The sequence below is a fragment of the Cyclobacterium sediminis genome, from assembly GCF_054781075.1.
Genome location: NZ_BAAGVC010000008.1, coordinates 57,672 through 115,342, shown reverse-complemented (window position 1 = coordinate 115,342; position 57,671 = coordinate 57,672). Strand labels below are relative to the sequence as shown.

The 57,671-nt window shown below is 38.9% G+C and carries 34 protein-coding genes (2 of these 34 cut by a window edge); 14 read left to right on the top strand and 20 right to left on the bottom strand.

The features are described 5' to 3' along the window. On the bottom strand, positions 1-5,291 hold the 5' portion of the coding sequence (locus ACYVHJ_RS11210; protein WP_460514793.1) for a malectin domain-containing carbohydrate-binding protein. 2,827 nt of this gene lie to the left of the window's left edge; 5,291 of the gene's 8,118 nt are visible here — the first part of the coding sequence; its start codon is at positions 5,289-5,291; its stop codon lies off the left edge, out of view. Between the two features lie 221 nt (positions 5,292-5,512). On the opposite strand from ACYVHJ_RS11210, the gene ACYVHJ_RS11205 reads away from it, so the two are divergent. Both ACYVHJ_RS11205 and ACYVHJ_RS11200 read left to right on the top strand, forming a co-directional pair. After that, a complete protein-coding gene (locus ACYVHJ_RS11205) occupies positions 5,513-6,733 on the top strand; it encodes a multidrug effflux MFS transporter (protein WP_339901090.1) in 1,221 nt (406 codons plus the stop codon). An 81-nt stretch (positions 6,734-6,814) separates the two neighbouring features. Further along, on the top strand, positions 6,815-8,434 hold the full coding sequence (locus tag ACYVHJ_RS11200; RefSeq protein ID WP_339901092.1) for an ABC-F family ATP-binding cassette domain-containing protein: 1,620 nt from the start codon (positions 6,815-6,817) through the stop codon (positions 8,432-8,434). Positions 8,435-8,489: 55 nt separating this feature from the next. Here the strand turns inward: ACYVHJ_RS11200 and ACYVHJ_RS11195 are convergent, their stop codons facing one another. The 3 genes from ACYVHJ_RS11195 to ACYVHJ_RS11185 all read right to left on the bottom strand — a co-directional run bounded on the left by ACYVHJ_RS11195 (position 8,490) and on the right by ACYVHJ_RS11185 (position 12,436). After that, positions 8,490-9,899: a Gfo/Idh/MocA family protein gene (locus ACYVHJ_RS11195; RefSeq protein ID WP_339901094.1), complete on the bottom strand. Its 1,410-nt coding sequence runs from the start codon at positions 9,897-9,899 to the stop codon at positions 8,490-8,492. A gap of 56 nt (positions 9,900-9,955) precedes the next feature. Further along, positions 9,956-11,062, bottom strand: a complete 1,107-nt coding sequence (locus ACYVHJ_RS11190) for an acyltransferase family protein (RefSeq protein ID WP_460514790.1) — start codon at positions 11,060-11,062, stop codon at positions 9,956-9,958. Positions 11,063-11,341: 279 nt separating this feature from the next. Continuing rightward, positions 11,342-12,436, bottom strand: a complete 1,095-nt coding sequence (locus tag ACYVHJ_RS11185; protein WP_460514789.1) for an SGNH/GDSL hydrolase family protein — start codon at positions 12,434-12,436, stop codon at positions 11,342-11,344. Positions 12,437-12,529: 93 nt separating this feature from the next. Between ACYVHJ_RS11185 and ACYVHJ_RS11180 the strand changes: the two genes are divergently transcribed. The 5 genes from ACYVHJ_RS11180 to ACYVHJ_RS11160 all read left to right on the top strand — a co-directional run bounded on the left by ACYVHJ_RS11180 (position 12,530) and on the right by ACYVHJ_RS11160 (position 22,145). Then, a complete protein-coding gene (locus tag ACYVHJ_RS11180) occupies positions 12,530-13,918 on the top strand; it encodes an alkaline phosphatase family protein (protein WP_460514787.1) in 1,389 nt (462 codons plus the stop codon). A gap of 296 nt (positions 13,919-14,214) precedes the next feature. Continuing rightward, positions 14,215-16,050 (top strand): glutamine--fructose-6-phosphate aminotransferase, encoded by a 1,836-nt coding sequence (gene glmS / locus ACYVHJ_RS11175; RefSeq protein ID WP_460514785.1) that lies wholly within the window; start codon positions 14,215-14,217, stop codon positions 16,048-16,050. A gap of 27 nt (positions 16,051-16,077) precedes the next feature. After that, entirely contained in the window at positions 16,078-18,288 is a 2,211-nt protein-coding gene (locus ACYVHJ_RS11170) for a DUF4954 family protein (protein WP_460514783.1), read from the top strand. 209 nt (positions 18,289-18,497) lie between these two features. Next, positions 18,498-20,468: a hypothetical protein gene (locus ACYVHJ_RS11165; RefSeq protein ID WP_460514781.1), complete on the top strand. Its 1,971-nt coding sequence runs from the start codon at positions 18,498-18,500 to the stop codon at positions 20,466-20,468. 9 nt (positions 20,469-20,477) lie between these two features. Further along, complete coding sequence (locus ACYVHJ_RS11160) at positions 20,478-22,145, top strand: hypothetical protein (RefSeq protein WP_460514779.1); 1,668 nt, start codon at positions 20,478-20,480, stop codon at positions 22,143-22,145. Here the strand turns inward: ACYVHJ_RS11160 and ACYVHJ_RS11155 are convergent. After that, positions 22,112-23,395, bottom strand: coding sequence for a glycosyltransferase family 2 protein (locus ACYVHJ_RS11155; RefSeq protein ID WP_460514777.1), 1,284 nt, complete (start codon positions 23,393-23,395; stop codon positions 22,112-22,114). The genes ACYVHJ_RS11160 and ACYVHJ_RS11155 overlap by 34 nt on opposite strands. Positions 23,396-23,502: 107 nt before the next feature. Between ACYVHJ_RS11155 and ACYVHJ_RS11150 the strand changes: the two genes are divergently transcribed. Continuing rightward, positions 23,503-24,090, top strand: a complete 588-nt coding sequence (locus ACYVHJ_RS11150) for a MiaE family protein (protein WP_460514775.1) — start codon at positions 23,503-23,505, stop codon at positions 24,088-24,090. 15 nt (positions 24,091-24,105) lie between these two features. Here ACYVHJ_RS11150 and ACYVHJ_RS11145 read toward each other — a convergent pair whose 3' ends face one another. The 12 genes from ACYVHJ_RS11145 to ACYVHJ_RS11090 all read right to left on the bottom strand — a co-directional run bounded on the left by ACYVHJ_RS11145 (position 24,106) and on the right by ACYVHJ_RS11090 (position 38,112). Further along, complete coding sequence (locus ACYVHJ_RS11145; protein ID WP_460514773.1) at positions 24,106-25,107, bottom strand: 3-hydroxyacyl-CoA dehydrogenase family protein; 1,002 nt, start codon at positions 25,105-25,107, stop codon at positions 24,106-24,108. A gap of 64 nt (positions 25,108-25,171) precedes the next feature. Then, complete coding sequence (locus tag ACYVHJ_RS11140) at positions 25,172-26,248, bottom strand: Gfo/Idh/MocA family protein (RefSeq protein WP_339903045.1); 1,077 nt, start codon at positions 26,246-26,248, stop codon at positions 25,172-25,174. A 71-nt stretch (positions 26,249-26,319) separates the two neighbouring features. Further along, on the bottom strand, positions 26,320-27,147 hold the full coding sequence (locus ACYVHJ_RS11135; RefSeq protein ID WP_339903046.1) for a 3-keto-disaccharide hydrolase: 828 nt from the start codon (positions 27,145-27,147) through the stop codon (positions 26,320-26,322). Positions 27,148-27,181: 34 nt separating this feature from the next. After that, on the bottom strand, positions 27,182-30,295 hold the full coding sequence (locus ACYVHJ_RS11130) for a PVC-type heme-binding CxxCH protein (protein ID WP_460514769.1): 3,114 nt from the start codon (positions 30,293-30,295) through the stop codon (positions 27,182-27,184). A gap of 17 nt (positions 30,296-30,312) precedes the next feature. After that, the gene (locus ACYVHJ_RS11125) at positions 30,313-31,194 is read right to left on the bottom strand and encodes a phytanoyl-CoA dioxygenase family protein (RefSeq protein ID WP_460514766.1); all 882 of its coding nucleotides are present in this window, start codon (positions 31,192-31,194) and stop codon (positions 30,313-30,315) included. 30 nt (positions 31,195-31,224) lie between these two features. Continuing rightward, a complete protein-coding gene (locus ACYVHJ_RS11120; protein ID WP_460514764.1) occupies positions 31,225-31,986 on the bottom strand; it encodes a 3-keto-disaccharide hydrolase in 762 nt (253 codons plus the stop codon). Positions 31,987-32,012: 26 nt separating this feature from the next. Continuing rightward, the gene (locus ACYVHJ_RS11115) at positions 32,013-33,311 is read right to left on the bottom strand and encodes a Gfo/Idh/MocA family protein (RefSeq protein WP_460514762.1); all 1,299 of its coding nucleotides are present in this window, start codon (positions 33,309-33,311) and stop codon (positions 32,013-32,015) included. A gap of 425 nt (positions 33,312-33,736) precedes the next feature. Continuing rightward, positions 33,737-34,609 carry an SMP-30/gluconolactonase/LRE family protein gene (locus ACYVHJ_RS11110; RefSeq protein ID WP_460514760.1) on the bottom strand — a complete coding sequence of 291 codons (873 nt, stop codon included), beginning with the start codon at positions 34,607-34,609 and terminating at the stop codon, positions 33,737-33,739. 53 nt (positions 34,610-34,662) lie between these two features. After that, on the bottom strand, positions 34,663-35,550 hold the full coding sequence (locus ACYVHJ_RS11105; protein ID WP_339906152.1) for a sugar phosphate isomerase/epimerase family protein: 888 nt from the start codon (positions 35,548-35,550) through the stop codon (positions 34,663-34,665). A 22-nt stretch (positions 35,551-35,572) separates the two neighbouring features. Continuing rightward, positions 35,573-36,364: an SDR family NAD(P)-dependent oxidoreductase gene (locus ACYVHJ_RS11100; protein ID WP_460514757.1), complete on the bottom strand. Its 792-nt coding sequence runs from the start codon at positions 36,362-36,364 to the stop codon at positions 35,573-35,575. Between the two features lie 2 nt (positions 36,365-36,366). After that, positions 36,367-37,392, bottom strand: a complete 1,026-nt coding sequence (locus ACYVHJ_RS11095; RefSeq protein ID WP_460514755.1) for a zinc-binding dehydrogenase — start codon at positions 37,390-37,392, stop codon at positions 36,367-36,369. A 21-nt stretch (positions 37,393-37,413) separates the two neighbouring features. Further along, the gene (locus ACYVHJ_RS11090; protein ID WP_303611150.1) at positions 37,414-38,112 is read right to left on the bottom strand and encodes an orotidine 5'-phosphate decarboxylase / HUMPS family protein; all 699 of its coding nucleotides are present in this window, start codon (positions 38,110-38,112) and stop codon (positions 37,414-37,416) included. Between the two features lie 436 nt (positions 38,113-38,548). Here ACYVHJ_RS11090 and ACYVHJ_RS11085 point away from each other — a divergent pair, with 436 nt between their 5' ends. Both ACYVHJ_RS11085 and ACYVHJ_RS11080 read left to right on the top strand, forming a co-directional pair. Beyond that, a complete protein-coding gene (locus ACYVHJ_RS11085; RefSeq protein WP_460514752.1) occupies positions 38,549-38,905 on the top strand; it encodes a hypothetical protein in 357 nt (118 codons plus the stop codon). An 8-nt stretch (positions 38,906-38,913) separates the two neighbouring features. Continuing rightward, positions 38,914-40,056: a geranylgeranyl reductase family protein gene (locus ACYVHJ_RS11080; RefSeq protein WP_460514750.1), complete on the top strand. Its 1,143-nt coding sequence runs from the start codon at positions 38,914-38,916 to the stop codon at positions 40,054-40,056. A 41-nt stretch (positions 40,057-40,097) separates the two neighbouring features. Here ACYVHJ_RS11080 and ACYVHJ_RS11075 read toward each other — a convergent pair whose 3' ends face one another. From ACYVHJ_RS11075 to ACYVHJ_RS11065, 3 genes are read right to left on the bottom strand one after another with little or no spacing between them, the layout of a single operon-like run. Beyond that, positions 40,098-41,123, bottom strand: a complete 1,026-nt coding sequence (locus ACYVHJ_RS11075) for an SMP-30/gluconolactonase/LRE family protein (RefSeq protein WP_460514748.1) — start codon at positions 41,121-41,123, stop codon at positions 40,098-40,100. A gap of 4 nt (positions 41,124-41,127) precedes the next feature. Further along, positions 41,128-42,300 carry an aldose epimerase family protein gene (locus ACYVHJ_RS11070; RefSeq protein WP_460514746.1) on the bottom strand — a complete coding sequence of 391 codons (1,173 nt, stop codon included), beginning with the start codon at positions 42,298-42,300 and terminating at the stop codon, positions 41,128-41,130. Next, complete coding sequence (locus tag ACYVHJ_RS11065) at positions 42,297-44,141, bottom strand: glycoside hydrolase family 2 protein (protein ID WP_460514744.1); 1,845 nt, start codon at positions 44,139-44,141, stop codon at positions 42,297-42,299. Before ACYVHJ_RS11065 ends, ACYVHJ_RS11070 begins: the two co-directional genes overlap by 4 nt. Before the next feature lie 404 nt (positions 44,142-44,545). Here ACYVHJ_RS11065 and ACYVHJ_RS11060 point away from each other — a divergent pair, with 404 nt between their 5' ends. From ACYVHJ_RS11060 to ACYVHJ_RS11045, 4 genes are all read left to right on the top strand, one after another. After that, entirely contained in the window at positions 44,546-50,233 is a 5,688-nt protein-coding gene (locus ACYVHJ_RS11060) for a PKD domain-containing protein (RefSeq protein WP_460514742.1), read from the top strand. Then, entirely contained in the window at positions 50,230-51,258 is a 1,029-nt protein-coding gene (locus ACYVHJ_RS11055) for a PorP/SprF family type IX secretion system membrane protein (protein ID WP_460514740.1), read from the top strand. The genes ACYVHJ_RS11060 and ACYVHJ_RS11055 overlap by 4 nt, the downstream gene beginning before the upstream one ends. Before the next feature lie 391 nt (positions 51,259-51,649). After that, positions 51,650-57,214, top strand: coding sequence for a PKD domain-containing protein (locus ACYVHJ_RS11050; RefSeq protein ID WP_460514738.1), 5,565 nt, complete (start codon positions 51,650-51,652; stop codon positions 57,212-57,214). After that, positions 57,211-57,671, top strand: the 5' end (the start) of a protein-coding gene (locus ACYVHJ_RS11045; RefSeq protein ID WP_460514736.1) for a PorP/SprF family type IX secretion system membrane protein. 571 nt of this gene lie beyond the right edge of the window; only the first 461 of its 1,032 coding nucleotides appear in the window; the start codon lies at positions 57,211-57,213; its stop codon lies beyond the right edge, outside the window. Before ACYVHJ_RS11050 ends, ACYVHJ_RS11045 begins: the two co-directional genes overlap by 4 nt.

The following is a 57,671-nucleotide window of genomic DNA, read 5'->3' as shown; positions in this document are numbered from 1 at the left end:
TGATAAGCGATATTAGGGGCATACCTTTCCGATTTATACAATTCACTGCCAGATACGTTTTCATTCCGATAGACTTCTCCTCCATTATGAATTGAAGGTAGGTTAACATCTCCCTGGTAGGCGTTACCTTCCAATTCTACATTTGCAGTAGATCCTGTATTATAAAATAAAGAAACTGCTTCAAAATTACCATCAGCCACTATTGGTACAATAACTTCCTCATCATTCCTTAAAGTTATGACCAGATTAGCTGTAGCTGAAAGGCTTTCCCCTGTAAAGTCGAGTGAGAAATTAAATACCTCACCTGCTTTTAAAAATACTTCACTAAGAAACTCACCATCTGTGACTTCGATATCTTCTGCATTTTCTCCGGTTATAGCCATTGATTTAATGTAGAGTCCTGTTTGACCGTTAGTAAGGGCCAAAGTAACTTCCTCTGGTTGACCTTTTTTAACCAGAATTGTTTCTGGCAAGATCAACTCGCTTTCTACTATAGGGTCGGTATTAGGGTCATCAAATCCAAAGTATTCCATGTTCCCAATATTCCCACCACCTTTTCGCGGAGAGCCTGCTACCACATATAACCCCTTGCCCGAAACAATACCTTGTGTACCATGACGACCAAAATTAAGAGTGTCAAGCGTTTCCCAGGTTTGGCTTAAAGGATCATACATTTCTGTGGTAGAAAGTGCTAATGGGTTTGTTGCCACTTCTCCTCCTGCCACGATCAACTTGCCAAGGTAATTGTTAACCATTGCTGCAGCTCTAGGAGTTGGCAAATCCAAACTATCCGGTAAAGTACTCCAGGTCTGTGAATTAAAATCATATACATCTACTTCCGGTAATACCGGAGCAAAAGTACCTTCAGGACCTCCGGACTGTCTGCCTGAAACAGCATACAATTTATTCCCTATGGTAGCAGCAAAGAAATGGTCTCTAGCCCTGGGTGCATCATCCAACACAGTCCATTCCCCTGTCTCAGGATCGTAACTATCAAAATAATTTACATAACCTCCATCATGTCCATCGGTATTTCCACCTACAATATAAAATTTACCTCTATATTCTACCAACCCGGCAGATCCTCTCCTCCTATTTTCAGGAATTTCCGGCCCTTCTATCCATATCTCGTTTATAGGATCAAACATCCAAATATTGGTTGCAGGGGTTTCATTTGGAAAGTCATTGGTATCAAATGCTCCAATTACCCAAATAAGCCCCTGATAATATACTGCCTGAAAATGGTTGAAACTGTATGGGTTAATATCTGTTAATGACCTCCAAGAATCATTTTCAATATCGTAAATATCAATGGTAGTAGAGCTTTCTCTACCTCCCATTAAGTAAAACTCATGACCGGCTTGAACAAAGCTTCCTTCATGCCTAGGGTGGTAAGATCTGTTCTCATTTTTTTCATGCCAAGATTGACTCGTCAACTCAGGACTAATGGTCCAATTAAAATTAAATGTAACAGCATCCGAATGAATTTCATCCTCATCATCAATAGTAACTGTGATCCTGTAAGGACTATTGGCCAATGCTCCCTCATCAATTGTACCATACAATGTACCATTGGTAGGTTCTAAAAAGATCCCCGGAGGCAGTCCGGTAGCATGATAGCTTAAATTTCCGTTTCCACCAGCAGCCTGAATATACATACTTCCATCGCTCTTATGCCCTGCGAAATTAATTTGATCTTCCACTTTGGTGAAAGTAATCGGTGTTTGTATAGGTTTTCCAAGGATTTCAATACCGTTAAAAAGTGGATTTTCCTTTTGCTTATCAAATCTGATATTCAATTCGCCATCCGTGACGTTTACCTGGTATTGTTGCATGCCCCCTACCTGGTGACCAAACCTTTCGATTATGTCAAAAGAGGTTTCTACTACTTCTCCTTCTATGCTAATTCCATAATATCTTTTGCCTAAAGTCGATGTTCCAATGTATCCATTACCTATGTAAAGATTTACTGCATATTGGCCATTTGGAAGGGGTATTGAATACTCCAAATTGGCATCCGTAGTATAACGTTCGGTACTAAATATTTGAACATATTCTTGGTCTGTAATATAGCTAGGGATGGACTCATGTCTGTTTTCCAATGGAAAGTCGTTGTTCCCACTTTTGCCACTAGTTGCTTCAAAGAGCGAATTATTGACAGGTCCTTTGGCAAAATTTTCAACCCATGAAGGGCTACCATCCATGGTGTTTATAAGCTCTCCACCTCCATTTATTCTTAACAAGACCGTGAAATCTTGTTCTACCATTACTTCAAATGACTGCTCAATAATATATCCATTTTGGTCAGTTGCTCTTACTGTAATTAAAGAGGTAACTTCGTCCAGAGGGATATCTACTGAAAGCATTTGGTCTTCAACACTTGCTCCTACAACTGGATTGGTGTTTTCCGACACGGTAAAAGTCAAATTATTATCCCCATCATTATCTCCAAAATATTCCGTGAGGTCAATGACTACATCATCATCCCCCAAAAGCCGATTGATATCTTGTAATTCACGGATGTTATAAGGTTTTTCACCTACCACACGCATAAAGTTCCATACCCCAATAAAGCTTTTGGTGGGATCATTTGAAGTTCCAAATATACCAAAAGCCAAAGGTTGGTTAATATTTTGAATAGCATTAAGTATGGCTCCGGTGGCTTGAATTGTTCCAAGGGGCACCATTTCTTGATTGCTGTATTTATAAAATGGCTTTACTGTCCCAATTACCGGATCTACTTCAAAAGACAACTCTATAAGGGTGTTAGCACTAGGTCTTTCATTTTCTGGGATTGGTAAAAATAAAGGGTTAGGGTCTTCAACATCATTCACTTCTTGAGCGGCAAGCACTCCAGTTTCGTTAAAAACAAGCTTGATAAAATTGCTTTGGGTACCATCTCCTATTTGAATTCCTACTTCACCATCGCCATCAAAATCATAAAGTTGGCCCGGCGAAGATAAGCCTATCACTCCGGATGTAAGGACATAATTTCCAGTTTCAGTACCTACATTCACTCCGAGTTGAAAGCCCTTTTCTTGGGTATTAGCCATTCCATTGGCAGATCCACCTGTCATGGAAACCTGAATCGCTCCCGCAGTACCTCCATAGATGTCAGGAGGGCCCGGACTATCATTTCCTTTGTCCAGCCAATCCAACCAGTTTGGATTTGGATCTCCGTTGTTCATTAGACCGGTAAGACCAAGGCCTAAATAACCAAGCTCATCACCTGAAGCATCCGACTGATTGGTAAACAATTGATTTTCTAAAGGCAAATCTATGGAATAACCTATTTGAAATGCATCTAAGTGATCCAATATACCATCCCCATCATCATCTTCATCATTTAAGTTGGAAATTAAATCTTTGTCATAATCATTGGGAGCAGAACCTCCGGAACAATAATCCGTCCCATTGTCAATTTCATCTTGATTGGTATATCCATCGTGATCATAATCAGCCAAAGGATCAAACTCGGGATCATCTTCAGCAATGCAAAATATATCATCCGCGGGAGTCAACACCATTATTCTATTATCAAATGTAGCTGCCCAAATTGTTCCTGGATAAGAGGTGTTGTCTCCATTTGTAGTAATGCCCAATGCATTGCCACCATTTAGATTCCATTTGTTAAATTCAGCTTCTTTTAAAGTCCCATCTTCATTGAGGTGGATCAAATGTAAAACGCCACCATTTTTACCAACAATTAAGGCTCCCTTTAGTGCCCCATCAAAGTTGCTGGCAGTATATTCATCAATCCCATTGGAATTGTTAGGCACCACGGTAAGAATATTTGGTTGTGGACCGTTTGAATTGGTAAGGGTAGGTGAAATATAGTCAGCCTCTGCATCATTGGCTAAAGCCTGTGGTACCGGAGGCCAATTTACTGGGAGTGAATTGGCTGCATAATCTTCAAATCCTGGCTGTCCGGGTGCAATTGGCTCTAATATTTGAGTTCTAAACTTATCTGTTGGCGTAACGGTTGGAGTTATATTGGTAAAATTCTTATCATCACCTACGAATTTCGTATAAAGTCCTGCCCCTCCGGGAGTAAAAGGAAAAGCACTGCCCGCTTGATAAGGTTGCCCGGGATTCGCCCTGATTGGTGCTGGGTGCCCACCGTAAAAAGTGCCGTTAGTATAATTTTCCAAATCATTTGTGATCATTAGTAAGTGATCCTGATTGTCAACAAACTCTCCCGTTGACGTTGGGTTTAATGGACTTGCTCCCGGTTCTGCAGCATCATAGGCATTGGAAACCAAAGAAGGGTCTCCTTCGTTTGCAGGCATTCCACCCCAGTTAATATTGGCACCATTATCCGTCAGGTATACCCTCTTATTCTCTGTTACTACAAGGTCGTAAGAATTTCTGAATCCGGGCGAAAAAATTTGAACAGGACCATCTATGGTCACCATTCCCATATTTAGTCCATCATTCCCTCCAAAAGGGTCATTTACATCTACCCCATCATAAGCCGGATCATTGGGATCATAAATACCATTTACATTGGCTCTTGTTGGATCATCTAATGTCGGCACATCATATTTATAAGGCCTATTAGAATGGCTATCAAACTTAGTAGGAAGAGCTTCTAAAGCATCTAAATCTATTTTTAATACTGAACCTGCCAAAGCATATTCAGATATATAGGTGAAATTTTTGGAAGGAGAACCGGCATTTGTAAACCCCCCATTACTGATTAATAGATAAGGTTTCCCTCCAATGCTTGTATATTCTATGCCATTAATGGAATGATTTTCTTCCGATCTGGCAAGGCCTCGCACCAAATCAATTACCTCCCATTCTGTACCTGTCCAGCTCAACTTGGTAATCATACCTGAATTGGTATCCAACATGGTATCCCCACTAGGACCTCCCCATTTGGGATCACTTGAAGTAGCATAGATCACAGGATAATCTACAGAACCGGTAACCGTGATACCAGTAATTTGTCTCCCATATCTATTATCAAATGCCAAAAAGCCGTGGTCATCGTAATTAGGAATATCTTTAACACCTAGCAAAACTTCTTCTCCCACCACATCGTACTGATTGGGACCTTCTTTCGAAATGGTATAAATTTTGATTTCACCTTTTAATTGAGCTACGTAAAGTCTTTCATCAGGACCAAATTCCAAAGATGTTCCTAATTTGATCTCTTCAAACTCATTGAAATTTAATGCTGTTTGATTAAAGCTTATCGTTTGACCAAACAATACTCCTGAACTACCTAAACCGATCAAAATTACGATAAAAAACAATTTAACCGGAATATTTACCCGCTTTTCCATTATAAATAAAATTAAATATTATAAAACTGCCTAAATAGAAAAATATAAAAATTTTCAACTGTTTAACTAATACAATATTAATCATTTAAGTTATAAAATCAAACTTGAAAAGCATTTTAAATTGTTTCAAATACATTTTTAAAGCTTTATTTATTTTAATTAACTTGATATTTATAAAGATGGTCAATTAATTATTTTAATGGCTACTTTTGTACCCATCTATGAAGCAACAAAAGAGCTTTTTTATTTTGGTACTGATTCTTGGTGCTTTGAGCACCATTAGCCCATTCTCTGTGGACATGTACTTGCCTGCCTTTCCCGCTATTGCTAAAAGTTTGTCAACGAGTATATCCAAGGTTCAATTGTCATTGACGAGTTACTTGATAGGTATTGCCATAGGCCAATTATTTTATGGCCCTTTATTGGATAAGTTTGGAAGAAAAAAACCATTATATATTGGCCTTTGGATTTATGTTGCTGCATCCATTGGTTGTTCATTTACAAATTCTGTAGAATCATTGATACTAATGCGATTTATGCAGGCAGTCGGAGGCTGTGTAGGAATGGTGGCAGCGCAAGCACTTGTTAGGGATATTTTTCCGGTAAATAAAATTGCCCAAGCTTTTGCTTTGCTCACATTGGTCATTGCGGTATCCCCTATGGTTGCACCTACTTTAGGTGGCTATATTACGGCTCATTTTCATTGGCACTGGTTATTTATAATTTTAGCTATTATCTGTTCACTTCTTATATTGGCTTGTAAATGGCAACTTCCTGATGGAGCGGCTCCTGATGAAGGCATTTCATTAAAACCTAAAGCTGTTGCTACCAAATACATCGAGGTATTAAAAAATAAAAAATTTCTTACCTATATTTTAGTAGGTGGAATTGCAGGTGCAGCACCTTTTGCATATATAGCAGGCTCTTCAGATGTATTTATAAACATATATGGATTATCTGTAACTGAGTATGGTTGGTTATTTGCTTTTTTATCCGTTGCTATGATTGGTGCGACACAGTTAAACCATATATTATTAAATTATTTTAGCAATAGAAATATAGTCGTTACAGCTTTATGTTATCAGCTAGTAATTGGTATTGTTATGATATTAGGCGTGTGGTCAAATGCTTTGAACGTTTACTTCCTAATTGGATTGATGTTTATATTTTTAACAGGGCACGGTTTAAGTGTACCTAATTCTGCAGCCATCTCTTTGGCTCCTTTTGATAAAGATGCAGGAAGTGCAGCTGCTATGATGGGCTTTATGCGAATGGCTATAGGCGGTATTGTATCTGCTTTGGTAAGTTTATTCCATAATGGCACCGCCATACCAATGGTTTTTTTAATGGCCTCTTGTATCCTAATTGCAGGTTTGGTATTACTTTCCTATCTCTACGCTACAGGAGAGTTAAAATTTATGCTTAAAAGAAAAGATCAATAGTGGGCAAATGGACATATAATAGGTGATACCCGAATAATTTTTTAACTTTGCACTTTCTTAAAATAACGCTAGGCAAATAGAATGATTTCAGTAGATAATTTATCCCTAAAATTCGGCAAGAGAACCCTGTTCGAAGAAGTTAATTTAAAGTTTACACCAGGAAACTGTTTTGGCGTTATCGGAGCTAATGGTGCTGGTAAGTCAACTTTTTTGAAGATTCTTACAGGAGAAATAGATAGTACAACGGGTAGTGTAAATATTACTCCCGGCCAAAGAATGGCAGTATTGTCCCAAGATCACTTTGCCTTCCAGGATGAAGAAGTGCTTAGAACAGTTATAATGGGTCACAAGCATCTTTTTAATATCATGAATGAAAAGGATGCTATCTATATGAAGGAAGACTTTAGTGAAGCTGATGGAATTAAGGCTGCAGAACTAGAGGCTGAATTTGCAGAAATGGACGGTTGGAATGCAGAAAGTGATGCTGCTGCACTACTTTCAGGACTAGGAGTTACCGAAAGTTTGCATGGTAAACTGATGAAAGACCTTTCAGGTGATCAAAAAGTAAGGGTTTTATTGGCTCAGGCACTATTTGGTAATCCCGATATCCTTATTCTGGATGAACCTACCAATGACCTGGACGCAGAAACCATTGGTTGGTTAGAAGACTTTCTTGTAAATTTTAAAAACCTGGTAATCGTGGTATCTCACGATAGGCACTTTTTGGATGTGGTGGCTACCCATATTGTGGATATTGATTTTGGCAAAATCAATATATTCTCCGGAAACTATACCTTCTGGTATGAGTCCTCTCAACTTGCTGCCAAACAAAAAGCCGATCAAAACAAAAAGGCAGAAGACAAACGTAAAGAGCTTCAATCTTTTATCGAGCGTTTTTCTGCCAACGTTGCAAAATCAAAGCAAGCGACCGCTAGAAAAAAGATGTTGGAAAAATTAAATGTGGATGAAATCAAACCATCTACAAGAAAATACCCCGGCATTATTTTTAAACCTGAACGTGAAGCAGGGGATCAAATCTTACTTTCAGAAGAACTCGAACTAAAAAATGATGGCACTACCTACTTTACCGACCTTAACCTTATGGTTGATAAAGGAGATAAGATTGCCTTCCTTTCAAGAACCAAACAGGCCGTAACAAAGTTTTTCCAAACAATTATGGGAGAAATCCCTGTTCAGTCAGGAAGTTTCAAATGGGGAGTAACCATCAATAAGGCCTATATGCCCAATGATAATTCTCCTTATTTTGATTCCGACCTCAAACTGATCGACTGGCTCAGTCAATATTCAGAAAATCAGGAAGAAGCCTATGTACGTACATTTTTGGGAAGGATGCTATTTACAGGGGAAGAATCATTTAAAAAGGCATCTGTTCTTTCCGGAGGTGAAAAAGTTAGGTGTATGCTTTCCAGAATGATGCTTCAAAACCCAAATTTATTGGTTTTAGATGAACCGACCAATCACCTTGATTTGGAATCGATTCATGCGCTAAACAATGCCATGATTGATTTTAGCGGAACAGTGTTGTTTAGCTCCTATGATCATGCCTTTGTGCAGTCAGTGGCCAATAGAATAATTGAATTTACACCAACAGGCACCATCGACCGAAGAATGGATTATGAGTCTTATTTAGAAAGTGAAGAAATTAAAGCCTTAAGGGACAAAATGTACAAGACTACTTAATAGGAGTAGTAGAAGTAAAAAAAGCTGTGGAAATTATTTCCACAGCTTTTTTTTATTATACGGTAACACCGGTGGTACCGCCACCTTTTAAGGTTAGTTCTACAGGAGAATTTGTTTCCCATGATCCGGCAGTAAAGTCAGGTACATCAATAGAATTGGATCTATTGGCTACTGACCATTCACTCAATGGGCCAATTGCACTCCACAATGCTCCATCGTAAACATCTTGGTCAAGAGGTAGACCATTTCTAATGCAATCAATCATTCGCCAATCCATCATAAAGTCCATGCCTCCATGTCCTCCAATTTGCTTGGCCATTTCTCCTACTTTTTTAACAATTTCCGGTGTATATTTTTCTTCAAGAGCCTTCATTTCATCAGCTTTTAACCAACCTTCATGCCCAGTAGAAATTCCCGGAACAGGATATTTACTTGCCGCACCTTTGGTACCACTGAGCAAGTGAATCCTAGAATAGGGGCGCGGAGAACTCACATCATGCTGAATCATAATGGATTTTCCCTTTTTAGTTTTCACCATGGTGGTATTCATATTGCCTCTATAACTTTTTGTGGCAAAAGAGTTATAGAAATTATCTGTCTCAGCTAATTTTTGTGCATGTGCTTTCATCAGGAAATCATTGCTGGAAAGGGATGTCAAATAATCCATCTGATCTCCCCTATTGATATTCATGGCCTGACATACTGGTCCCAACCCATGAGTAGGATACAGGTTACCATTTCTGAAATTCTCTTTCAAACGCCACATGTCCTGGTAGCCGGTTTTACTAAAATTCAATCCCAATAAGTCGTGAATATAAGCCCCTTCTCCATGAAAAACATCACCAAAGAAACCATCTCTAGCCATATTGAGCGTCATCAATTCAAAAAAGTCATAACAGCAATTCTCCATCATCATGCAATGTTTCTTGGTACGCTCTGAAGTCTCAACCAATTGCCAGCATTCTTCTAAAGTAACCGCAATAGGCACCTCACTACAGGCATGTTTTCCTGCCTCCATGGCATAAACAGCCATCGGTGTATGCCATTCCCATGGTGTAGCAATATAAATCAAATCCAGATCATCCCTGTCCACCATTTTCTTCCAGGCATAAGCAGAACCACTGTAAGTTTCTGGTTTATGTGATGTACCTTCCAAAGATTTCACCACTTTGTCTACCATCTCAGGTCTTAGGTCACAAAGAGCTTTAATTTCAACTCCTTCAATTTTACTCAACCTGTTCACAGCACCCGGTCCTCTACTTCCTAAACCAACGATCCCAACTCTCACCACTTCCAATTTAGGGGCGGCGTAACCTGACATATTAAACCTTTGGGCATGTTTTTTCTTGCTTTGGGCAAGTACTTGCTCCTGTTCTTCTAGCGACAAACCTTTAAATCCAGTTCCCACAACTCCTAATCCGGCAAGGCCGGAGAGCTTCAAAAACTCTCTCCTATTATTACTCATAAGCACATTTATTTTTAGTTGATTCCTTAAAATTATATTTAAATTCAAATTTTTTATCAGATTCTAAAAAACAATTTCTTTTTGTATAGAAAATAACACAAATACCACATTATGGCCAATGTGAAAACTCCATTCAACAGGACAAGCACATTTTCGGGAAAACCTAGAGGCTCCAAAAATCCGTAATTGAACACACGAACCGCATCATAAAGCCAATTGTGCCCTAGTAAATTGGCAAATAAATAGATGAATATGGAATTCATTCCTACAACAATAAACATAAAAGGCCATTGATTGACTTTTTTCACATCGATAAGCCAAAAAAAGAATGCCAATACAAGGATGGCCCATCCACCAGAAGCAAGCACAAATGAACTTGTACATATCCTTTTAATAATAGGCGTAATTCCTGACCAATCCAAAGCATAGCCAAAGGCCAATCCAATCAAACCTGCCCACACCAAATATTTAATTTTTAAATTATTGTCCCTGCTACTTAATAGAATTTTCCCACACATTGCTCCCCAAAGCGTGTGCGCAGCTGTTGGCAGACAATTGATGGCTACCCATCCACCTCCGCTTAATTTTCCCATCAAAATTAAATCAATATAAGACCCGAAGTTTTCTCCTTTTACGAAGGGGGCTGAAGGATCAAATAATCTATACAACAATTCTGTGATAAGCAATAAGGCAATGGAAACTGAAAGTTGGATTTTTAAGGGTTGATTAATAAGAAAATAAGTCAATAAAATGGTAAATGACAATTGGGTAAGCACATTCCATAACTCAAATACCAAGGTCTCGGAACGTAAGCAGTGTAAGCCGGTGCCAAAAAGAAAAAGTAAGCAACACCTCTTAAGAATATGCCGGGTCACTTCACTCATATCCCCTTGTTTTTCCAATCTTTTGTTCAATGAAAATGGCATGGCAACACCTACTATAAACATAAAGAAGGGCTGAATTAAATCCCAAAACCTTAATCCATTCCAAGGATGGTGTGTGAATTGGGTGAAAGTCATTTGCCAAAAGCTAGCGTCAGGAAATAACCCTTCAAATGCACCATACAACCTGGCTGATTCTCCTACCAACAAAAACATGGTAATACCTCTGTAGGCATCCAAAGAGACTAATCGTTTGTCATTGGCTTCTTGTAAAGAGGTCATTTATAGTAAGGGGAACAGGTAAAGCTTGTTAATCCAAAACATCTAATATTTCAAATATAAGTTATCATGATTCAGGTTCAAATAGAACATCCTATAAATTATATGATTGGTCAAAGTTAGATATTAAAATTTTTTACTTTGTTCGCACTCAAACCAAAAATTAGTTGATAAATAAATATTTAAAATAGAATAAAAATCATAATATATATTATCATTATATTTTGGTCTGGGGATGGATGCTATTCTAATCTGGAAATTATACCCTTGTCCCTGCCGGTTTTATTCTAGAATTTCTTTCACAATGGAATAATACCCCCTGGCATGCTGATCCATGCCCAAATCAGTAGGATGTGTTCCGTCAACTGTACCTTCCATGCCAAGTCCAATTTCATCTTTTTCAAGGTAATTGAGCTCTTCAATCCCTTCAGCAAGTAAAAGCTTATAGGCATTTTTGGATAAAATATTTCTAGATTGATAGGCTGCCTTTCTTTCATTGTTAACCCATTCGTCCGTATATCCGGCATGTTCCACCAACAAAATTGGTGTACCCGGTTTTTTTTCCTTTAAAGTACGCACTGCAGCTACAATTCTTTTGGTAACCTCTTCCTCAGTAAAGGTATTTCTAACCAGGTTGGGCAAACAATCCAAAACATATAGGCTACTATTAATTGAGGTCATGTATTCAATAAGCGGGGTTTCCAACAACCCATTTCCCGAAAAACCAAGATTGATCAGTGGCTTATTTATCATTCGCTCCAATATCGCTGTCCATGCCATACCGGGCCTTGAAGCACATCCGCCTTGAGCAATGGAAGTTCCATACACCACTACCGGAAGTTCCTCCTTTGAAGCATTGATAAAACTAAATGCTGATTCTTTATCCACGCCTATTTCTAGAAAAGTTACCTCATTGTACAAGGGAAGGTAAAGGTCAAAATTTTTGGAGGTGATTTGGTCTGCCTTAAGTGGAAAGGTATATTGAATGGTATCGCCAAATGAGTAACTTCCTCTTACCCAAATCCAGTCTCTTTGATCATGAATATAAAGATCCAGCCCGCTTACCCCTGTGGCCGGCATATGTGGCATGGATTGTCTTGCCGAAACCACATACCTAACTTTAATTTCCTGTGCATCCGTATTAAACTTTAGTTTCACTCCTGCTGCATGTCGAGATAAATTCCAAACTGCTTTACGAACTTTGCTTTCGGCATCATCGGGTAGTCTATGATAATCTAGGCCAGACCAACCCTGACCATGTATCCCATTACGTTCAGGTAATTCCAGTGGGTTTATCCACCTTAAATCCTCCTGAGCTTGTAATAATGAGAAATGACAAAATATAAAGGCCAATGCCAAAATCATTCTTAGCTGCATACTAATAAAATTTAAGAAATTATTTTTTAGGAAAGTTTAAGCAACTAATTTAGAAAAATTAAGAAGATAAAAACCTAAAAAATTCAATTAACTGTGAACCGAATTTTATATACTAGCCTGATTTTAGGCCTTTTCCTTTGCCATTTAACACTGGCACAACAAAAAAGCACCTCCAAAAAACCAAATGTAATTGTCATCCTTACAGACGATCAAGGCTACAAAGATCTTGGAAGTTTTGGAGCCAAAGACCTGGTTACAACGAATATTGACAGATTGGCTGAGGAAGGTGTAAAGTTCACCCAGTTTTATGCAGCAGCACCGGTTTGTTCCCCCTCCAGGGCAGCACTTATGACCGGCAAGTATAATTTTAATGCGGGGCTATTCGGTAACGTTTCGCCCCCGCATTCAGACCCGGAAGGGAAGTCAGGACTTCCTACTGAGGAAATTACCATGGCCGAATTATTCAAATCAAATGGCTATCGTACAGGTTTAATTGGCAAATGGCATCTGGGGCATACTCCTGAAAAATTACCCAATGGACAAGGATTTGATTATTTCTTTGGCCATCAAAGAGGCTGTATAGATAATTTTTCACATTTCTTTTATTGGCATGGCCCAAACCTACATGATTTATACAGAAACGAGACAGAAATATACAGACCAGGAGAGTTTTTCGGTGACCTCATGGTACAAGAGATGAAACAATTTATTAGTGAAAAATCATCTCAACCATTTTTCACCTATTGGGCCATCAATATGCCCCATTACCCTTACCAGGGAGATCCTAAATGGCTCGACTATTATGCTGATTTAGAAAGTCCACGCAAGGAATATGCGGCTTTTGTATCTACAATTGATGAAATGGTAGGAGAAATCTACCACCACCTCAAAGCAATAGGTGAACTGGAAAACACCATTATTGTTTACCAGTCAGACCATGGCTATAGCGTAGAGGAGCGTGCATTTTTTGGAGGAGGCGATGCAGGAGCTTTGAATGGCGCAAAATTTAGTATGCTAGAGGGCGGCATAAGGGTACCGGCCATTATCAGATACCCTTCTGTGTTACCTAAAAATGAAGCCCGACATCATTGGGCCAATAGCATCGACTGGATGCCAACACTTGCTGATTTGACTGATATCAATATACCAGCAAGCCAAAAGATTGATGGAAAAAGCCTACTTCCATTAATTCTAGATGCCAAAGTACCAAGCCCGCATAAAACCATGTTTTGGGGTACAGGAAATCCCAAAAATAAAAAGCATGCATGGGCTGTCCGTAAAGGCCCTTGGAAATTATTAGGAAACCCTAATGATCCTACCGGTAAACTGACCTTTACCGAAACTGACAAGCTCTATTTGACTAATATTGAAATGGATTCAACAGAGCACCAGAATCTTGGCCAAAAATATCCCAAAAAAGTTGAAGAGTTGTCTAAAATGTATGAAAACTGGATCAATATTATAAAAAACGAAAAATTATAAGGAAAATATTTAATTTTTTTTCATTAAATAGTTCCCCCATCCCACTACTATAAATTTAAATAAAGCCTCCATTAAGCTTCTATTTAAAAAAATTAAAAGTTACACCAGTGTAGTTTTATAATTTTTTTACAAACAAAGGAGAGAAAATTAAATTCCAAGGAAAACCCTTCCACAATTTACAATTTTCTCTCCTATGTGTATCAAAATTGAATATTGTAAATCATCAATTTTATTCATTAATTTTCGAGATATCAATATTTAAATTATTTTTCGAAACATTATTCTGATATTTTATTATGTGTGGAATAGTAGCATACATTGGATCCAGGGAAGCTTATCCAATAATTTTAAAAGGTCTTCAAAGACTTGAATACAGAGGATATGACAGCGCAGGGGTTGCTTTATTAGACAAAGAACTTGCTGTTTACAAAAAAATGGGAAAAGTGGCAGAGTTGGAATCCTCACTTATAGGAACCAATCTGCATGCCCAGTCAGGCATTGGTCACACCCGGTGGGCGACCCATGGTGAGCCTTCAGATAGGAATGCACACCCTCACCGTTCATCATCCGGTAAATTGGCAATGGTACACAATGGTATCATTGAAAACTTTGCCCCGATAAAAAAGGAATTATTACAAAAAGGATATGAATTTGAAAGTGATACAGATACAGAAGTATTGCTTCATTTCATCGACGATATTTATCAAAATGATGCCAATAACCTTGAAGAGGCTGTCCGAATAGCCCTTAAAAGAATTGTAGGTGCTTATGTTATCATATTGTTGGACCAGGACAATCCAGACACCCTCATTGCTGCACGAAAAGGAAGTCCACTCGTGATTGGCATAGGAAAAAATGAACATTTTTTAGCTTCTGATGCCTCTCCAATTATAGAATATACCAAGGAAGTGGTGTATATCAATGATTATGAGATGGCCATTGTTAAACCTGACGAATTAATTTTGAAAAACCCCGGCAATGAAAGGATAACACCTTTTATTACCAAACTTGATATGGAATTGGCAGCCATTGAAAAAGGCGGTTATGAACATTTTATGCTGAAAGAAATATTTGAGCAACCAACAGCTGTTTTTGACTGTCTGCGGGGAAGGTTGGATGCCAAAAAAGGTACGATTACGATGGGAGGCATTGATCAACATCTTGACCTATTGCGTGAAGCCAAACGGATAATCATTGTGGGATGTGGCACCTCATGGCATGCCGGGCTATTGGCTGAATATGTTTTGGAGGAACTTTGCAGGATTCCTGTAGAAGTGGAATATGCTTCGGAATTTAGGTATAGAAACCCGGTAATTAACCCAGGCGATGTCATTATTGCTGTATCCCAAAGTGGAGAAACAGCGGATACACTGGTGGCTTTGGAAAATGCCAAAAATAAGGGAGCCTTTATTTTTGGGGTGGTCAATGTAGTTGGATCAAGTATAGCCAGGCTATCCCAAGCCGGAGCCTATACGCATGCGGGCCCTGAAATTGGTGTAGCCTCTACCAAAGCTTTTACAGCCCAATTGACTGTACTTTATATGATTGCCATCAAGCTCGGTTATTCAAAAGGAACCTTATCTAAAGAAAGGTATCAGCATTTGATAAATGAATTGGCCATGGTTCCGGATAAAATTCAAGATGCATTAAACGAAGCCGCTTCAATTGAAAACTTAGCCAAAAAACACCAAGATGCTCGCGATTTTCTATTTTTGGGTAGAGGGTATAATTTTCCTATTGCCTTGGAAGGAGCGCTTAAATTAAAAGAAATAAGTTATATTCATGCAGAAGGATATCCTGCTGCTGAGATGAAGCATGGACCAATTGCTTTAGTAGAAGAGTCATTACCTGTTGTTTTCGTAGCAACAAGAGATATATATCATGAAAAATTAGTTAGCAACGCAAGGGAAATAAAGGCTAGAAAAGGCCAGGTTTTGGCGGTGATTACAGAAAATGACGACTTATTTGAAGAAATTGCTGACGATACCATTTCTGTTCCTGCAGCAGATGAATTGATCGCTCCTCTAATAAGTGTAGTTCCCTTACAACTACTGGCCTATTATACAGGACTTGCCAAAGGTCTGGATGTAGACAAACCCAGAAATTTAGCAAAATCTGTTACTGTTGAATAGACTATTTTTTGACTAGCAAATTGAATAATGAATAAAATAACACGCCACCCAATATCAACATTAGGTTACCAATTCATTGACCCTAAATACCTTCCTGAAGGGGCCGATGAATATTACCTTCGGAATAAACAAAATAGAACCAAAACCTTATTTCGCAACCTCAATGCCAATGAAATTGAGCAATTGGTTCGCAATCAAAACCAAGCTGATGATTGGAATAAAATTTTTGTTTCCGACGCTTTCAATCCTGAATTGGTAAAGAATTGCAAGTTTTTTGGACTGATTAGAATAGGAAAATTGGAACCCTTTTTCTTGGAATACCATAACCTTAGAATGCCTGTCGGTCTTTACAATAGCCATATCATAAGTTGTGATATTGGAGACAATGTAATCATTGACAATGTCAGTTATCTCTCCCATTATATTATCGGTAATGAGGCCATCCTGGTTAATGTCAATGAGATGTCCACTACCAGTCACGCAAAATTTGGCAATGGCATTGTAAAAGAGGGTGAAGAAGAAGAGGTTAGAATTTGGCTAGAACTCTGTAATGAAAATGGAGGTCGGAAGGTGGCTCCCTTTAGTGGAATGCTACCCGGAGACGCCTGGCTATGGTCCCGACACCGAATAGATACTGCATTTCAGTCCAAATTACTGGAATTTACCCAAAAAGAATTTGATGTAAAGCGTGGCTATTATGGCAAAGTTGGTGATCGTTGTATCATTAAAAATACCTTAATCATCAAGGATGTATGGTTTGGTTCGGATGCTTATATTAAAGGAGCAAATAAGCTCAAAAACTTAACCATCCACTCTACACCGGATGCAAGCACCCAAATTGGTGAAGGCTGTGAGCTGGTCAATGGCATCGTTAGCGAGGGATGTACCGTTTTTTATGGCGTTAAGGCTGTACGATTTTTGATGGCTGCGCAAACTCAGCTTAAATATGGAGCCCGATTAATTAATAGTTATTTGGGTTCTAATGCAACGATTTCATGTTGTGAAGTTCTAAATTCTTTGATTTTCCCCTCCCATGAACAACACCATAACAATTCGTTTTTATGTGCAGCATTGGTCCAAGGTCAAAGCAATATGGCAGCCGGGGCAACCGTGGGATCCAACCACAACTCTAGAGGAGCAGATGGTGAAATCATTGCCGGAAGAGGTTTTTGGCCAGGGCTCTGCGTAAGTTTGAAACACAATTCACGTCTGGCAACATTTACCATAGTTGCGAAAGGTGATTACCCTGCAGAATTAGATATACCCATTCCTTTTTCATTGCTAAGCAATGATGTTACCAATGATGAGTTAGTGGTTATGCCGGCATACTGGTTTCAATACAACCTGTATGCATTGTCTAGAAATGCATGGAAATATAAAGCAAGGGACAAAAGAATAGAAAAATTTCAAAGATTGGAATTTGATTTTCTAGCTCCTGACAGCATGATGGAAGTGCTTGGCTCCATCGCTACTTTGGAGGAAATTTGTGGGGCAGCGTATTTTCAGAAATTCCCTTTAGAGGAAAATCCGTCTATTCAATCAATGCAAGAAAAAGGAAAGGAACTACTTAACTTAAATGATCCTCTTTTAAAAGAATTAAGCTATTTTGCTTCAGGTTGGGAAAATAGCAAAAGAAAAATCCGAGTAATCAAATTGACTGAGGCTTACTTGTGCTTCAAAAAAGTCATTCATTATTACCCGATTTACTGCTTGACGAAATACTATTCGGATACCAATTTAAAAGATGAAAAATTAATCAAAAAACTAACTTCGGAGCTTAAGCAACCGGAGCTATGGGTTAATCTTGGCGGTCAATTGGTGCCTAAATCAAGCATGGATCAATTGATTTCAGATGTAAAGAAAGATAAAATCAACTCTTGGAAAGAATTACACCTGTGTTATAAAAAGCTAGGAAATGAATATGAAGAGGCAAAAACCAAACATGCCTTTGCCATTTCATTTGCTGCGCAAGGCATCAGTTCCAATGAATTTACCAAAGAGAAACTAATTCAAATGCTGGAACAGGCGAAATCATTCAGACAATGGATGTCAGATAGCATTTATATTAGTAGAAAAAAAGATTATGACAACCCTTTTAGAAACATGGTTTATGCGGATGAAGCCGAAAGGGACCAAGTTTTAGGCGCCTTGGAAGACAATGGCTTTATCCAGTCAGAGAAAAAGGAAAGCAGGGAATTTATGGCGCAAATCGATCAATTCCTTACTGGTTTACAATAGTTTTTAAACTGCAATTGTTCAACTTTTAAGAAGGATTAAAAAAGCTTTATCTCGTAGTTTTCTATGATCCCTCTTTAAAGAAGAAACACCGGAGTTTTGTTTACCAGCAATAAAATCTTTATGTATTCAATGCATAAGGATTTTTTATTTCCCATTAAAATTTCTTAAATTAATTAGCATTAAAAATTTGGTCTAAAACCATTGAAATTATGATAGGTAGTGCTATTTTTCGGGTGATTTTAATGGCAATTTTTTGGTCATTGTTTACCTATTCAGCTATTGCTGAGCCTTGTCCCGATTTAATACTAAATCCTTCTTCCACCAATGAGAGCTATCTGGAAATCACATCTCCTGAAGGCACTCAGAAAATATCCTTACCGAAAATCATGGTTTTCCCAGAGGGGAAAGAGCGTATTTACTGTCTTTTACCGGACCTTTTGACTACCCAAAAGATCCCTATTATCGAATGGAATGAATTGGTACTTAAAAAAGGTTTAAATTCCTCTGATCATTGGCAAGGAGGAATAGACAGGGCAAACTTCCATCCTACCCCTTGTTTACCCCAACTGAAAACTGCACATTTTGCCAAGGGCGTCTCATCAGAAGATTTTAACTATACGGTACAAGGAAATAAAGTTACCTTACAAGGCAACATTTCTTTTGCAGCATTGGAAGGGGTAAGCATTCAATTAAACCTTAATATTATCGAACAAATAATACCCAGACCAAAAATAAATAATTTACAAGGAAAACTATATGGACCCTCGGGAGAGATGGAGGTTATTTCAGGAGAAGTAAGCTTCAAAAAAAACGATGATCTGCTAAGAGGTTCAGGCCTTGCCTCCTCACCTAATGGAAATCAAGGTTTTGAATTTTCAATCCCAAACTATAAAGGACAATCAGGAACATTCTTTGTTAATGAAGGAAATGAAAATTACCCCTCCTATTCCGCTTATCACATTGAAGGTAACCCAAATCAATCACTTGAAATTTTAAAATATAAAGTTATTGCTGAACATTTAGATTTTAAATCTTTTTTTAATCCTTCTCCCTATAAAATTGATTCCTTAGATTTCAATGAAATGGTTTTAAAGGCTAAATTATCCAGCAATTCCATCTCCTTGGACCCAAAGCCAGCTCCCGTACTTATTCCTGTTTCTAGCGATACTTACCAGGAATATCAACCCAATATGATTGCTTTGCATGTACCTATTGGTAATAAGCTAATTAAGCCTGAGACCTGGCAGGAAGAATTAACCATAAAATTAAATTCCTTTCCAATCTGGAATTATGAAGTCAAGCAGATTTCATCTGATGACGATATAAATAAGTACGTTGTATCTAATAATATTTCCTCCGGATCTGGAAAAATAAAAAGCAATGCTTCCCTTACTTTAGAGCAAGTAAAAGAAATAAACAATGGTTTTAGTGAGATTTTTCAATCATTTGATAATGACCATGATACTTTGCAATTAAAGGAATCAATCCTAATGCTCTTTTCTAAAAACAACCTGCCTACCTCTGCTTCCAAGAAAGATGATTTTGAAGATTTTTTAATCACGACTGTCACTGAGTTTAGGAATAAAGAAAAAATAGCACTGGAAAGCCCTTCCCATCCTATTAATGACTTTGCTTCAAACAATCGCGAAAATTCATCCTATTTATTGTGGCTAGATAAAAATAAACATTTCCCAATAAAAAGAACCTTTGAATATGAGAATACAAAAATTCAAATTCACTATGGTGACAGTATTACCTTAATAGCCAATAATCCAATACAAGGTGAACAAACTTATTACCTTACCGATAATCCGGGATTATTTGACATTTTACAGTTTCATGGAGCATTGCGATCCCTCCCTCTTGTTCAAGGACTGAAAGTTAATTTGGGATTTTTTGACCTTTCTGTGAAAAGCCAAATTATTACCATAAACAACAAACCAATAAAACGAAAATTAATAGTTCCTAAGGTTATTCAGGCTTCAATAAATGTTGAAGAAGAAATAATGGTAAAAGACCAACGAGCATTTAAAATATATGTTAAATTTGAAGGGTTAAATAATAATCTTTTTGTTGAAAGTCTGCAAAAAGAAAGTTCTGGTCATTATTACATGAGTATATCAAAGCCTCATCAACTCATAAAAGCCACTTACCAGGAAGGAATAATTTTAGAACAATAGATAATTACAATGCGTCATCATTTAAAAGCCCAAAGCCTCTGGAGTTTATGTTTTTTTACTTCAAGTTTAATTTTCTTCTTAGGTTCATGTAAAGGACCCGAAACTAAAGTCAATGAAGCAAGCGAAAACTTAGCCATTGAAAATGGTTATTTGGCCCATGAGGGCTTTAGAAGTAGCATGCTTTTTGTCCAAGCTTGGTTGCCTTATGCAGATAAGGAAAGTGGGTTGATCCCTCGAAATCTTAGGGAAAGTATCGACATCTGGAATGCTAAAGATGCGGCTGCTGATAATTATCCCTTTATGGTACTTACTTCTGCTATCTTGGAACCTACCTTATATAAAGGTAAGATGGCACAAATCCTACAAACAGAGATAGCATTAACCTCGAGACTTGACAGGCTACCTGACACCTATTCCTTTACAAAAAAGGACTTTGATAGGGAGGAAATTGACAAGGATGAAATTATTTTTGGTGCCTCGGAATACATCAAAGATGGCCTTTTGCCTTTAACGGAGTACATAGGACATACGCCTTGGTCAGAAAGAATGATTGCATTAATTGATGATATATGGAAAAACGCCTCTTATGTTACTCCATTTGGTAACATTCCCTCTCTAAATGTGGAAGTAAACGGGGAATTACTTCAGGCTTTATCCCGTGTATATTGGATGACCGGAGAAGAAAAGTACTTAATTTGGGCAGAACGTTTAGGGGATTACTACCTATTAGGTGATCATCATCCTACAGATGATGTTGAGATACTTCGACTAAGGGATCATGGATGTGAAATCGTTTCAGGTTTATGCGAACTCTATGTAGCAGTGGCCAATAGTGATCCGGAAAAAGCTACAGCGTACAAATCCCATATATACCGGATGTTGGATAGGATACTGGAAGTCGGCATAAATGAAGACGGCTTATTTTATAACCAGATTAACCCTCAAACCGGTGAAATTTTAGACGAAAGGATTGCAGATACTTGGGGTTATACCTATAATGCATACTATAGTGTATATCTTCAAGACCAGTACGGCCCCTACAAGGAAGCCGTTATGAAAGCCATGAAAAATCTTCACAATTATACCCATTATGATTGGGAAGATGGTAGTGCAGACGGTTATGCAGATGCCATCGAAAGTGCATTGAATCTTTATAATAGAGAGGCATTACCCGAGACCAAAGATTGGATTGACAGCGAAATTCAGCACATGTGGTCTTTACAGGATTCATCCTATAGAAAAAATACAGAAGCTTTTAGAAATACCGGAATAATTGAAGGCTGGCACGGAGATGGGAATTTTGCTAGAACCAGCATTATGTATTCATTATGGAAAAGTCAAGGGGTTACTGCCTCTCCATGGAAAGAAGAGCTATATCTAGGCGCTAGCCCTTTAGAGAATGGGATTTTAATAAGCATGGTAAGTGACGAAGATTGGGAAGGAAAAATCAAATTCGATCACCCAAGGCATCAAAGTGTATTTAAATTACCTTTGGATTACCCCCGGATCAACCAACTCCCTGAATGGTTTACGGTAGATAAGGATCAAAAATACAAGGTCACTTTCTCAAAAGGAGAATCTGGTCAAACTTACAGTGGAAATGAATTGATGGAAGGCATCGAATTAAAGCTAGAAAAAGGGCATCAGGTATCATTCGTAGTTAGCCCTTTAGAATAATCACTAAAGTCAAGCTGTTGATATCTTTTCAGTAATTCAGTCAAGGACAGAGATAGGGGTATACTTTCTTCTAAATTCATTAATAAGGAGCTGCAGGCCATGTCTATAGGCATTTCAGAATGGCAAGAATCTCTTAGATAGTGTGTCATCTTAAGCACCATAAAACCGTCCATCCATTGCCAAAAATTCTTGACAAATATATTTGCAGTCTTTGATTGACTAATCATGTCTTTCAGCCTATTTTCAACCCCTTGTTCAAGTAGAAATTGAAGTAAATGCTCAGGCAATTCCTCCAGGCCTTTTACGGTATAATACAAGTTTGGTACAAGCTTAAAGAATTGCTTCAATGAAATATAGGTTTCCGGATGGTAGGTATTTCTAATTTGAGCACCTGCATCCAAAAACTCTAATTGGGCTCTTCCTGTGCCGAATGGTACCCTGTCTGAGGATCGGGCAGAGGGATAGACCAGGGCCGGGAGATAGATAAATTGGCAGATCGGAAGAAGTTTATGCATAAAATAGAAATCCTCTCCTGCTTTTCTCCTATTCATTCCTCCTGATTTCGCATAAGCAGAAGCCCTTACCACCATGCATGAACCTACCGTATGTTTTGCGTTGGGATATCCTGACCATTTTAGTCCTTGGATATGATATCTCAAGTGAAGTTCATATTGCACAATGCCATTTTTAAGTTGTTCATCTTTTTCCTCCAAGAATAAGTGTTTAAATTGGTAATGTCCCAATTGGATCAAAGGATTTGAGAAGGCCTTTTCGGCTGCAATCAAATAATCTTTAGAAACCGTACAATCTGCATCCAAACAAATAATTGGTCCATCCTTTTTTGCCAAATTCCACCTTTGTAAGGCTTCATCCATCCCAATCTTTCTTGCCAAACCGGCACCGGCAAACTTTTTAGGAAGGTTTTCTTCTTGAATAAGTTTAAGCCTGATTCTATTCTCGGCCAATTGTTTTTCCAGGCTTCTTATTTGTCTAATGGTTTGCCTGTTCATTTCCAAAACCTCTGGGGGAGCATTCTCCGGCGCATTGATGACAATAATTAATTCCACTTTTCCTTTGGGAGCAATACATTGACAAAGAGAGGCTAAAGTACATGAAATATCCGGCTCCTTGTAGGAAGGAATCACAACGATAAGCGAAAGTTCTTCAGCCGGTGATTCATCAAAATAAGGGTCATTGACATTGAATCTATGTTTATAATTGGCTGATACTTTAGCTATATCCTGAGACATTTTAGTATTATTTTAAATAGAAAAGGGAAGAAACACAAGCCCAAAATTGAAAAAGAAATGGTACATTTACTTCTTTAAGCCTAAAATTAATTGTAAAATATTTAGATATGAAATACGCCATTGACCTTAAAGTACCATCCTCACAGGAGTGGCTTAATGCGGTAATGCAAGATTTTGATACATTCTTACAAGATCATGCAGATTGTGAAAGAAAAGCTTCTGCCATGGCTACTTCATTGATTGCTAAATACCCGGATAGGGAAAAAATAATTCCGGAAATGATCGAGACAGCCATTGAAGAATTAGAGCATTTTCAGGAGGTTTTCGAGCTGATGCAAAGCAGAGGTGTTCCGCTAAATAAAGAAATGAAAGAGGACCTATATATCAAACAACTGATGCCTTTAACCCACGGAGGTACCAATGAAAGCCGTTTTTTGTCAAGGTTATTAATGGGTTCTATTGTGGAATGTAGAGGATGCGAAAGGTTTAAAATGGTCTCTGAAGCGCATGAAGATCCTGCCTTAAAAAAGTTTTACAAAAGCCTTTGGACCTCTGAGGCCAAACATGGTAATATTTTTGTGGAATTGGCTTTGCAGTATTTTGATAAGGATACAGTTTACAAAAGACTGCATGAAATGATGGAATTTGAAGGAGAGGTTGTCAATAACCTCCCCATAAAACCTGCCCTACATTAGGCTTTCAGTAATATGCTATTGTTCGTCCTCCTGTTTTCCCTTCAGTTTTTGCTGTACAATATCTGCAGGATATTTTAAGGTAAGGTCTCTGATTTCAAAAGAAAAGTCGTTGTATAATTTTTGCCAGATCTCTTTTTCTTCTTCTGTGTATTGATAGAACCCTTTGCCATTGAAAATGCCTCTTCCACCTTCATCTACAATTTTGTTCATGAGTTTACCCGGTGCAACCGCATTGTTTAGGGTTGGGAATAGGTCTTTCATTACCTTATGGTATGAAGCAATTCCGGTAAAATCCATCCAACGAAAGACTCCCATCATGGGAATGAAATATCCTGCAACATTTCGGCACGCCCGATCCACATCTTCTACCGAAGCATAGTCTTCATCTACCAGATGCATGGCTTCACGGTACATGGCGTACATGAGCCTATTGGCAATAAATCCAGGTATGTCTTTTTTCAACAAAACGGTTTCTTTCTGCCAGAGTTCCCCCAAATCATAAAGAAACTGGGCCTTTTTCAAATCGCTTTTATCCCCACAAATAACTTCCAAGAAGCGAGTGGTAAATGCAGGTTCCATCCAGTGTAATCCAAAAAATCTTTCCGGATTACTCACAAAAACCTGTAAATCACTAATTGGAATTGCCGATGTATTGCTCGTAATAAAGGCATCTTTGGCAACAATGGCATCTACTTTTTCAAAAACCTCCTTTTTTATATTGATATCTTCCTTGATTGATTCCAGCACCAACCTGCTATCTTTCAATGTAGTAAGGTCTGAAGATACGGTTAGCTTTTTCAGGTAATCCTCAGGAGGACCTTCCAAAAGTCCTTTTTCTTCGGCCAATTTGAAGTGGTTTTTAATTCGTGTTTTAGCTCCTTCAAGCGCATCTTCTACCAATTCAACACCTGTTACAGGGTGCCCAGCTATTAGCATACAAACAGCAATGCTGCTCCCCATCATTCCTAAACCAATGATTCCTACAGGAAAGTCATTAGGGTCAAATTCACCTGACATATAAATATTTTAAGTGATATAAGGCCGACTAATGGATAGCCGGCCTGAATTCAATGAAACAATTTTATAAATGTACAACTTTTCCTGTTTTTACAGATTCGTCACAAGCAAAAGCTATCCTAAGGCTATTGACTGCATCTTCCATATGATCCGTTAAATCAATGTCCTCTTTGATGGCCTTCAAAAAATACTCTTGTTCTCGTTTACACAAGCCATTGTGATCCGGCTCATCTGTCAAATCAATCCATTCATCTTCATGAGCAAATTTCTCGTTGGCATCTAACTCAGATCTATGGTATAAAAGTGATTCGGTTTTAGTATGTGCTTCAATACTATCTGATTTTCCAGATCCACCTGCTTCTTTGGCTACAATTGACACAGATCCCTTTGGGCCAAATACATCTTTTATAAAAAAGGCTGTTTCACTGACCATTGGCCCCCAACCTGCCTCATACCAACCTACTGAACCATCTTCAAATCGAATTTGAAGGTTTCCATAATTATAATTTCCTTCAGGAATTTCTTCCGTTAATCTGGCCCCTATGGCATAGACCTGAACAGGTTTAGAACGAGTCATTTGACACATTACATCAATATAATGCACACCACAATCCACTATAGGGCTAAGACTTTTCATTAGATTTCTATGCAAAGTCCACATTTTGTCTTCACTCTGTTGGTTCAAGTTCATCCGCATTACCAAAGGTTTGCCTAACTTTTGACTTACAGAGATAAAATTCTCCCATGAAGGATGATGCCTCAAGATATAACCTACCACAAGCTTTTTATTGTGTTTGGTGGCTGCATTCACAACTCTTCTGGCTCCTTCCACGGTATCAGCTAAAGGCTTTTCAACAAAGACATCACAACCACTTTCAATAGCTTTAATGGCAAAGGTCTCATGCGTATCAGGATAGGTAGATATACTTACTGCATCAGGTTTGGTTGCCTCCATAGCTTTATAAAAATCATCATACAAGGCATATCCCCCTCCGAGTTTTTCATTCAATACTTCCTTGGTTTTACCTCCGGATACAAGTCCCACAATTTCATACCCATCCAACTCATGGTATGCCAGAGCATGTGAGGCTCCCATATTTCCACATCCAACTACTAATACTTTAACTGATTCTTGGCTCATGGTTTATATTTTTTATAATTAAAGATTAAACTTATTGAATACATGCTATTGATAAAAATAATCCTTCAGGTTTATTTGATCAAAGGGTAAAGGGTTATTTCTTTGAATGCTATGGTTGCCCCTTCAGACTGCACCTGTATCCTTCCAAATTCAGGTTCTACTTTGGTGGCAAAGTTGACCAGCTTACCATTTAAAAATACGGCAATATTTCCGTCCCAGGTCTGAATTTCTAAATCATTCCATTTACCAGCTTTCTTCTCCACTTCTTTTTTTCCTCTAAAGTCAATGGTATCAGTCCATTTTGGTGATCTACCATACCAATTGATCCTACCTCTGTTGATTCGTCTCAAATCTCCACCGGGCTTATAAAGGTGCGAACTTCCCTGTAATTCTTCTGCTACCGGTGCGCTAAGACCAAAAGTCTCAGTTCCATCACCTACCACCAAGAAATCACCGGTACCACCTTCAATGATTTGAACTTCAATCCCATGCATCCAAATTCCATTGTATCCACCATCTTTACCTTGTGAATGAATCAAAAAACCACTATCTCTGGCTTTGGTTTTTCGGTCCCCATAAGTCTCTCCTTCCCAACGAAAAGCAGTTTTTAAAATATAATTATCATAGGGATTTATGGTTGTAATACAGCCCCATTCTTCACCACTTATGGTCAGTATACCATCAATCACTTGAAACACATTTTTTGGGTCTTCATCCCTTCCTCTATCTTTAATAAAGGTATACCAATGATCCAAATCATTTCCATCAAACAAGGCAATTGCCTCCCCCTTTTCCCAGCTATCCGGAAGGTCTTTCGGGAAACTTTGGGCAAGGGCAGAAAAACTCACCAAACAAAGGGCAAAAAACAATACTAAACAAATACTTGGCTTTCTAAGCATAATTGCATTTTAACATTGGTTTATAATAATTTAACTAGTTATTTCTGTTATAAATACCATCAGGAAGGGATTGTAGGTAATGTATTAAATCACTGATTTCTTGATTGTTCAGATTGCTTAATAAACCGCCCGGCATCAAGGATTGCTTGGCCTCCTCCATTGCTACAATATCCTCTTCATCAACAGTTATTATACTGCCCGGACCTATGGCCAACTCATACCTTCCATTTTCAAAACGCTTAACAATACCCAAGTATTTCTGAGACTTTGTTTGCAAAGAAACCGTTTCATATTCTCGAGCGAAACTAGCCCCGGGAAAAAGCATTGCCTCTAATAGATCATGCCGGGAACGAATCTCACCAATATTCGTTAAGTCCGGCCCAAAAGTCTCTCCTTTTCCTGATACAGCATGACAGGTACTACAAGCCCCAACCCCATAAAATATAGCTCTTCCCCTGTCTACATCTCCTTTTACTAAACCTGAAGCCATCTCTTCTAATTGGGCTAATCGGCCCTCTTGCCTGGCTTCAAGACTGTCCAACAAAGTCTTACCTGCATTACTTTTTTCGAAAATTAGGGCCAATCGATCGGGGGATAAATTAGCCCAAACCTCTTGACGATCCAATAATTTTTCTTCCAATTTTACTAAAATACTTACATCTTCAACAGTATCAAATAATTCAAGTAAATAAGACACATTACCATTGGCAGACACAGGGATAATTTCCTGCAAAATCCAAGATAAGTCCTGTGTATATAATTCTAAATTTCTTAATATACTTATAGCTTCACTATGAAGCGGTTGCCTTCCTTCCACTAACAATTGCTTGGCAATCCATTTAAAATCAGCTGTGGACAAGGATTCTCCTAAGCTTATTAAACCTTTATAAACAGTCAACTTTAAGGAGGCATCCTCCTTGGTCTCAGACAATATTATTTTAAGGGGGGAAATAAATGCTTTTTCTTTTAATTGGACAACCAAATTAATCACCGCTTTTTGGATACCTTTTTCGGGACTATTTAGCAAAAGAAATAAACTGTTTTTGAGCTCGGTCAAAAGTTCTTTAGGAGGATTATTCTCCAATAAATGCAAAATTTGCAATTTTTCTTCTGTAGATTTTTTTGTATTCCCCAATACATTGGCTAAGTATTTTTGAACAGCAATAGCATCAATAAAAGTGGGTAATATGCTTGTTAATTCATTTATCTGACTTTTATCCTCAGTGAAAAAATATTTCAGATAATCGGTAAAGGCCACCTCCCAGTCAGGATGGTTTTCCAGCACCCAAAGCGCTGTTGCCCGAACTGTACTGTCAGGATTAGTCAAAAAGTTTGGCATCAAGTCTTCACTAAGTAATGCACTTTCTTTTTGATCCAAAGCGATCAAGGCCGCTTTATTAAAGTTGCCGTTCTGCAAATCTTCCAAAAGCAAATCTTCATTCTCCATTTGAATCAAAGCAAAAGTTACTGCATGGGATAAAAACCTATCCGTGCCATGAGTCTTCATTAAATTCAGTAAGGGAGTGGTTGCCTGAGGATCCCCTATTTGACCTAGAGCAACTGCTACTTGTCTTGCCAAAGCCGAGTTGGATTGATTATCCAACAATTGAATCAATTCCTCCTTGGCAGAAATAACCTCAGCAAGGCCTATTACTCTCGCCGCTGCAATTTTTACTTGGTCACTTTCATCTGTTAATCCCTTGACGAGTTGATTCCAAGCCCTAGGATTTTGGGTCCTAAATAACAGGAAAACCGCCTTTGTCCGAATGGCTTCATCCGAATGATTTTCTAATAAATTGACCAAATATGGTATGGCAACAAGGGGTTGTTTCAACAGGTATTCCCCAGCCCTATTGGAGACCTTCCAACGGGGATCTTCCAAATGGCCCACCAGTTCAGGAACGGATAAGGATTCCCATGCTATTTTATTTCCCCATGGATCTTTACCCGGCGTGTTCTTCTTCTTACGAATCCTAAATATTCCACCGGACACTTCAGGCTTGGCAGTTCGGCTTAAAGGACAACCGGAAATAAACCAACCACCGGTATTGACCACCAACAAATTCCCTCCCGGCTCTTGAAGGACATCAGTAGGATGAAAATCAGCAAGACTGGAGGTCATAAAATGTTCACTACTGGCTTTATAGCTTGCTCCTGAAGGAGAAAGCACCGTTTTCACTATTCTGCCGGTATTGAATTCAGCATGAAATAAATTGCCTTCAAATTCATCTCCCCAATTGCTCCCCTCATATCGCATTAAGCCTGAAGGAGAAACCCTAGCCATTTTATGCATGACCGGCATCAAACTACCGGTACGGACCAAGTTATCTACCCCAATCACTGCATTTGGTTTTGGGTATACCCCGTCTTCCACCCAATGCATAAGTGCATCCCTATATCCACCCTGAGGATCGGTAAAATAAGTCATTGTACCCAAAACATCACCTGAGGGAGTAAATGCCAACTCTATGGAGTTGTCAAAACCACCTCCGGCAAAGCTCTGTAATTGAGTTCCATTGGGTAGACATCGCCATATTCGAGCTCCTTTACCCTTAAAATTGACAAACTCTTTGCTTTGGATATCAAAACCTCTTCTGGCATCTGCCATGTACAGATACCCATCCGGTCCCATAAACGGTCCGCTCAAAATGGCAGCATTGTGATTCAATGTCCATCCGGTTAGCAATACCTCCTTTTCCTCGGCAACGCCGTCTCCATCATTATCCGTAAACTTGATCAAATCCGGAGAAGCTGTAACAATTAAACTTCCATCTACAAAGGCCCCTCCCATCGGAAATGGTAAATTGTCAACGTAAACGGTTTTCTGATCAAAAATGCCATCCTGATTTGAATCTGACAATAACAAAATTTGAAAATCCGGTTCTTCCAGAATTTCTTCCGTACCCTCGGTATGTCCACTCGATTCCATCACAAACAACCGACCTTGATCATCAAATACCCCAAACATAGGGTATTGTACAAGGCCGGGTATAACAGCTTCTTCGATCTCGAAACCTTCAGGAACTTCAATACCGGGAAGCTGCTTGGAAGCACCTTCCCAGGTATTTAAAGTTAACAAAATGGTTAAGGTTGCAACAAAAGCAATCAACCCAATCCAAATTTTATGCTTATTTGTGATTTGTCGCATGTATTAGGAAATCAATATTAATGCTTATTTCTATCGATAAGCATAGGGAAAAACTGACCTTCCAGTTTTTCACCGGGAGAAAATACAGGCACTCCTTTTAAAAGCTCTTGGTCCGTATTTGATTTGGTTCCATCGGCAAATACATTGAGCACAAAGGCCCTTCTAGACCTCTCCGATTTGTTTTCATAGGAGCCATGCACCATTAAAGGATGGTGGAAAGTGCCATATCCTCTTTCCATTTCTATGGGAACAGGTTTGAATTCTTTTTTCTGCTCTTCTGTAAGATATTCCATTAGCCCTTCCATATCTCCTGCCAATTCCGGTTTATCTAATAAACCCCACTTGTGGCTTTTTGGGACATAGTAAAGACAACCATTGTCTACATCTACGTCATCCAGGCCCACCCAACAGGTCAGGTGTTGCATGGGCACAGACCTGGTCCAATAAGAATAATCCTGATGCCATGCCACTACTCCCCCATGTTTGGCGGGTTTACAAAACAGTTGATCATGCCAAAAACGCACGGAATTATCTCCCAACAATTGGCTGGCCGCCATAACAAATGCCGGATTCCATAAAATATCATGAAACCCTTCTTTCACCCTCCAATGTCCCAGTGAATGAAATAGAACGGTATCCGGATTGGCTGATTCATTAGAAACAAATTCGTAAAATAAGTCCATTCCCGGTTGATTGGGATCTGTAATACTTTCCAATTCTTTGTTGAGGCTTGCTACCTGCCAGTGTTCCAATAACTTAATATTGGGTAAATAGCCATTTTCATTGAAAAAGGCTATTTGCTCCTCCGTTAATTTATACTTATTCCAATCATTTTCATTTTTCGGCCATTGAAAAAGGTCTGAGATCAATTCATGAACTTTTGATAAATCACTTATCATTGATATTATAATTTAATTATAATGATATGTTTAAGGGTTGGTCAACAATGGGGCAATCTGCTCTGCTGAGGTTACTCCGGGAGGTAATTCGGTAACAGTTAGGTTTCGAAAATGAATAGGTGCTCCTTCAGATTCAAGACAGATATATCCCTTTTTTTGTGTGGCTTTACTAATGCCATTTACAAATTTTCCATTAACAGAAAGTTTAACTACACCATCCACCGCTACGACCACATATGTATTCCACAGGCCTTTACCTAAACAACGGTTTTCAATGGATTTACTACGTGTTCCTCTGGGAGTGTCCGGTACCGTTTCTACACCGCCAACGCCAAATAATTCACCATGAACATAAGCTATGGGAGGTAACTCACCTTTGTCATTTTTATGTTGGTTTACCCAGTCCAGTTCAAGCATCTGAACTTCCAAGCCATTGGGAAGATCATTTGGCCCTGGAGTAGCGTCTGACCAAACAAAGGTCCCTGAATTTCCACCGTCCGACATGTGTTTCCATTCCACATACATAATGAAATTTTCATATTGCTTTTCAGAGCGGATTACTCCTATTGGTAAACCTTCACAAACCAATTCATCTCCAACAAAACGCCAAGTATCTTTACCGGTATTTACATCAATCCAATTGATGGCTTTCCCCTTGTCTTTTTTGCCCTGAATCAAGGCGCTAAGGTCTTGTTGTACTCCAAACTTAAATAGCTTGTCTTGGGCCATAGAAGGTTCCAAGAAAAAACACACAAAGAAAAGAATGGAAAGAATCTTATATATTGTCTTCATTTGTTAAATTTTAAAATGGTAAGGTTTTAAACCGCTTTGGTGATTCCGGGAATGGCTACTTGTGGTACGTCTACCACCAAATCCCATCGGTAATCAGCTGCTGCAGGTCCAAGCTTGACTTCACTCTTCATTGCTTCTTCCCAAGTAATCGTTTGGCCGCTGTAACCTGCCATTCTACCTATAATTGCCAGCATGGTACTATTGGCCATCAGTTCACCTTGATTCATAGGTTTTCCTGCCCTTATGGATTCAAATAACTCTACATGTTGTGTATCATATGGGTTATTGGATGGACCTTCATAATCCCATCTGGTCTCCCCCATTGTGGCATGAGTCCTTTTACCAGAATCAATAGTCGCAAATCCTTCAGTTCCTGTGAAATCTGCTCTATTGGTATTTGAGCAACCTTTTTGTTGCCTGCTCATATGCACCCCTTTGATATTGTTCTCATATTGGTACTCTATAGCAAAATGATCATATATATTCCCCCATTTTTCTTCGGTTCTTGCCTGTCTTCCACCTGTTCCTGTAACACTTATTGGCACACGATCTCCCAAGGCCCAAGACATTAAGTCCAAACTATGAACCATCATCTCTACAATATAATCACCTGATAACCAATCATAATAGTACCAATTCCTCAATTGATATTCCATCTCAGTCCAACTCTCTTGTCGCTCTTTATACCACAATCCTCCCCCATTCCTGATAGTAAAAACACTGGTAATGTCTCCTATTCCTCCGTTATTCATGCGTTCAAATAAGGCTCGTTTTGCCAAGTCAAACCTATAAGTAAATCCTGAAACCACTGATAGCCCTTTTTCTTTGGCCAATCTGGCAGATTCCAGAACACTCCTTATACCAGGAGCATCTACCGCAACTGGTTTTTCACAAAAAACATGCTTACCTGCCTCAACAGCAGCTTTGAAGTGAGAAGGCCTAAAAGCTGGTGGAGTTGTTAAAATAACAACATCAACACCTGAGTCAAGCACTTGCTGAATAGCATCAAAGCCAACAAACTTATGTGCTTCATCAACTTTCACCTGTTCCGGATTAATCTTTACAAGGGATTGATAAGACTCTTCAAGGTAATCTGAGAATATGTCTCCCATAGCTGTTAGCTCTGCATCTTTATCTGCTTTCAACGCTTGCGCTGCAGCTCCTGTTCCTCTACCACCACATCCAATAAGTCCTACCTTAAGCTTTGCCCTTTGGCCGGCAAATCCTTCTCTGATATTAAATCCAAATGGCAATACAGTTCCTGCTACTAGTGCTGTACCTGTAGATTTTAAAAATGATCGTCGATTCTTATTATTTTGCTCCATAGTATGTAACTGTTTTGAGACCGATCGGTCCTATAGAATAATGAATATTGCGTAAAATACAATATGTCTCATCAACTTCAAACAATTTTTATATCAAAAGGTATGGCATTTGATAAATAAATTTTTGTACTTGTTTGGTTTGGGTAAAAAATAATATTTTGATATCAATTGGCAATAGGCCTGTTAGGCCCACTCAAAACCGCTATCCTAATTCCTTCATTTCTGGATTGTCTCTTTTTTTCCTTCCATTTTATTGCTTGAACACTTAGCAACCAATGCTAAAATTTACCACATATAAACCCTTTGCAATAAGCTAAGGTACACTTTTAAATCTCCTCGATTTTTAAAAAATTATGATTAGGGAATAAAAAAATGATCAAGAGAAATTACCCTTGATCACCTTTATTATCTTTTTGATTTTGAATTTAAAACTGAACGCCAAAAACTTTGGCACCACTAACAGGCATGTCACATATAAAAACACCTCCACTTAAAGGATATTGATCCAGCATTTCTGGACTCATATTTTCCTGAGCTGTCGTAATCAATAATTGTTTTCCATCCTTTCCACCAAAGGCACAAGAAGTAACATGGGGCGCAGGAACTTCTATTTTATCCAGTTTCTCACCGGTCTCAGGATCCCACTGATAAACGCCAAACCCACCGTAATGGGCTATCCAAAGCTTTCCATTTTGGTCCATACACATTCCATCTGGGGTACCAAGTTCTTCAGGAACATTTACAACTACTTTTATAAACTCAATCTTCCCGGTGCTTGCTTCATAGGCAAAGGCCTTTATTTCCCTTGTTGGGCTGTCAATAAAATACATGGTCTTGTGATCCAATGACCAACAAATACCATTAGAAATAGACACATCTTCCACTTTTTTCTTTACAGATAGGTCTTTTTCTACACAATATAAGGCTCCGGCATGAGCTGTAAATTTTGTACTCATGGTTCCAACCCAAAGCCTTCCTTGACTGTCACAAGCTCCGTCATTGCATCGATTTTCAGGCTTGTCATTTTCAATATCACACAGCCAGTCAAATTTCTCAGTATTGGGATCAAAAACAGCCAATCTTGCATCCAAGGCCAGGATATAATTACCTTTTCCATCAGGGACCACCAAGCTAAGCCTATGGGGAAAAGACCATTTTTTTACCCCCGATTCCTCAGGTATCAGTCGGTATAAATGTCCTTTTTCTATATCCACCCAAAGGTAACAACCGGGATCCTCCAACCAGGTAGGACTCTCAGCCAAAACACATTGCGCGTTTAATAATAATTTTGCTTCCAAATCTCAAAGGTTTTAATCCGTGCAATAAATATTGCACGGATTATTCAATTAATTTATTTAGGCCAGTAAACAGCAATTTTCTTTTGTAAGAAAGCTACGCTTCTTTCCAATTGATCCATTCCATCTACGCCATCTTCAATACTGATCCAACTGTCGAACCCAACGCTTTTCAATTCAGAAAAAATGGCATCATAATCATTCAGTCCTTTTCCAATTTCACCATGGCTCAACCTCTTGGCATAACCTACTGCCCCACCTTCTTCTTTTCTCAAATCTTCAATGGTTCCTGTTTTCAAATAGCGGTCACTCGCGTGCATGGTCACCACCCTTTTAGAAACCCTTTTTAATAACTCTAAAGGATCTTCTCCTGCGAGAAAAGTATTACTAGGATCATAATTTACACCAAAATTTGGATGGTCTATGCTGTCCACTAATTTACAAAATACGTCCATTTGCTGAGCAAATTCAGGATATTCCCAAAAATCATCTTTATAGTGATTTTCAAGGATCAAAGTAATCCCCCTCTCTTGTGCATAGGGAATACAAGCCATGATTGAATCTGCAGCCAATTTGACACCTTCATCTAAGGTCAATTCAGGTCTTTTTTGTCCGGACAATACTCGACAATAGCCCCCTCCTAAAATATGGGTCATGTCTATCCAATGCTTTTGCTTTGCAATTTCTTTTTCACGGAAAGATTTGTCGGGATGTGTAAAATCCGGTGAACAACACATCATGGGTATAACTTTTCCTGTATCCTCCACCATTTTTCTATAGGTAGGCCACTTGGACTCATCTTCCATGTCAAGAAAACCTGCGTACCATTCAAGCCCCTCTACTTCCAATGTAGAGGCCAATTGAATCCACTCTTCAAGTTTCATTGTTCCATCTTTGCAGAGGGCCTGCATAAAGGCTTTGGGAAATGCTGCTAATTTAGGCATATTTAATTTTTCAATTGTTATTTTAATTTATTGTACTCGTGTCTTTGGGAGCATTTCTCCCGATTAATGGATATTGCTCAAGTTCCATTACTTGACCACTTACAGGACCGGACTCATCTGATAACCAGAAAATAGCTGCAGCAGCTATTTCTTCAGGAGCTATTATTCTTCCGGCAGGAGCATACATTTTCGGCAGGTCTTCAAACCACCGGTCAGAAAGTCCATGTTCCTTTTTCCTTTGTTTTTCAGTTTCTGTCAATACCCATCCCGGGTTGATTTGATTGACCCTTACACCATGATCTCGGAAAAGACTGTCCCCAAGATTTCTGGTCATGGTCATCAGTCCACCTTTGGAAATACTATAGGCGAGCAAATTTGGCTCCCCACTCCAGGCATTTACTGAACCGATGTTCAATACATTCCCTTTATTGGCTTCCATTTGCTTTAATGCTGCTTTGATTAAAAGCAAGGGTGCTATGGTATTGATGGACAATACCTTTTCCAAAAACGGCTTGTCCACAGCTTGCAAATCAGATGAAACCACCCAGGCGGCATTATTTACTAAAGCATCTAATTTGCCAAAAGTACTTACAGCCAAATCAACCAACCTTTCAGCACATCCCTCTTTTTGCAAATCTTCAATATGAAGTACCGCCTTATCAGCTCCAATGGTTGCTACAACATCTTGCCCCCAATCTTCTTCCAAACCATGGATGACCAATTTGGCTCCCTCTTGGGCACATTTCAATGCTATGGCCTTCCCAATACCGGTAGTGCTTCCGGTAACGATGATTACTTTATCTTTTAGGCGCATAATTAAACAGGTTTCAGCACACTTTTTACCACCTCACCATGGTGCATTTTCTCAAAGGCTTCCAACCAAGAGGTTACAGGCCATACACCACCAATAATCGGTTTCACATCTAAGGTACCTGAACCCATCATGCCAATAACTTTCTCCCAAATTGGCCAGTTGTGGCTAAAGCTGCCCTGTAACCTTACATTTTTCTGTACGATAGGATCCAAAGAAAAATTACATGGCTGAGGTCCCCAGCCAACTTTGGTGATTTGTCCATTTGGTCTTACAAGATCCATGGCAATTTTAAGCGTAATACTGGCTCCCGCTGCATCAATGATTAGATCGGCACCCAATCCATCTCTTTCTCTGGCCCATTCAGTAGCATCTCCTATAATTGCCTCACAGCCGTAGCTTTTGGCAATTTCCAATCTACCTCTATCGGCTTCTAGACCTACTACTGCTACTTCTGCGCCATTAATTTTGGCCATTACGGCACATAACATCCCTATCGTCCCGGGACCAATCACCAAAACCCTGTCTCCGGGCTTGATATTTGAATTGACAACAACTGCACTATAGGCCACACAGCAGGGTTCAGTCAGACAAGCTTCCTCAAAAGGTACTTGATCAGGCACATTATGCAAACAACGTGCAGGCACCTTTACAAACTTGGTCATGGCACCATTCACTCCGTATCCAAAACCTTTTCTAGTCGGGTCTAAATTATAGAGCCCAATTCTACTCATTGGATTCAATGGATCAATCACTGCAGCAGTTTCACTTACCACCCTGTCACCGACATTCCAACCTTCTACTCTAGGCCCTACTTCTAATATTTTACCTCCAAATTCATGGCCCAATACCACAGGATAATTTACCGGCCAACTGTGATCAGATGTCCACTGATGCAGATCACTACCACAAACTCCTACATTGGCCACTTCTAAGAGTACTTCACCTTCCCCTATTTCAGGTTGTTCAATTTCTCTTATTTCCACGGAACCTTTGGCTTCCGCATAATTTACTACAGCTGCTGCTTTCATTATTTGATATTTTTATTCCAATTATATTTTTACATCTCCATAAGCATGGATGGCATCACATATTTTCCTTAAAGAGGCTTCCAGATCTCCATCAGCAGTCTTAAATGCATCTGCATCGATGGTTAAAGGAGCTCCAAGGACCACAAGTGGGGCACCATATTTGGGAGTAGATATGGCTTGTTCTAAACTTAACCCACCAACTGCCTGTACGGGTACATCTACAGCTGCTACAATTTCTTCCAATTGATCCAATGGGCTAGGCATCCTTTTTCCTTGTGCAGCAATGCCCCTTCTTTCATCGTAACCAATATGGTGGACAATATAATCGCATCCATGATCTTCCAGGAATTTTGCTCCGGCCACCATGTCCGGGCAACCCAAATTGTCCCCCATCACTTTTGCACCATGGTCTTTACCCGCCTGCACCACACATTTAATTGTTTCTTCGTGTGCTCTTGCCATTACCACTACATGAGTAGCACCTGCCTTGGCCATCATTTCAGCTTCAAGGTAACCGCCGTCCATGGTTTTTAAATCTGCTACAATAGGGGTATTTGGAAATGCCTCCCTAAGTTTCCTGACACCATGAAGACCTTCTGCCAAGATCAATGGGGTTCCCGCTTCCAACCAATCCACTCCTGCACGCATGGCTAGAGCAGCTGTTTCTAAAGCTTCGTCAATATTGGTTAGGTCTAAACTAATTTGAACAATTGGTTTCATTAATTAATGGTTATTTTAATAGAAAATAAATTTATTTAACGGTCTATTGATTGAAAATCATCCATATTATAGGAATTGAAGTACGTAGCAATCTGATATTTCATTTAATAGGATTACCATTCATCTAAATGGGCTAAAATAAAAAAAATGATTGGCCTTTAACTTTAAACCGATCAAAATTCTATCCCTACTTTAAGGCTTCCTGAGTTTATTTCAACTCACATTAAAATTTATTTGTGAAATCCATATGAAAACTTCGCGACTATAATTCTTTATTTTATGCCGATTACGATTTTTTTATTCAGTTTCAATTTAATTATTTAATTTTGATCAAAGCTGCTATTTTCAATAGAATTACCTCAATTTATCATGAATGGGCTATTCTTTAATTTAAAGGTTTAACAATTACATTTCTTACCATAAATTTATTTTAATAATGCAGGAAAAGTGGGTTTTCAAAAGTGAAAGTATAAAAAATGCAGACAATATAAATACTGCGCTTTCTTGTGTTTTCAATGAGAAGAAGAATGAGCTTGAGATTTTTTTAAGTCTTTATACCAAGTTGGAGGGTGCATTGGCTGAAAACATCCAATTGGTAGATCCAATAGTTACTCCGGAACAAAACACTGGATCCTTATTTTTAAGCTTTAACAAGATTTTTTATAACGCCTGTCTAAATATTAATGAAACTGACCTCGATAAAATTAAATTAACCTATGAATTTAAACCTGAAAATGGTCATTTGGTATTGGTCGGTCCTGATATACCTGAGAGAGAAGTTGAAGATTTATAAAATTACCCATGAAAGAGTATGACATTGCCATCGTTGGCACCGGTCCATCAGGTGCCATGGCCGCTTTCCATGCGGCAAAAAATGGAAAAAAAGTAATTTTAATTGAAAAAGAGAAACTTCCTCGATACAAAACTTGTGGGGGAGGTTTGGTTCATAGAGGCCGAATTCGTCTACCCTTTTCCATCGATGCAGTCATTGAAAAAGAATTTTTTGAATTGGAAGTATTTTTTGAAAAAAGTCCTCATTCTTTTAAAGCAAAAAGAGATGAACCCATCATTTCCATGGTCATGAGAGATTCATTCGATCAATTTCTGGTCAATAAGGCATTGGAAAAAGGGGCTCAAATCCTAGCGCAAACCAGCATGGTAGGCTTGACAAAAGAAGTTGATGGGTTGCATATAAAAACCTCCGGTGAGGATATTAAATGCCAATACCTAATCGGAGCTGATGGAGCCTTAAGCCAAACTGCCAAATTGGGAGGCTGGAAAGAGAGCCGCAAGCTAATTCCTGCATTGGAATATGAAGTAAAGGTACCTGAAGAGGATTACAACCGATTATCTAAAAATGTACGCTTTGATGTGGATGCCGTCCCTGATGGCTATGCTTGGTGTTTTCCCAAAAATGGACACCTTTCATTGGGAGTTTGCACGCTAAAAAAACAAAAGATTGATTTAAAAAAATACTATAAAGATTATTTAAAAAAAATAGAAATAAATGAAATATTAGAATCAGAAGCACATGGATTTCAAATACCTGTAGGCCAAAGAAAGGATGCTTTTTCAAAGGGTAGAATTTTTCTTTCCGGGGATGCGGCAGGTTTTGCTGACCCCCTTACTGCCGAAGGTATATCAAATGCTATTTTGTCAGGAGAACTGGCAGCCAAAGCCATTGTAGAAAATTTTGAGAATGAAAAGGATGCCAATGAGGCCTACCAGCAATTGCTCGATCAACATATTCTAACTGAACTGGGCAATTCTTCTATTATTGCATTTATCTGTTATGCCCAACCTGCCATTAGGAATATGCTCCTTAGCAAGTACGGACAAAAAGGCTGTGAAATCTTAACAGATATCTTTATGGGCAAAAAAGCCTTTCCGGATGACCTCAAGAATAAAATAAAAAGCCGCGTTCCTTTACTGAAATTCATCTAACAGCAAGGGAGCGCGGCCTCAATTTTAGATTTTGGTGAAACTTATTTTAAAGGAATCCGGAGCACATAACTATCGGCCGTTACAAATAAAAAGTTCTCCTTTTTATTCAGAGCAACGTTGGATACTAGTTCTGAAAACTTAAGCCTGCCTAATAAAATCCCCTCAGGTCCAAAGAACCAAATTCCACCGGGTCCTGTTGCGATGACTGTCCCATCTTTCATGATTTTTAGTCCATCCGGTAGACCTGCTTCATTTTTGGCTATTTCACTTGCATCATAGAAAATTCTTCCTTCTTTCAGCCCTTTATTTTCATCCAAAATATAGAAGTACCAAATGGGTTTTTCCGGATCAGAATTGGCTATTATAAGCCGTTTTTCATCTGGAAAAAAAGCTATACCATTGGGTCTGGTAATACTATCCAATAGCAGTCGCAAATCACCCTCCTTATTCAACTTATAAACACCTTGAAAATCGATGGCTTTCTTAGGGTCATCCATACGATACTCCAAACCATAAGGAGGATCAGTAAAATATAAATTCCCTTTAGTATCGAAAACTGCATCATTGGGACTATTGAAAGGTTTTCCTTTAAATTCTGAAACGATATCTTCATAATCAGGGGCAGGAGCATCTAATGTAGCGAGCATCCTTGCCAATCTCCTGTCTCCATGTTGACACAATACCAGTTTTCCATTGGGATCCAAAAGTAGGCCATTGGAACCTACCTCCCCTCCTCTTTTTTCATTGGAGGTTAATCCTGCAGGATGCAAATAGACTTTTGGAGCACTGCCTTCTTTCCAGAAATGCACTTTATTGGCAGGGATTTCTGAAAACAATAACATTTCCTCCTCTTCAATCCACAAGGGGCCTTCAGTCCATGCATAACCACTTCCTAAAATTTCCGCTTGTGTTCCCTCTTCTATAATTGAATATAGTTTATCTCCCTCAGAAATTATTGTAAATGGCATCAATGCTTTCTTTTGCACTTCATGCTTATTATTACCTCCACAGGAATACAGCATTCCTCCTAAAAGCAAAATCAAGCTATAAATTGAGGAAGTTTTCATACGGTCAATCAATCACAGAAAATTTATAAATACATGCATGTGAATAAGTCTCTTCCGGTCTTAGGGTAACAGAGGGAAAAGAAGGCTGATTTGGAGAATCCGGATAATGCTGTGTTTCCAAACAAATGGCTCCTTGCTTACCATAATCTTTACCGGCTTTTGAAGGCCCTCCGCCAGTCATAAAATTCCCAGTATATACCTGTACTCCAGGTTGATCGGTATAAACTTCCATCTTACGACCATTTTCGGGAACCCAAACTGAAGCAATTTTAATGGTTTCTTTGTTCTCTCCCTCACGATTAACCACCCAATTGTGGTCATATCCTCCTCCCTTTTTAAGCTGCTCATTGTCTGCATCGATGCGCTCTCCTACCAGATGTGGTTCACTAAAATCAAACGGAGTTCCTCCAACAGGCCTGATTTCTCCAAGCGGTATCAAATTATCGTCCACAGGAGTAAAATTATCGGCATTCAACTGTAACATATGGTTTCTTACACTCCCTTCACCATGTCCATTAAGATTAAAAAAGGAGTGATGGGTTAAGTTTACTATTGTAGGCTTATCAGTAGTGGCCTTATAGGTGATTTTAAACTCATTTTCATCTGTCAGGTAATAATTCATAAAAACTGTTAATTCACCCGGAAATCCTGCTTCTCCATCCGGCGAAACGTACTTCATTTCCAATTTTTGATCCGTAGCTTCCAGTACCTCCCAAACCACCTTATGGTAACCTTCCGGAGCTCCGTGTAGATTGTTTGGACCATTATTGGCCTCCAGGTTATAAGTTTTACCGTCTAGTGTAAATTGAGCTTCGGCGATGCGGTTGCCATATCTACCAATGGGGGCGCCATAATATCCACCGGGATTATTGCGGTATTCATCGAGATTATCATACCCCAAAACAACATCCTCAAAATTCCCGTTTTTATCCGGAGCGAACAATTCTACCACTCTTGCGCCAAAATTGGTTACGGTCATTTCCATACCATTTTTATTGGTAAGGTGATACAATTTTACTTCTTTTCCGTCTATTGTTTTTTCAAATGCTGAATCTTCCATTGCTGTTAAATATTTCGGTTCTGTTTGTTGTTCGTTTACCGTTTGCTCTTTACTGTTTTGTCCGCATGCCGTCAATAGACCTGCAATAAAGAGTGTTTTTAAGGATAAATATTTCATTTCATTGGGATTTTAATTGTATACAATTCCTTATGCAATTGCTTTAAAAATTGGGGTTCTAATTTAGTAACTTTTCTATCATAGGTCATCAAGCCATTGGTCTCCACTTCTACATCAGTGGTTTGGGTATAAATGGCTGCAGAAAGTCCCATTGGAATAAGTGGTTTAAGGTCTTGAATCAGTTTACTGTATCTTTCTCTCAAAGCATTTTTGTCTTTAAAACTTTGGTATCCCCAATTGTCTTTATCTTGCCAGGTGTGCCCTTCTATTGGTAAACCCAATCCACCAAATTCTCCCAAAACGATAATTTGATGGTTGCCCCAAATTTTAGGATCAGGCATTACAGGATCCGGGTAATTATGCATGTCCATAATTTGCCCTACCAAAGTATAATTACCACCACTGGCCCCATTTACCAGTCTTGAAGGGTCATATTCTACGGTCCACTTCACAATTTCCTCAGTATTGAACTGCCCCCAGGCTTCATTGAAAGGCACCCATACAATAATGGATGGAAAGTTGTAATTGGCATCCATAATGGCTTTCCATTCTTTTTTAAAAATAGCAATAGATTCCGGGCTTCTTTCCTTTTCGGTACCTTTGCCTACCACACCAGGTCTGGCTTCCCACCTATTCCCCATGTCTCCACTCGGCATATCTTGCCATACAAGCATACCTATTTTATCACAGTGATAATACCACCTTGCAGGTTCCACTTTCACATGCTTTCTTATCATATTAAACCCCATCTCTTTGGTTTTATCTATATCATATACCAAAGCCTCTTCAGTTGGTGCGGTGTATAAGCCATCAGGCCACCACCCTTGATCCAAAGGTCCATATTGAAATACGAATTTATCGTTCAATAACATGCGCTGGTTACCATCAACATCAGGTAACATGCTTATTTTTCTCATGGCTGTATAACTTTTTACTGCATCCAATTGCTTTTTACCAATCTTCAATCTCGCCTCTATGTCATACAAAAATGGATTGTTAGGCCCCCAGATTATAGGGCTTTGGATAGAAAAAGTTGTGGATTCACCTGCAGGCACCTCCTGCTCTTCCACCAGCTCACCATTGGCTAGTAGGCGAATGCTTATCATTTGTCCGGGTTTAGCATCATTTACCTGTGCATGCACAGATATCTGCTTATTGTCTAGATCAGCTGTATTTCTTATATCGGAAATATATTGATCGGGAACCGATTCTAACCAAACCGTTTGCCATATCCCTGTCACAGGTGTATACCAAATCGCATGCGGTTTATTGATCTGTTTTCCTCGGGGCTGTGGACCTTCATCGGTTGGGTCCCAAACCCTAATACTTAACTTTTGAGTTTTTCCAGAGACCAAGGCCTCACTTATTTCAAATGAGAAAGGATCATAGCCACCTTGATGCAAACCTACGCTTTTTCCATTTACAAAAACCTCTGCTTCCCAATCCACAGCCCCAAAATGGAGCAATAAATTACCTCTTCTCATCCCTCGGCTAACTTCAAAGGTTCTATGGTACCATAGTTCTTTGTCTTTACCAACTGTTTGGCCAACTCCTGACAATGCAGATTCTATCGGATAAGGGACCAAAATATCGCCCTGATAATCTTCGGGTTGTTTGCTACCTTTTCCAATAATTGCATATTGCCAAATACCATTGAGATTGATCCAATTTTCTCTGATCATCTGCGGTCTTGGGTATTCAGGAAGTGGAGCATTTGGATCAACATCGGCTGCCCATTCTGACAAAATTTTATCATTTATAGGTTGCCAATTTAACTGTTGGCTGAATGCAGGAAATACAAAAAAAACAAATGCAAACAAGTAGATAATTTTTCTTATCATGGGTTATCGTTATTTCTGGAATAGTGAATTCCAATTGACATAAAATAAAAAGGTTAGCAGCGAAAATATTAAAAATTCATATCAAATAGGTTAAGATTTAATGAAAAAAGAAAAAAAAATTTAACCTGACCTTTCCTTTTTCATGCCCTTTCGTTTTCATTTAATACTGGTAAAAAAGAAATTGAAAATAGGAATAATGGATCTCGTAAATTATCACTCCTTTTATTAAGATTTTTACAAGTCTACAACAGTAAGTTTACAGCCATAATAATTTATAATTCAGTTACTTATTAAATTTGTATTCCCTACTTTTGTATATGGAATTGAAAAAATACCTTCTGGTATCATTTTAATTTTTGGCATTTTTAAGCCTCTATTTTTTATAAAATTCTTCAGTATTACAGTTGAAAATAAATAGTAAATATATTGGTCTCGGTATCCTTTTATTTTTAATTTTTGGACTTCAAATTTTTAAAATTAAAGGTGAACTTATCAATCCCTTTGCATCCATTACAATTCAGGATCAAACAGAAGTTAGTGTTAAGTTTGATGGAGACCTAACTTTGTCTCTTGATATGTTGTCCATCAATTACTCAGGAGATATGTCTAAACTTCAATTGGAAGTACTACCAGGAAGCGATTATTCTTTCTCGAATCAAACCATTTCTCCATCAATAGAATACACTGAAGATTGGGAATCCAAAGGCAAAGAGATTATTGTTAACCTTCAAGTTACGGATGGCCTAGACCACAGTCAAGTATTCCCCTTTAAGGTTCTTGTTATCCCCCCAATATTGCCATTAGCCTATTCTGAAAACGGTTGTAAAGGTATTATATCACTTACTTTAAGTGCTTATAAGCCAAATCAACGTCATGAAAAATCTTTCCCCTTTACATTTAAACTAATTGATGATTTGGGTGATACATTAAAGGTGATAACGGTAAATAATACGGCCCCATTTCAAAGCTCAGCAACGGCTACTTTCGGTCAAGATTATGAACTTAATAGAGATATAGAATACCAAATTTATGCAATAGATAACCTTGGAAGAGAATATTTAAGAGACTCAGGTCCCTTAGGTCAGGCTTACTCCTTAGATTTTGAATTGAATTTTGCAGGTTTACTTTGTCCGGAAGACAAAACAGGCCTCGTTGAGTTCATTATTTTTAATGCTACCCTTCCGGTAAACAATTTTATTGTGATTGATAGTGAGGGCAGAGAAAAACATACTGATTTTGAAGTAGTATCTGATTCTGATGGCTTTGTAGTGATCCAAGCACAAGATTTGGACCCGGGTGCTTACACAGTTGAAATAGAAGATAGGTTTCAATGCAACGGTAGAGAAAGCTTTGAAATTGTCATACCTGAACCCATGGTTGCTGATGAAACTGTTAAACATGTTACATGCTTTGGAAATAATGATGGAGAAATTAGTCTTTTAATTGACGGTGGTTGGTCATCTCCTTTTCCCAAAAGCCACCGTGATGAATGGGCTAATTATGAAATAACATGGTTTGACGATAAAGAAAATGAAGTTAAATCAGTAAACAACTCTTTTGTTAGCCTGAGAGGTGCAATTATAGGAGTAGAAAGCAAAGTTTTCAACTTGCCACCAGGTGATTATTATGCGAAAATTCAAGACAAGGGAAGGTTGTATGATATCGCCGGTACTGCCCCGCTGGTTTGTGAAAAAACTACCGGTTGGATAACTGTTGAAGGCCCTCAACCATTAACCTTTTCAGAAACCATTGAAAATATATCTTGCAATGGCATGGCCGATGGAAGTATTAGCATAAAGCCTCAGGGAGGTACTCCGGAATATACGATAGAATGGTTTAAAGGAAATTTTGACAACATAAACTCCCCCGTATCAGGAGAATTGCCCTCTTTCCCCCTCAATGCAGAGGAAAGTGAATTGTCTAGACATGGCTTAGAGTCCGGTAAATACGCTGTAATGATAACCGATCAAAATGGATGTACGGTAGCAAATAATTATACAATCAATGAGCCAACACCTTTAACCTTAACAGAATTAAGTGATCTCAGAGAAGATGTGAGGTGTTTTGGTGAAGAAGCAGGCACCATAGCAATTCAATTATACGAAAACACACCCACCCCATTTTCAATAGAGGTTTTTAGAAATGGGGACCCTTACAGGTCACTAGGTCCTATAAACAATGTGGATTCTGACACCCTCTATTTTAGGAATTTAAAGGCAGGGACCTATGATTTTAGAATTGAGGACAACCAAGGATGTGATTTCTTTTTGGAAGGAATATTAATCGATGAACCGGAAACAGGCTTACTAATTCAGGATACCCTTGTATCCAATTACAATGGATATCAGGTCTCATTTCCGGGAGCAAATGATGGCAGCATTGCCCTGAAAATAGTGGGTGGGGAAGGTGATTATAAATACGAGTGGAAAGGGCCCGATGGCTTTGAGGCAAACACCAAAGACATCAGCAACCTAAGCCCCGGAGAATATACATTTATTGTAACGGATGATAACAATTGTACCGCACGTTTGGCTTCCATTATCCTAGAAGCTCCACACCCCTTGACTTTGACACCCAACATTCCTGAGATAAATGGCTTTCAGATCAGTTGTAATGGAGCTGCCACCGGAAGCATTAAACCAAACGCAGCAGGAGGAACAGGAAATTACACCTATAGCTGGTCGGGTCCGGACAACTTTTCTTCCGCAGAGAGCAACTTAGAAAACCTATCTGCAGGTTTTTACTCCTTGACACTAACCGATGATAATGGGGCAACCATCCAAGCTACTTACAAACTTTCTGAACCCAATGAATTGATCCTATCTGAGCCCGAAGATTTAAGAGTTCCAGTGGCCTGTTTTGGTGAGCACAATGGGGCATTCACCCTATTGATAGATCAAGCCTCAATGGCTCCTTATACCCTTACTTTAGGAATCATGGGCGACGAAAAAGCAATCAGGTCCATCCCCAACTTTAACAGTAATGACCATACTTTTGGCCAACTACCAGGAAACCTTTACTGGGTAACCGTTGAAGATGCCAATGGCTGTATTAAAACAATAGAAAACATATTGGTTGAGCAGCCGGAAACAGGCTTAGAAATCAGCAATATACAATTGTCAGATTACAATGGTTATCAAATCACCTGTGCAGGAGGCTCAGACGGGGCTATCTCCTTCAATATTTCCGGAAATCAAGGTAGTTTAACTTATAACTGGACAGGTCCAAATGGTTTTACTTCAACCGATACACAGTTGAAAGGCCTGGAAGCAGGAAGTTATCATGTTTTAATAAAAGATGAAAATGGCTGTACACTGGAGAGGGACTTTGAGCTAAAATCTCCACTTCCTCTGGTAGTTGAAGAGGAAGTATCAGACTATAATGGATTTGGAGTGCATTGTAATGGTGGAAATGAAGGATATATATATTTGGATATTTCCGGAGGATCGGGCAGCAATCAAATAAAATGGGAAGGACCAAATGGCTTCAGTTCAGAAAATGACAGCTTAAAAAACATTTTACCGGGTAATTACCAGGTCACCATTACAGACATCAATGGCTGCGAAATCAGTAGAAGTTATACGCTTACAGAGCCTCAGGGACTTGAAATAGAAGAGTTAGCAGACAAGAGAACCAATATTTCTTGTTTTGGACAAGAAACTGGCATATTGGCTGCAGGCATTACACGTACTTCTGCAGGGCCATACAAGTATGAATTATTAAATGAAGATGGAGCCATTTTAGAAACATCTCCTCCAACCACAGAACGAGATTGGTTTTTCAAGAACCTTACTGCCGGCATGTATGCGATAAGGGTAATTGATGCCAACAACTGTTTTAAGGAGATTGACCAACTAGAAATCACCCAACCTCAAGCCGGATTGACCATAGATAAAGTCGAAGTTTCCACTTTTAATGGATATAATATCAGTTGTTTTGAAGCAGCAGATGCCCGGATAGAGGTTACAACTTCCGGAGGTTCAGGAAACTTAAAATTTGAGTGGTCAGGACCGAATAATTTTAAAGCCTTTACTTCTACCATTGAAAATTTAACTCCCGGAGATTACCATCTTACCATTACTGATGAAAATGGTTGCGAAGCACTAACAGAATTGATAAACATCAAGCAACCCGAGCCCTTATTGATCACTCCCAAGGTTAAAGTCAATAATGGTTTTGAAATCAGTTGTTATGGGGTCAATGATGGGCAAATTGCATTGAATATTTCAGGGGGAAGTGGAAAGTACAGTATAAACTGGTCAGGACCGGAGGGTTTTACCTCCAATGCAGCAGTAATAAATGACCTTTTGCCTGGAAATTATCTGGTAAAAGTGAAAGATGAAAATGGTTGTGAGATAAGTGAGCGTATTTCCATCAAAGAGCCTGAACCTCTATCCATCAGTTTAAATGATAAAACAAATGTCTCCTGCCATGGAGCACCAACCGGCAGCCTATCTTTTATTGTCTCCGGTGGAATAGCTGGTAGTTATCAATACCAATGGACTAAAGATGGGGAACCCTTTGATCTAAATTCACCCAGTGCGGATGGACTATATTCAGGCACTTACCAACTTACTGTCCATGATGGCAATGGCTGTCAAGTCAGCAGCTCAGCCATTAACATTACTCAACCTACCGCTCCCTTGGAAGTATCAATGGAGCATACGGAGGTATCCTGCTATGGCGCCAATGATGCCAACCTTTCCCTAGCTATAACCGGAGGTGTCAAACCTTACCAAGTCAAATGGAATACCGGAGAAGATAATAGATTTTTTGAAGGCATAGGTCCCGGATTATATCAAGTCACCGTAACAGATGCCGCTGGCTGTGTAGTCTCCAAAGAAACCCGCATTAAGGAAGTCCCGGTATTTAAGGTAGATCCTGTTGTCAATGAGATTTCTTGTTATGGTGCTCAAAACGGAAGCATTCAGCTAAACCTAGAAGGAGGTAAAGCCCCTGTAACTGCTATTTGGGAACATGGCCCGGAACAATCGGCGATTTATAACCTAAAACCGGGAGTTTACAAGGTCTTCTTAAAAGATGCCAACAACTGTACCATTGAAAGGACATTTAATTTGATTGAACCTAAACCTTTGGTAGCAATAGGTCAGGTTGAGGATGCTTCCTCTTGCCAAAATGGTCAAAGTGGAAAAATATCGCTTGAGGTATCAGGTGGCAGAGCTCCTTATAGTTACAGGTGGAGCAATGGCGAGACCAGCCCCACGGTTTCCAACCTGACCAATGGTACCTATACAGTTGATATTACAGATCAATCAGGGTGCTATGTAAGTCAAACTTTCAAAGTAAAACGACCTGACCCACTCACCATTAGCTTGACAAATACAATAAACTCCCAATGTGAACCGAAAGAAATCTTAGAGATCAATGAGCTACATATTGAAGGTGGGGTTGCTCCTTATATTATCCAGTGGAGCAGTGGAGAGGTTTTTGAAGATGGTTACCGGATGGAGGCCAATGCACCCGGAAACTATCAGGTGACAGTGACCGATAGCAAGGGTTGTGTACAGACCCAAAGTTTCAAAGTTCAAAACGATGTCATATTGGTAAAAGGCGAATATTTATCTGAGTCATTCCCCTTATACGGAGAAAATTTGGTCAACTTTGATGTTCAATTTACCAACAAAAGCAATGGAAATATTGGTTTATATTATTGGGATTTTGGAGATGGAAATACTTCATATGAAGCCTCTCCTAAATACCGTTACAAGCTTCCCGGAACCTATCAAGTCACCTTAATAGCTACGGATATTTGGGGTTGTGAAACCAGCACTTCTTTTCCGATTAAAATCACTGATTTTTTCTTAGCAACTCCTAATGTATTTAGTCCTAACGGTGATGGCCTTAATGATTATTTTTTCCCCAAGTTTTTGAACATCAATAGTCTATCTCTAATAATAATGAACACCTGGGGAGAAATCTTGTACCAATCATCGGACATAAATGATAAAGGCTGGGACGGTACTTTCCGTGGCCAAAAAGCCGTTCCGGGCAATTACGTTTTTAAATTAAATTACACCACCGCAGACGGAAGAAATTTTAGTGAAACCGGTGCATTCATGCTTTTAGAATGAGAAATATTAAATTTATAATGCTGTTTGTAAGTTCCTTTTTATCTAATTCTATAGATTTATTGGCACAGGATTTTCAATTTACACAGTTTTACGCAGCCCCGCTTAACCTTAGCCCTGCTTTTGCAGGAGCCATGGAAACTACTCGAATTGGCGTCAATTATAGAAAACAATGGCCTGGATTGGGTTATGATTTTACCGCTTCAGGCGTCTACTATGATAACTTTATAGATGAGACCAATGTTGGTTTCGGTTTTTCTGCCTCTCAATTTTCTGAGTCATTGCTAAAGATCAGATCAACCGATATTGCCGGATACCTTTCTTACAAATTATTGCTAGACAATGAAAGCTTCCTAAGGTTTGGAGGTCAGTTGGGCCTTGTCAATAGAAGTTTAACTTTACAGGAAATGGTCTTTGGAGATCAAATTGATCTTTTAAATAGAACAGTAAATTCTGCAACTATGGACCATCTACCTGGGGAAGACAGTAAATGGTATCCCGATTTATCTTTTGGGGCTTTACTCCAGGCACCCGATTTTTGGTTTGGGATAAGTAGTAGTCATGTATCCAGGCCCAATATTGGCTTTCTTGAAGATGGTATAGGAAATGAACTTCCCATAAAATGGGGTATTCATGGAGGTTATGTTAAAAATTTAGATCGGAGAATGTTTAAATCCGTTGAGGTACGCAAAGTACTTTCTGTTTCTTTTAATTACAAAAGACAAGGTACCTTTCAGCAAATCGAAGTAATACCTCAAATTCAGGTTGAGAATTTTATTGGCGGACTAGGATTTAGGAATATAACCAGATTCAATGAATTACCAGATCAAAACTCAATCAATGCAGTATTGGGATTTAGTTTAATGAGCGGTATAACCATGGCATATAGTTATGACTATATGTTAAACAAGTTTAGCAATCCATCTCATGTTTCCCATGAGGTATCCATATATTTTACAGATCTAAGAAGAAAAAAATTCATGCAAACCATTCTTCCCTGTCCTACCAGTAACAGAAGAAGGTATTGACAGCTATCTCATTTGGATGGGTTGATAGATATTGATTAAATTTATCATTTATATGGTTTAAGAATTCATTCCTAAAAGATCATTTTTAAAAATATATCAATCACTATATTTATAGAGCATTAAAAAAAAATTAATAAATTAAAAATAACATATATTTTTAATGGGTATTTTCTAAATTTAGAGTTGATAAAGGTTCAGCTTTTAGTAAGTCTAATTTTTAATAAATGTTTTAGTATTGAAAATTTTTAAAAAAAATTTACCAAAGCGATTTGATAGTATACACAAGCTCTTACTTTCTGGACTGGTAGTATCTTTAGTACTAGCCTATCAAATTTTTGAATCAAAAGGCGAAATATTTACATTTTTTGCACCAATATCAATTTCAGACCAAGTGGAAACTCAAGTTCTTTATAATGGAGACTTGGAAATTACGCTGGATTTGCTTTCGATAGACTATTCAGGTGATCAATCTAATTTAAGCTTGGAAATTCTTCCAGGTACAGGATATTCATTTTCGGGTCAAACCATTGATCCCGAGGTGATTTATGATGACAGTTGGGACTCTAAAGGAAAAGAAATAACAGTTAATATTCAGGTATCTGACGGCATAGAGGTCAGCGAAACTTATCCTTTCAAAATACTTGTGATCCCTCCTATATTACCACTTTCCTATTTTGAAAATAGTTGCCAAGGGACCATAACCTTATCAGTAAGTGCCTATAAACCTGATCAAAGACATGAAGAATCTTACCCCTTTACCTTTAACCTGATAGACGAATCAGACAATATACTATCTACTGTAACAGTTAACAATACCGCCCCATTTCAAAGTTCGGCATCTGTTACCTTTGGTTTAGATAATGAATTGGATCGAGAAGCTCAATATAAAATTGTGGCCATAGACAATATGGGCAGAGAATATTATAGAAATGCCGGGCCCCTTGGTCAGGCTTATTCATTGGATTTTGAACTAAACTTCGCAGGGTTTCTATGCCCTGATGATGATACCGGAGTGGTTGAATTTATTATTTTCAATGCCGCTCTTCCTGTAAACAATTTTGTTATTATAGATGAGGATGGAAATGAAACACCCACTGCTTTTGATGTGGTTTCAGACGATGATGGTTTCGCTGTTATTCAGGTTCAAAATTTAGATGTAGGAACCTATACCCTTGAAATTGAAGACCGGTTTCAATGCAATGGCCGTGAAAGTTTTACCATCGTTATCCCGGAACCATTAGAAATTGTCGAATCTGTTGAACATCTTGCCTGCTACGGCGATACCAATGGGGAAATAAGTCTACTGATTAACGGCGGCTGGTCCCAGCCTTTTGCTGGAAATCCTCGTGAAGACTGGATCAAATACGGTGTCACCTGGTTTGACGAAAATAATGAAGAAGTAGATGGTGACATCAGTACTTTTGTGACTGAAGATGGTGAAATCATTGCCATGGAAAGTAAGCTTCAAAATTTACCTGCTGGAGATTATTATGCGACAATTTCAGACCGTGGCAGGTTATTTGACATTGCAGGAGCCGATCCCCTGGTGTGCGAAAGATCTACCCCTTGGATAACTGTGGAAGGTCCGGCTGCCTTAGTACTCTCTGAAACCGTTGAAAATATCAGCTGCCATAATGCCAATGATGGAGAAATAAGCATTGCCCCTTCAGGTGGCGTTCCGGGTTATACCATTGCCTGGTATACCGGTAATTTTGACAATTTAAATGTACCTAATACAGATGATCTGGATATTTTACCGCCAAGTCCAAATGATGACGTTTTTAAGAGACAACAATTAGCACCCGGGGAATATGCTGTATTATTAACGGATGAGAATGGTTGTATTTTGGCTAAGAATTTCAATATAACAGAACCGGATCCTTTAACCTTAACTGAACTTGATGAGCTAAGGCAAGATGTTAGGTGTTTTGGAGAAGAAACCGGTATCATCGCTTTGGAATTGTTTGAAACCACCCCCACTCCTTTTTCCATTGAAGTCTTTCATGATGGTGAATTAAGGGAAGTTTTTGGCCCTGTAATGACCACTACTTCAGACACTCTGTTTTTTAGAGACCTGCCAGGCGGTACCTACGATTTCAGAATTGAGAACAGTCAAGGATGTAATTTCCTTTTGGAGGGTATAGTAGTAGATGAGCCAACCACGGGCTTGCAAATTGAAAATACTATCGTTTCGGAATTCAATGGATATCAAATATCCTGTGCAGGTGCTGCAGATGGAAGCATCAGTCTAGACATCAGTGGAGGTATTGGAGACTTGGATTATTTCTGGACAGGGCCAAATGGTTTTGAAGCCACTAGTAAGGATATTAACAACCTTGAACCGGGTGAATATCAGCTCATTGTTACCGATGAAAATGTATGTACAGCAAGTATTGAAAGCATTATTATTGAGGAACCTGCCCCATTTTCACTAAATGAAATCATTCCCGAAAGCAATGGTTTTAATATAAGTTGTTATGGCGCTGCCGATGCCAGTATAGACCCCAACCCTTCCGGAGGAACCGGCAACTATACCTATTCCTGGACAGGCCCGGATGGTTTCACTTCAGCGAATAGTACCCTAACCAACCTTTTGGCCGGATCCTATTCTTTGTCTATAACTGATGAAAACGGATGTTTAATTGAAACAAACTACGAAATATCCGAACCGAATGAATTAATTGTAACTGAAGACATTGATGCACGAGTACCTGTAACCTGTTTTGGAGAGAGAAATGGTGAATTTTCAATTGCGTTTGAACAGCAATCTCTGCCTCCTTATACCATTACTTTAAAGTTAATGGACGAATCTTCAACTTTGCAGCGGATTACTAACTTTAGTGAAAATAGTTATTCTTTTACAGGGTTAGCTGGTGGACTTTACTCGGTGAATATTGAAGATGCAAATGGCTGTAATCTACTAATAGAAAATATTTTGGTGGACCAACCTGAAACAGGCTTACAACTGACCGACGTCCAAATCTCCGATTACAATGGATATGAGATTTCTTGTGCAGGAGAAAGTGATGGGTCGATTTCATTTAATGTCACAGGTAACCAAGGTCAAATTAATTACAGTTGGACAGGGCCAGGTGGTTTTACCTCCATTGAAGACAATCTTCAAGGATTGGTAGCCGGTACTTATGAGTTACTTCTGGCCGATGAATCCGGTTGTACCCTTAGCCGAACCTTTGAAATAGAAGAACCGGATCCTTTGGCTCTGCTAGATGATGTTTCAGATTACAATGGATTTGGTGTTCAATGTAATGGAGGAAATGAAGGATTTATTTACCTTGATATTATAGGTGGTACAGGTAATGCTGCAATAAGCTGGACCGGTCCGAATGGCTTTGTCTCATCAGAAAACCGCTTAGAAAACCTATACTCAGGGACTTATAACCTAACCATTACAGACCTTAATGGCTGTGAAATCGTTAAAACCTACAACCTTACGGAACCACAAGGTTTGGAAGTGGCCGAACTTACTGATGAAAAAGTCAATGTTTCCTGCTATGGCCAATTTACAGGAGTGCTCGCAGCAACAATTACTAGAAGTTCTGCAGGACCTTATCAATATACTTTATATGATGCGGATAATGAAGTGATTAGTGTCTCTCCTACTACCTCTGAATCAATCTGGTATTTCACCAATCTTGCGGCCGGGATATATTCCTTTACTGTGAGTGACATTAATAATTGTCTACAAGAAGTAGAAAACATAGAAATCACCCAACCGGCAACAGGTTTACAAATCGAAGAAGTAGAAGTTTCAAATTACACGGGTTTCAATATTTCCTGCTTTGGAGCAGAGAATGGTTGGATTGACGTAAGCACTTCAGGAGGATCAGGTGATTATGTCTACGAATGGGAAGGACCTGATGGTTTTACGGCAGACCAACCTTCCATTGAAAATCTAAAACCCGGAGCTTATCAGCTTACAATTACAGACCAAAATGGCTGTGAAGTGGTTACTGATATCATAAATATTAATGAACCGGATCCTTTAGAGAGCAATTCGGATGTGTCTTTTCATAATGGATACGAGATCACTTGCCATGAAGCTGACAATGGAAGCATTTCATTGGCTCCTTCAGGTGGAGCGGGCAGTTATACCATTTTTTGGACAGGCCCCGGAGGATTCAATTCCAATAATGACCGCATCAACAACCTTGCACCAGGTAATTATGAAGCTACTATTTCAGATGAAAATGGATGTGAAATAACAGAGCAATATACGATTTCAGAACCTGCGGCTTTATCGCTTACAGTCCTTGAAACAATCGATGTCTTGTGTTATGGGGAAGCAACCGGAAGCATCGCAATCCAGGTAGAGGGAGGAATTGCAAATACTTACACCTATGAATGGAGTCGAAATGGGCAGCCCATCTCTCCTACCAGTGCGAATCTTGATGGACTTTTGGCAGGAGCCTACTCGGTAATTGTGACAGATGCCAATGGCTGTCAGATCGGTCAATCGAATATAACTATCTCACAACCGGATGAAGCACTGGAGGTCAGCATGACACAAACGGAGGTATCTTGTTACAATGCCAATGATGCCGACCTTTCAATAGACATTCGGGGAGGGGTGGAACCTTATCAAATAAGTTGGAATATAGGTTCCACGCAAAGATCTTTTGAAGGCATTGGCCCGGGATTTTATCAGGTGACCGTGACTGATGCCAATGGCTGTACAGTAGTAAAAGAAACCACCATTGCTGAAGTGCCCGTATTTGAAATTGATCCGGTTGTTAATCCAATCTCTTGCTTTGGTGAAAAAGATGGAAGCATATTATTAAACTTAAATGGAGGGCTTGCACCTGTTAAAGCAACCTGGGCACACGGTCCTGAGCAGTCCTCCTTGTATAACCTTGGCCCGGGTGTTTACAGTGTGTATTTGGAAGATGCCAAAGGATGTACCATTGAAAGAACCTTTAACCTGCTGGAACCGGATTTATTAATGGCTGTTGGACAGGTAGATGATGCCCTAGACTGTGAAAACAGTGAAAGTGGTGCGATCAACCTAACAGTTTCAGGAGGAAGGCCTCCCTATAATTATTCTTGGAGCAATGGAGAAAGTACCCAGTCTATTTTCAACCTTACCAATGGTGATTACTCAGTAGAAGTTACTGACCAATCAGGTTGTTATGTTACCCAAACTTTTGAGGTAAGAAGACCTGACCCAATTGTAATTAATTTAGCCAGTACCACAACTACCCATTGTGAACCAAGAGAAATATTGGAGACAATTGATCTAAATATAGATGGAGGTGTGGCCCCTTATACCATCGCCTGGAGTAGTGGTGAAGTTTCCAACAATGGGTACAGAATGGAAACCAACAGCCCCGGAAATTATGAAGTAACCATCACTGATGGCAATGGCTGTATTCAGACCCGTAGCTTTGAAGTGGAAAACAATGTGGTGTTAGCCGAGGGAGATTATTTATCCTCATCTTTTGGTCAATATGAGGAGAATTTGGCCAATTTTGAAGTACAATTTATCAATAAAAGCAGTGGGAATATAAGTAATTATTATTGGGATTTTGGAGAGGGTAACAATAGTCTGGAGGAAAATCCTATACATAGTTATCAAGTTCCCGGAACCTATACGGTCACGCTAATGGTAACGGATTTTTGGGGTTGTGAAACTTACGATACTTTCGAAATAATAATTACTGATTATTTCCTTGAAACCCCCAATGTATTTACGCCAAATGGTGACGGGGTTAATGACACCTATTTCCCGAAGTTTGTGCACGTGGATCATTTAGTGTTCACTGTAATGAACAAATGGGGAGAAATTTTATATCATTCCGAGGATCTGACAGATAATGGCTGGGATGGCACCTATCGTGGTCAAAAATCAAGTCCTGGTAATTACGTTTATAAGTTAAATTATACCACTGCAGACGGAAGAGATTTTAGTGAAACCGGTGCATTTATGCTTTTAGAATGAGAAAGATTAAGATCATATTGCTCCTTATTGTCAGTATCGTTTTCTACTCGAGAGGCCTAAAAGCGCAGGATTTTCAATTTACCCAATTTTATGCTGCACCCCTAAACTTGAGTCCTGCTTTTACAGGGGCCATGGAAGTTACCCGTGTGGGCATCAATTATAGAAAACAATGGCCGGGCCTGGGGTATGATTTCAATGCCTATGGACTTTATTTTGACACCTATATAGACGAAACCAATGTGGGCTTTGGTTTTTCAGCATCCCAGTTCTCTGAAAGTTTACTGAATATACAGTCAACAGATTTAGCTGGTTACCTCTCTTATAAACTCATATTAAATAACCAAAGCTTCCTTCGATTTGGAGGTCAATTGGGGCTTGTCAATAGAAGTTTAACCTTACAGGAAATGGTATTTGGGGATCAAATAGATTTACTAAATCGTACTGTAAATCCTTCCAG

Coding starts and splice junctions, on each gene's coding strand:
- ACYVHJ_RS11055 (WP_460514740.1), top strand. CDS start 50,230: ATGAGAAATATTAAATTTATAATGCTGTTTGTAAGTTCCTTTTTATCT.
- ACYVHJ_RS11100 (WP_460514757.1), bottom strand. CDS start 36,364: ATGCGCCTAAAAGATAAAGTAATCATCGTTACCGGAAGCACTACCGGT.
- ACYVHJ_RS11080 (WP_460514750.1), top strand. CDS start 38,914: ATGAAAGAGTATGACATTGCCATCGTTGGCACCGGTCCATCAGGTGCC.
- ACYVHJ_RS11065 (WP_460514744.1), bottom strand. CDS start 44,141: ATGATAAGAAAAATTATCTACTTGTTTGCATTTGTTTTTTTTGTATTT.
- ACYVHJ_RS11130 (WP_460514769.1), bottom strand. CDS start 30,295: ATGCGACAAATCACAAATAAGCATAAAATTTGGATTGGGTTGATTGCT.
- ACYVHJ_RS11120 (WP_460514764.1), bottom strand. CDS start 31,986: ATGAAGACAATATATAAGATTCTTTCCATTCTTTTCTTTGTGTGTTTT.
- ACYVHJ_RS11200 (WP_339901092.1), top strand. CDS start 6,815: ATGATTTCAGTAGATAATTTATCCCTAAAATTCGGCAAGAGAACCCTG.
- ACYVHJ_RS11190 (WP_460514790.1), bottom strand. CDS start 11,062: ATGACCTCTTTACAAGAAGCCAATGACAAACGATTAGTCTCTTTGGAT.
- ACYVHJ_RS11165 (WP_460514781.1), top strand. CDS start 18,498: ATGATAGGTAGTGCTATTTTTCGGGTGATTTTAATGGCAATTTTTTGG.
- ACYVHJ_RS11125 (WP_460514766.1), bottom strand. CDS start 31,194: ATGATAAGTGATTTATCAAAAGTTCATGAATTGATCTCAGACCTTTTT.
- ACYVHJ_RS11115 (WP_460514762.1), bottom strand. CDS start 33,311: ATGGAGCAAAATAATAAGAATCGACGATCATTTTTAAAATCTACAGGT.
- ACYVHJ_RS11170 (WP_460514783.1), top strand. CDS start 16,078: ATGAATAAAATAACACGCCACCCAATATCAACATTAGGTTACCAATTC.
- ACYVHJ_RS11075 (WP_460514748.1), bottom strand. CDS start 41,123: ATGAAAACTTCCTCAATTTATAGCTTGATTTTGCTTTTAGGAGGAATG.
- ACYVHJ_RS11085 (WP_460514752.1), top strand. CDS start 38,549: ATGCAGGAAAAGTGGGTTTTCAAAAGTGAAAGTATAAAAAATGCAGAC.
- ACYVHJ_RS11150 (WP_460514775.1), top strand. CDS start 23,503: ATGAAATACGCCATTGACCTTAAAGTACCATCCTCACAGGAGTGGCTT.
- ACYVHJ_RS11095 (WP_460514755.1), bottom strand. CDS start 37,392: ATGAAAGCAGCAGCTGTAGTAAATTATGCGGAAGCCAAAGGTTCCGTG.
- ACYVHJ_RS11195 (WP_339901094.1), bottom strand. CDS start 9,899: ATGAGTAATAATAGGAGAGAGTTTTTGAAGCTCTCCGGCCTTGCCGGA.
- ACYVHJ_RS11070 (WP_460514746.1), bottom strand. CDS start 42,300: ATGAAATATTTATCCTTAAAAACACTCTTTATTGCAGGTCTATTGACG.
- ACYVHJ_RS11105 (WP_339906152.1), bottom strand. CDS start 35,550: ATGCCTAAATTAGCAGCATTTCCCAAAGCCTTTATGCAGGCCCTCTGC.
- ACYVHJ_RS11090 (WP_303611150.1), bottom strand. CDS start 38,112: ATGAAACCAATTGTTCAAATTAGTTTAGACCTAACCAATATTGACGAA.
- ACYVHJ_RS11205 (WP_339901090.1), top strand. CDS start 5,513: ATGAAGCAACAAAAGAGCTTTTTTATTTTGGTACTGATTCTTGGTGCT.
- ACYVHJ_RS11155 (WP_460514777.1), bottom strand. CDS start 23,395: ATGTCTCAGGATATAGCTAAAGTATCAGCCAATTATAAACATAGATTC.
- ACYVHJ_RS11135 (WP_339903046.1), bottom strand. CDS start 27,147: ATGCTTAGAAAGCCAAGTATTTGTTTAGTATTGTTTTTTGCCCTTTGT.
- ACYVHJ_RS11145 (WP_460514773.1), bottom strand. CDS start 25,107: ATGTCAGGTGAATTTGACCCTAATGACTTTCCTGTAGGAATCATTGGT.
- ACYVHJ_RS11185 (WP_460514789.1), bottom strand. CDS start 12,436: ATGCAGCTAAGAATGATTTTGGCATTGGCCTTTATATTTTGTCATTTC.
- ACYVHJ_RS11140 (WP_339903045.1), bottom strand. CDS start 26,248: ATGAGCCAAGAATCAGTTAAAGTATTAGTAGTTGGATGTGGAAATATG.
- ACYVHJ_RS11160 (WP_460514779.1), top strand. CDS start 20,478: ATGCGTCATCATTTAAAAGCCCAAAGCCTCTGGAGTTTATGTTTTTTT.
- glmS (WP_460514785.1), top strand. CDS start 14,215: ATGTGTGGAATAGTAGCATACATTGGATCCAGGGAAGCTTATCCAATA.